The organism is Streptomyces sp. 351MFTsu5.1, assembly GCF_000383655.1.
Taxonomy (GTDB): domain Bacteria; phylum Actinomycetota; class Actinomycetes; order Streptomycetales; family Streptomycetaceae; genus Streptomyces; species Streptomyces griseorubiginosus.
Genome location: NZ_KB911779.1, coordinates 229,012 through 283,671, shown reverse-complemented (window position 1 = coordinate 283,671; position 54,660 = coordinate 229,012). Strand labels below are relative to the sequence as shown.

Annotated in this window: 63 protein-coding genes and 3 tRNA genes (1 of these 66 only partly in view); 61 read left to right on the top strand and 5 right to left on the bottom strand. The window is 68.1% G+C overall.

Translation table 11 applies throughout. The annotated features are described in order from the left end of the window. Positions 1-202 precede the first annotated feature (202 nt). Positions 203-415, top strand: a complete 213-nt coding sequence (locus H295_RS47905) for a hypothetical protein (protein WP_078616641.1) — start codon at positions 203-205, stop codon at positions 413-415. Between the two features lie 19 nt (positions 416-434). Here the strand turns inward: H295_RS47905 and H295_RS0113345 are convergent, their stop codons facing one another. After that, positions 435-1,091 carry an SDR family oxidoreductase gene (locus H295_RS0113345; RefSeq protein ID WP_028809323.1) on the bottom strand — a complete coding sequence of 219 codons (657 nt, stop codon included), beginning with the start codon at positions 1,089-1,091 and terminating at the stop codon, positions 435-437. Between the two features lie 131 nt (positions 1,092-1,222). Next, a complete protein-coding gene (locus H295_RS0113340; RefSeq protein ID WP_020135838.1) occupies positions 1,223-2,497 on the bottom strand; it encodes a hydrolase in 1,275 nt (424 codons plus the stop codon). Between the two features lie 255 nt (positions 2,498-2,752). Between H295_RS0113340 and H295_RS0113335 the strand changes: the two genes are divergently transcribed. The 9 genes from H295_RS0113335 to H295_RS0113295 all read left to right on the top strand — a co-directional run bounded on the left by H295_RS0113335 (position 2,753) and on the right by H295_RS0113295 (position 8,832). After that, positions 2,753-2,825, top strand: a tRNA-Thr gene (locus H295_RS0113335). A gap of 46 nt (positions 2,826-2,871) precedes the next feature. After that, a tRNA-Met gene (locus H295_RS0113330) sits at positions 2,872-2,944 on the top strand. A gap of 90 nt (positions 2,945-3,034) precedes the next feature. Further along, positions 3,035-3,199, top strand: a complete 165-nt coding sequence (gene rpmG / locus H295_RS0113325) for a 50S ribosomal protein L33 (protein WP_018834916.1) — start codon at positions 3,035-3,037, stop codon at positions 3,197-3,199. Positions 3,200-3,301: 102 nt separating this feature from the next. Then, positions 3,302-3,754 (top strand): MaoC family dehydratase N-terminal domain-containing protein, encoded by a 453-nt coding sequence (locus H295_RS0113320; protein WP_020135837.1) that lies wholly within the window; start codon positions 3,302-3,304, stop codon positions 3,752-3,754. 8 nt (positions 3,755-3,762) lie between these two features. Further along, the gene (locus H295_RS0113315; RefSeq protein ID WP_020135836.1) at positions 3,763-4,191 is read left to right on the top strand and encodes a MaoC family dehydratase; all 429 of its coding nucleotides are present in this window, start codon (positions 3,763-3,765) and stop codon (positions 4,189-4,191) included. Between the two features lie 167 nt (positions 4,192-4,358). Continuing rightward, the gene (locus H295_RS0113310; protein ID WP_028809322.1) at positions 4,359-4,928 is read left to right on the top strand and encodes a TetR/AcrR family transcriptional regulator; all 570 of its coding nucleotides are present in this window, start codon (positions 4,359-4,361) and stop codon (positions 4,926-4,928) included. Positions 4,929-5,034: 106 nt separating this feature from the next. After that, positions 5,035-6,495 (top strand): MFS transporter, encoded by a 1,461-nt coding sequence (locus H295_RS0113305; RefSeq protein ID WP_020135834.1) that lies wholly within the window; start codon positions 5,035-5,037, stop codon positions 6,493-6,495. 517 nt (positions 6,496-7,012) lie between these two features. Beyond that, on the top strand, positions 7,013-8,068 hold the full coding sequence (locus H295_RS0113300; protein ID WP_020135833.1) for a UDP-N-acetylmuramate dehydrogenase: 1,056 nt from the start codon (positions 7,013-7,015) through the stop codon (positions 8,066-8,068). A gap of 92 nt (positions 8,069-8,160) precedes the next feature. After that, complete coding sequence (locus H295_RS0113295; protein ID WP_020135832.1) at positions 8,161-8,832, top strand: hypothetical protein; 672 nt, start codon at positions 8,161-8,163, stop codon at positions 8,830-8,832. Positions 8,833-8,844: 12 nt separating this feature from the next. Here H295_RS0113295 and H295_RS0113290 read toward each other — a convergent pair whose 3' ends face one another. Both H295_RS0113290 and H295_RS0113285 read right to left on the bottom strand, forming a co-directional pair. After that, positions 8,845-9,885, bottom strand: coding sequence for an adenosine deaminase (locus H295_RS0113290; RefSeq protein WP_020135831.1), 1,041 nt, complete (start codon positions 9,883-9,885; stop codon positions 8,845-8,847). Between the two features lie 119 nt (positions 9,886-10,004). Next, on the bottom strand, positions 10,005-11,231 hold the full coding sequence (locus tag H295_RS0113285; RefSeq protein ID WP_020135830.1) for a pyridoxal phosphate-dependent aminotransferase: 1,227 nt from the start codon (positions 11,229-11,231) through the stop codon (positions 10,005-10,007). Positions 11,232-11,479: 248 nt separating this feature from the next. On the opposite strand from H295_RS0113285, the gene H295_RS0113280 reads away from it, so the two are divergent. The 21 genes from H295_RS0113280 (at position 11,480) to H295_RS0113180 (ending at position 35,375) form a co-directional block, all read left to right on the top strand. Then, positions 11,480-11,552 (top strand) — tRNA-Trp (locus tag H295_RS0113280). Between the two features lie 110 nt (positions 11,553-11,662). Beyond that, on the top strand, positions 11,663-11,950 hold the full coding sequence (gene secE, locus H295_RS0113275) for a preprotein translocase subunit SecE (protein WP_020135829.1): 288 nt from the start codon (positions 11,663-11,665) through the stop codon (positions 11,948-11,950). Positions 11,951-12,030: 80 nt separating this feature from the next. Next, entirely contained in the window at positions 12,031-12,879 is an 849-nt protein-coding gene (gene nusG, locus H295_RS0113270; RefSeq protein WP_020135828.1) for a transcription termination/antitermination protein NusG, read from the top strand. Positions 12,880-12,884: 5 nt separating this feature from the next. After that, on the top strand, positions 12,885-13,376 hold the full coding sequence (locus H295_RS0113265; RefSeq protein ID WP_020135827.1) for a hypothetical protein: 492 nt from the start codon (positions 12,885-12,887) through the stop codon (positions 13,374-13,376). Positions 13,377-13,468: 92 nt separating this feature from the next. Next, positions 13,469-13,903: a 50S ribosomal protein L11 gene (gene rplK, locus H295_RS0113260; protein WP_020135826.1), complete on the top strand. Its 435-nt coding sequence runs from the start codon at positions 13,469-13,471 to the stop codon at positions 13,901-13,903. An 82-nt stretch (positions 13,904-13,985) separates the two neighbouring features. Next, positions 13,986-14,711 (top strand): 50S ribosomal protein L1, encoded by a 726-nt coding sequence (gene rplA, locus H295_RS0113255; protein WP_020135825.1) that lies wholly within the window; start codon positions 13,986-13,988, stop codon positions 14,709-14,711. A gap of 113 nt (positions 14,712-14,824) precedes the next feature. Next, positions 14,825-15,667 (top strand): hypothetical protein, encoded by an 843-nt coding sequence (locus tag H295_RS0113250; RefSeq protein WP_020135824.1) that lies wholly within the window; start codon positions 14,825-14,827, stop codon positions 15,665-15,667. A 90-nt stretch (positions 15,668-15,757) separates the two neighbouring features. Next, positions 15,758-16,609: an LppX_LprAFG lipoprotein gene (locus H295_RS0113245; protein WP_028809321.1), complete on the top strand. Its 852-nt coding sequence runs from the start codon at positions 15,758-15,760 to the stop codon at positions 16,607-16,609. 286 nt (positions 16,610-16,895) lie between these two features. After that, complete coding sequence (gene rplJ, locus H295_RS0113240; protein ID WP_020135822.1) at positions 16,896-17,426, top strand: 50S ribosomal protein L10; 531 nt, start codon at positions 16,896-16,898, stop codon at positions 17,424-17,426. 114 nt (positions 17,427-17,540) lie between these two features. Continuing rightward, on the top strand, positions 17,541-17,924 hold the full coding sequence (gene rplL / locus H295_RS0113235; RefSeq protein ID WP_020135821.1) for a 50S ribosomal protein L7/L12: 384 nt from the start codon (positions 17,541-17,543) through the stop codon (positions 17,922-17,924). A 557-nt stretch (positions 17,925-18,481) separates the two neighbouring features. Further along, a complete protein-coding gene (rpoB, locus tag H295_RS0113230) occupies positions 18,482-21,967 on the top strand; it encodes a DNA-directed RNA polymerase subunit beta (RefSeq protein WP_020135820.1) in 3,486 nt (1,161 codons plus the stop codon). A 100-nt stretch (positions 21,968-22,067) separates the two neighbouring features. Beyond that, entirely contained in the window at positions 22,068-25,967 is a 3,900-nt protein-coding gene (locus tag H295_RS0113225) for a DNA-directed RNA polymerase subunit beta' (protein ID WP_020135819.1), read from the top strand. A gap of 342 nt (positions 25,968-26,309) precedes the next feature. Then, the gene (locus H295_RS0113220) at positions 26,310-26,774 is read left to right on the top strand and encodes a DUF1707 and DUF4190 domain-containing protein (RefSeq protein ID WP_020135818.1); all 465 of its coding nucleotides are present in this window, start codon (positions 26,310-26,312) and stop codon (positions 26,772-26,774) included. Between the two features lie 452 nt (positions 26,775-27,226). Continuing rightward, on the top strand, positions 27,227-27,598 hold the full coding sequence (gene rpsL / locus H295_RS0113215; RefSeq protein WP_003948652.1) for a 30S ribosomal protein S12: 372 nt from the start codon (positions 27,227-27,229) through the stop codon (positions 27,596-27,598). Positions 27,599-27,600: 2 nt separating this feature from the next. Continuing rightward, positions 27,601-28,071 carry a 30S ribosomal protein S7 gene (rpsG, locus tag H295_RS0113210; protein WP_007384059.1) on the top strand — a complete coding sequence of 157 codons (471 nt, stop codon included), beginning with the start codon at positions 27,601-27,603 and terminating at the stop codon, positions 28,069-28,071. A 39-nt stretch (positions 28,072-28,110) separates the two neighbouring features. After that, the gene (gene fusA / locus H295_RS0113205; RefSeq protein WP_020135817.1) at positions 28,111-30,237 is read left to right on the top strand and encodes an elongation factor G; all 2,127 of its coding nucleotides are present in this window, start codon (positions 28,111-28,113) and stop codon (positions 30,235-30,237) included. Positions 30,238-30,391: 154 nt separating this feature from the next. Beyond that, positions 30,392-31,585, top strand: a complete 1,194-nt coding sequence (tuf, locus tag H295_RS0113200; RefSeq protein ID WP_007384061.1) for an elongation factor Tu — start codon at positions 30,392-30,394, stop codon at positions 31,583-31,585. 327 nt (positions 31,586-31,912) lie between these two features. After that, positions 31,913-33,109, top strand: coding sequence for an acyltransferase family protein (locus tag H295_RS0113195; protein WP_020135816.1), 1,197 nt, complete (start codon positions 31,913-31,915; stop codon positions 33,107-33,109). A gap of 75 nt (positions 33,110-33,184) precedes the next feature. Beyond that, a complete protein-coding gene (locus H295_RS43200; protein ID WP_324606058.1) occupies positions 33,185-33,574 on the top strand; it encodes a hypothetical protein in 390 nt (129 codons plus the stop codon). 38 nt (positions 33,575-33,612) lie between these two features. Next, positions 33,613-34,443, top strand: a complete 831-nt coding sequence (locus tag H295_RS0113185; RefSeq protein ID WP_020135815.1) for a hypothetical protein — start codon at positions 33,613-33,615, stop codon at positions 34,441-34,443. 422 nt (positions 34,444-34,865) lie between these two features. After that, positions 34,866-35,375: an RICIN domain-containing protein gene (locus tag H295_RS0113180; RefSeq protein ID WP_020135814.1), complete on the top strand. Its 510-nt coding sequence runs from the start codon at positions 34,866-34,868 to the stop codon at positions 35,373-35,375. A 27-nt stretch (positions 35,376-35,402) separates the two neighbouring features. Here the strand turns inward: H295_RS0113180 and H295_RS0113175 are convergent, their stop codons facing one another. Beyond that, positions 35,403-36,134: an IclR family transcriptional regulator gene (locus H295_RS0113175; RefSeq protein ID WP_028809319.1), complete on the bottom strand. Its 732-nt coding sequence runs from the start codon at positions 36,132-36,134 to the stop codon at positions 35,403-35,405. A gap of 189 nt (positions 36,135-36,323) precedes the next feature. Between H295_RS0113175 and H295_RS47900 the strand changes: the two genes are divergently transcribed. The 30 genes from H295_RS47900 to H295_RS0113025 all read left to right on the top strand — a co-directional run. Continuing rightward, positions 36,324-39,407 carry an AfsR/SARP family transcriptional regulator gene (locus H295_RS47900; protein ID WP_234021599.1) on the top strand — a complete coding sequence of 1,028 codons (3,084 nt, stop codon included), beginning with the start codon at positions 36,324-36,326 and terminating at the stop codon, positions 39,405-39,407. Positions 39,408-39,852: 445 nt separating this feature from the next. After that, entirely contained in the window at positions 39,853-40,161 is a 309-nt protein-coding gene (gene rpsJ / locus H295_RS0113165; protein ID WP_003948644.1) for a 30S ribosomal protein S10, read from the top strand. Between the two features lie 17 nt (positions 40,162-40,178). Then, on the top strand, positions 40,179-40,823 hold the full coding sequence (gene rplC / locus H295_RS0113160) for a 50S ribosomal protein L3 (RefSeq protein ID WP_020135811.1): 645 nt from the start codon (positions 40,179-40,181) through the stop codon (positions 40,821-40,823). Positions 40,824-40,827: 4 nt separating this feature from the next. Next, entirely contained in the window at positions 40,828-41,484 is a 657-nt protein-coding gene (gene rplD / locus H295_RS0113155; protein ID WP_020135810.1) for a 50S ribosomal protein L4, read from the top strand. Beyond that, the gene (rplW, locus tag H295_RS0113150) at positions 41,484-41,903 is read left to right on the top strand and encodes a 50S ribosomal protein L23 (RefSeq protein WP_020135809.1); all 420 of its coding nucleotides are present in this window, start codon (positions 41,484-41,486) and stop codon (positions 41,901-41,903) included. Before rplD ends, rplW begins: the two co-directional genes overlap by 1 nt. 38 nt (positions 41,904-41,941) lie before the next feature. Beyond that, on the top strand, positions 41,942-42,778 hold the full coding sequence (gene rplB, locus H295_RS0113145) for a 50S ribosomal protein L2 (RefSeq protein WP_007384068.1): 837 nt from the start codon (positions 41,942-41,944) through the stop codon (positions 42,776-42,778). 12 nt (positions 42,779-42,790) lie between these two features. Beyond that, positions 42,791-43,072, top strand: coding sequence for a 30S ribosomal protein S19 (gene rpsS / locus H295_RS0113140; RefSeq protein WP_007384069.1), 282 nt, complete (start codon positions 42,791-42,793; stop codon positions 43,070-43,072). A gap of 44 nt (positions 43,073-43,116) precedes the next feature. Further along, positions 43,117-43,464, top strand: a complete 348-nt coding sequence (gene rplV, locus H295_RS0113135) for a 50S ribosomal protein L22 (RefSeq protein WP_003974262.1) — start codon at positions 43,117-43,119, stop codon at positions 43,462-43,464. Beyond that, entirely contained in the window at positions 43,464-44,288 is an 825-nt protein-coding gene (gene rpsC / locus H295_RS0113130; protein ID WP_020135808.1) for a 30S ribosomal protein S3, read from the top strand. The genes rplV and rpsC overlap by 1 nt, the downstream gene beginning before the upstream one ends. Before the next feature lie 5 nt (positions 44,289-44,293). Further along, positions 44,294-44,713: a 50S ribosomal protein L16 gene (rplP, locus tag H295_RS0113125; RefSeq protein WP_004927269.1), complete on the top strand. Its 420-nt coding sequence runs from the start codon at positions 44,294-44,296 to the stop codon at positions 44,711-44,713. Next, entirely contained in the window at positions 44,713-44,937 is a 225-nt protein-coding gene (rpmC, locus tag H295_RS0113120) for a 50S ribosomal protein L29 (protein WP_005481220.1), read from the top strand. Before rplP ends, rpmC begins: the two co-directional genes overlap by 1 nt. Then, positions 44,937-45,224 carry a 30S ribosomal protein S17 gene (gene rpsQ / locus H295_RS0113115; protein WP_007384073.1) on the top strand — a complete coding sequence of 96 codons (288 nt, stop codon included), beginning with the start codon at positions 44,937-44,939 and terminating at the stop codon, positions 45,222-45,224. The genes rpmC and rpsQ overlap by 1 nt, the downstream gene beginning before the upstream one ends. 245 nt (positions 45,225-45,469) lie before the next feature. Continuing rightward, positions 45,470-45,838, top strand: coding sequence for a 50S ribosomal protein L14 (rplN, locus tag H295_RS0113110; protein ID WP_003998823.1), 369 nt, complete (start codon positions 45,470-45,472; stop codon positions 45,836-45,838). A gap of 2 nt (positions 45,839-45,840) precedes the next feature. Then, entirely contained in the window at positions 45,841-46,164 is a 324-nt protein-coding gene (gene rplX, locus H295_RS0113105) for a 50S ribosomal protein L24 (RefSeq protein WP_003992365.1), read from the top strand. After that, positions 46,164-46,721: a 50S ribosomal protein L5 gene (rplE, locus tag H295_RS0113100; RefSeq protein ID WP_020135807.1), complete on the top strand. Its 558-nt coding sequence runs from the start codon at positions 46,164-46,166 to the stop codon at positions 46,719-46,721. The genes rplX and rplE overlap by 1 nt, the downstream gene beginning before the upstream one ends. Before the next feature lie 5 nt (positions 46,722-46,726). Then, the gene (locus H295_RS0113095; RefSeq protein ID WP_003956452.1) at positions 46,727-46,912 is read left to right on the top strand and encodes a type Z 30S ribosomal protein S14; all 186 of its coding nucleotides are present in this window, start codon (positions 46,727-46,729) and stop codon (positions 46,910-46,912) included. A 210-nt stretch (positions 46,913-47,122) separates the two neighbouring features. Then, complete coding sequence (rpsH, locus tag H295_RS0113090; RefSeq protein ID WP_007384075.1) at positions 47,123-47,521, top strand: 30S ribosomal protein S8; 399 nt, start codon at positions 47,123-47,125, stop codon at positions 47,519-47,521. 25 nt (positions 47,522-47,546) lie between these two features. Further along, positions 47,547-48,086, top strand: coding sequence for a 50S ribosomal protein L6 (gene rplF / locus H295_RS0113085; protein ID WP_007384076.1), 540 nt, complete (start codon positions 47,547-47,549; stop codon positions 48,084-48,086). 3 nt (positions 48,087-48,089) lie between these two features. Next, positions 48,090-48,473, top strand: a complete 384-nt coding sequence (rplR, locus tag H295_RS0113080; protein ID WP_020135806.1) for a 50S ribosomal protein L18 — start codon at positions 48,090-48,092, stop codon at positions 48,471-48,473. Between the two features lie 39 nt (positions 48,474-48,512). After that, positions 48,513-49,118 (top strand): 30S ribosomal protein S5, encoded by a 606-nt coding sequence (gene rpsE / locus H295_RS0113075; protein ID WP_009190144.1) that lies wholly within the window; start codon positions 48,513-48,515, stop codon positions 49,116-49,118. A gap of 2 nt (positions 49,119-49,120) precedes the next feature. Further along, positions 49,121-49,303, top strand: coding sequence for a 50S ribosomal protein L30 (rpmD, locus tag H295_RS0113070; protein ID WP_003974250.1), 183 nt, complete (start codon positions 49,121-49,123; stop codon positions 49,301-49,303). 2 nt (positions 49,304-49,305) lie between these two features. Next, the gene (rplO, locus tag H295_RS0113065; RefSeq protein WP_003974249.1) at positions 49,306-49,761 is read left to right on the top strand and encodes a 50S ribosomal protein L15; all 456 of its coding nucleotides are present in this window, start codon (positions 49,306-49,308) and stop codon (positions 49,759-49,761) included. Between the two features lie 176 nt (positions 49,762-49,937). Further along, positions 49,938-51,251: a preprotein translocase subunit SecY gene (gene secY, locus H295_RS0113060; RefSeq protein WP_020135805.1), complete on the top strand. Its 1,314-nt coding sequence runs from the start codon at positions 49,938-49,940 to the stop codon at positions 51,249-51,251. Beyond that, positions 51,251-51,913 (top strand): adenylate kinase, encoded by a 663-nt coding sequence (locus H295_RS0113055; RefSeq protein WP_020135804.1) that lies wholly within the window; start codon positions 51,251-51,253, stop codon positions 51,911-51,913. The genes secY and H295_RS0113055 overlap by 1 nt, the downstream gene beginning before the upstream one ends. Before the next feature lie 114 nt (positions 51,914-52,027). Next, positions 52,028-52,864: a type I methionyl aminopeptidase gene (gene map / locus H295_RS0113050; RefSeq protein ID WP_020135803.1), complete on the top strand. Its 837-nt coding sequence runs from the start codon at positions 52,028-52,030 to the stop codon at positions 52,862-52,864. Between the two features lie 163 nt (positions 52,865-53,027). Beyond that, on the top strand, positions 53,028-53,249 hold the full coding sequence (infA, locus tag H295_RS0113045; RefSeq protein ID WP_003948620.1) for a translation initiation factor IF-1: 222 nt from the start codon (positions 53,028-53,030) through the stop codon (positions 53,247-53,249). A 29-nt stretch (positions 53,250-53,278) separates the two neighbouring features. Further along, on the top strand, positions 53,279-53,392 hold the full coding sequence (rpmJ, locus tag H295_RS0113040; protein ID WP_003998809.1) for a 50S ribosomal protein L36: 114 nt from the start codon (positions 53,279-53,281) through the stop codon (positions 53,390-53,392). A gap of 193 nt (positions 53,393-53,585) precedes the next feature. Beyond that, complete coding sequence (gene rpsM, locus H295_RS0113035) at positions 53,586-53,966, top strand: 30S ribosomal protein S13 (RefSeq protein ID WP_020135802.1); 381 nt, start codon at positions 53,586-53,588, stop codon at positions 53,964-53,966. A gap of 70 nt (positions 53,967-54,036) precedes the next feature. Then, a complete protein-coding gene (gene rpsK / locus H295_RS0113030; RefSeq protein WP_003956432.1) occupies positions 54,037-54,441 on the top strand; it encodes a 30S ribosomal protein S11 in 405 nt (134 codons plus the stop codon). Between the two features lie 116 nt (positions 54,442-54,557). Beyond that, positions 54,558-54,660 carry the 5' end (the start) of a DNA-directed RNA polymerase subunit alpha gene (locus H295_RS0113025; protein WP_003966937.1) on the top strand. It continues 920 nt past the right edge of the window, so the window shows 103 of its 1,023 coding nt (coding positions 1-103); it begins with the start codon at positions 54,558-54,560; its stop codon lies off the right edge, out of view.

The following is a 54,660-nucleotide window of genomic DNA, read 5'->3' as shown; positions in this document are numbered from 1 at the left end:
CACACCCTGTACTTGCCGATCCGCGGCGAACAGGTTCACGCCTCTCCGAAGCAACGCGCCCTGAGTTGCGGCGGGCGGGGGAGCGCGAGGGTGGACAGTGCCGGTCGTGTCCGTCGGCACGGCCCCGGAACCTCCGACCGCTCCCCGACCCGCCCACGGTCCCAGACGTACGATCCCCGCTCCTCCGGGGCACACTGACTGCATGTCCAGTCGTCGCAGGCTCTGCCCCGAATGCCGTCGAGAGATCGCCGTCGTCGCCGGTCGCTTTGCACGGCACGATCCGCCCGGAGCCCGCGAGAGAGGTCAGCTGGTCTCCTGCCCGGGTTCCCGTAGACAGGCGGAACTCGGAGCGGCACAGCCGTCGTTGGACGGGTACACGGTCCCCGTGGTCCCCGGCCAGCTCCCGCTGTTCTGAACCACCTCCGCGGTCAACCTCAGTTGCCCGCCACCGACTTGACCGCCACCAACACCGGCGTGGAACCGCTGATCAGTTCCAGCGTCAGCCCGGCCGTCGCAGGTGTGTCCAGGAGTTCCGCGAGTACGGCGGCCACGTCGTCGCGCGGGATCGGACCCCGCCCGGTGTGCGCCTCCAGCCGTACGAGGCCCTTGCCGGGCTCGTCCGTGAGGGCGCCCGGGCGCAGGATCGTCCAGTCCAGGGCGTCCAGGCCGCTCACATAGGCGTCCGCCTCGCCCTTGGCGCGCAGGTACACGTCGAAGATCTCGTCGCCCTGGTGGTGCGGGTCGGCGCCCATGGACGACACGATCACGAAGCGCCGTACGCCCGCCCGTACCGCCGCGTCCGCGAACAGCACCGCCGCGGCCTTGTCCACCGTGTCCTTGCGAGCCACGCCGCTGCCGGGGCCTGCGCCCGCCGCGAAGACCGCCCCGTCGGCGCCTTGCAACGAAGCCGCGACCTCCTCGACCGAGGCCGACTCCAGGTCCAGCAGGACCGGTTCGGCGCCGGCGTCCCGAAGGTCGTCGCCCTGTTCCGCGCGGCGGATGATCCCCGCGACCTCGTCCCCGCGCGCGGCGAGCAGCCGCTCCAGCCGCAGCGCGATCTGACCATGTCCACCAGCGATGACAATGCGCATGTCTTCGACCGTACGCCCCAACAGCTGCATCCGCCTGTGCCGTCCGGCAGACCCGGACAGAGACAGGGCACGCGCACGGGTCCGCCGGCCCGGCGCGCCCCGCCCCCACAACAGCCGTACAGCCGCCGCCCCTACGACACCTCCCCCCGCCCCTGCCGAGGCAGCCCCGACTCCGCCGTCCCCGCCGAGTTGCAGTACTCCCGCACCGCGCTCGTCCGTGCCACCACGCGCCCCCTGTGCACCACGATCCGGCTGTACGCGAGGGAGAGCGCGCCGGCCAGGCGGTCGCCGCGTACCGCGAGCAGCTCGGCCGGGAAACCCGCCTCCACGCGCACCTCGGGCAGCCCGAGGACGGCCCGCGCGGAGCCGCTCACCGTGTCGTAGGCGTCCTCGGGGCGCAGCCCGTGCCGGGAGGCGAGCTGATACGCGGCCTCCAGGGGGTCACCGCGCCCCACCGGGTTCGAGACGTCCCGCAGCGCACCGCTTCCGGCCGCCACCCGGACCCCGGCCGCCCGCAGCAGCCGTACCGGAGCCGCGGCCGTCGTGCCCCGTCGGTCGACGCCGGCGCAGCCGCCCTGGGGCAGGCACACCACCGCCACCCCGGCCGCCGCGAGCTGGTCGGCGGTCCGGGACACCACCTCGGCGGGCAGCCGGTCGAGACCCGCGCAGGGGCCGAGGGTCACACCGGGCCGCAGTCCGCCGGCCATCGCGGCGAGGCGGGCCAGACGGGCCGGGTCGGCGGCGTCGGTGTGCAGGTCGACGGGGCAGCCGTACTCCGAGGCCACCTCCAGGACCGCCTCCGCGTAGCCCGTCGGATCGGGGTCGAGGTCCGGGCAGCCGCCCACCACCGAGGCACCCATCTTCAGCGCGTCCCGCAGCATCGCGAGCCCCTCGGCCCCGGCCGCCCCGGTCAGCACCCGCGGCATCGCCACCGCCGTCAGCTCGGCGAGCCCGCGCAGCGAACGCCGTGCCTGGAGCACGGCCGCCAGCGCGCTCAGCCCCTGGACGTCCCCCACGCGCACATGGGCCCTGAGTGCGGTCGCGCCGTGTCCGAGCTGGAGCAGGGCGGCCTCGGTGGCCCGGCGCTGGACGTCGTGGGGGTCGTAGGAGAGCGGTCCCTCGACATCGGCCGACAGGGCGGTGTCGCCGTGGGCGTGCGGTTCGGCCGGGGCCGGCAGCAGCAGATAGCCGGTGAGGTCCACGCGCGCCCCACGCGCGCGTGGCCCGCCCGCGGTCAGACTCCCGGCCGTGCCGACCGCCTCGATGCGCCCGCCGCCCAGCCGTACGTCCACGGTCCGGCCGTCGGTGAGCCGTGCCCCGCACAACAGGAGCCCGGCCCCGTCCGGCGACGGGGTACCCGACCGGGACGACGAGGAGTGGTGCGGCTGCGGCTGGCTGTCGGGCATCGCGCTCCAGGGGCTCGGGGCTGCGCTGCCCGGAGCCGCCGGAACCGCGCAAGGGACGCAAGATCACGCAGAGTGAGTCGAGCCTAGGGCGGCGCCGCCGCCGTCACAGGGAGGAGCGCAATAGTCGTACCGGTGTGGTCCGCCGTGCCGGAGAGGGTCCTGAGGCCTTCGGGAAAGCCGTGGATCAAGGCGCTCGGGGCGCCAGGAAACGGATTTGGGCGAACGGCTGCAGACCGTGTAATGTCTTCATCGCTCGCCCCAATAGCTCAGTCGGCAGAGCGTCTCCATGGTAAGGAGAAGGTCTACGGTTCGATTCCGTATTGGGGCTCTGGTGTGTGAGGTTCCCGTCGCGAGGCGGGAACGGATCGCATCACAGCGGTGTAGCTCAGTCGGTAGAGCAAGCGGCTCATAATCGCTGTGTCACCGGTTCAAGTCCGGTCACCGCTACAGACAGTAGCCGATTGTGGGGTCGGTCCTTCGATCGGCTACTCTTCTATGCGTTAAACCTGTCCCATCCGTTCGTCAAGGAGCACTCCTGTGGCTGCCACCGACGTCCGCCCGAAGATCACGCTGGCCTGCGTGGAGTGCAAGGAGCGGAACTACATCACCAAGAAGAACCGGCGTAACAACCCGGATCGCATGGAGATGAAGAAGCACTGCCCGCGTTGCAACGCGCACACCGCGCACCGCGAGACGCGATAAATCAGGCTCGTATGCGAGGCCGTCCCCGAGAGATCGGGGGCGGCCTCGCGTCGTTGAGAGACCCGATACCGGCCAGTAGAGCAAGCAGGAGGTGCCGAGCCCATGGCGCTCGACCAGTCCTTCGTGGGGCGGAGCTACCCGCCCACCGACCCCTATGAGGTGGGCCGGGAGAAGATCCGCGAGTTCGCCGAGGCGGTGGGGGATGCCAACCCCGCGTACACGGACCCGGAAGCCGCCAAGGCGCTCGGCCACCCCGATGTGATCGCCCCGCCGACCTTTGTCTTCTCCATCACCTTCAGGGCGGCCGGACAGGTCGTCCAGGACCCGCAGCTCGGCCTGGACTACAGCCGCGTGGTGCACGGCGACCAGAAGTTCGTCTACGTCCGCCCGGTCAGGGCCGGCGACCGCCTCACCGTCACCTCCACCATCGAGGCGATCAAGTCCATGGCGGGCAACGACATCATCGACATCCGCGGCGAGGTCCACGACGAGGCGGGCGAGCACGTCGTGACCGCCTGGACCAAGCTGGTCGCCCGCGCGGCCGAGGGGGCGTGACGAGGAACATGACGGCGAAGATCGCATACGGCGACGTCGAGGTCGGCACCGAGCTGCCCGCCCAGACCTTTCCCGTGACCCGCGCCACCCTCGTCCAGTACGCGGGGGCCTCCGGGGACTTCAACCCCATCCACTGGAACGAGAAGTTCGCCAAGGAGGTCGGGCTGCCGGACGTCATCGCGCACGGCATGTTCACCATGGCCGAGGCGATCCGTGTCGTGACCGACTGGACCGGTGACCCGGGTGCGGTCGTCGAGTACGGCGTCCGCTTCACGAAGCCCGTGGTCGTCCCCAACGACGACCAGGGCGCCACGATCGAGGTCAGCGCCAAGGTCGCCGCCAAGCTCGACGACAACACGGTCCGCGTCGACCTCACGGCGACCAGCGCCGGGCAGAAAGTGCTGGGCATGTCGCGAGCGGTCGTACGACTGGCCTGAGGGCCAATCTCGGCCGGTCTCCAAGTGCCGATGCTCGCGGGCCGATGCGCCGGTAGGAATGATCCAGGTGCCGATGTAAGGAGTGCCCTCCATGGCGGGGCGCTCCTTACATCCCCTGCCCGATCCAGGCCCTTGCCAAGTTAGTGATTGAGTACTAACTTAGCCGCATGGCCAGGATGAGTGCAGAAGAGAGGCGCGAGAGCGTCATCCGTGCGGCGACGATCGAGTTCGCCCGCGGCGGCTACCACGGCACCTCCACCGAGGCGATCGCCAAGCGCGTCGAGGTCTCGCAGCCGTATCTCTTCCGGCTCTTCCCGGGCAAGAAGGCGATCTTCCTGGCGGCGGCGGAGCGCTGCGTCGAGGACACCATCCGCACCTTCGAGGAGGCGTCCAGGGGTCTTCAGGGCGAAGAGGCCCTGCACGCCATGGCGGACGCGTACACCCGGATCATCACGGAGCAGCCCGAGCGGCTCCAGATGCAGATGCAGATGTACGTCGCGGTGAGTGCCGCCGAGCGGGAGGGCGACCACGAGTTCGGCGAGGCGGTGCGGACCGGCTGGATGCGGCTGTGGGACACCGTCCATCTGCCGCTCGGCGCCGACGTCGAGGAGACGACGGCCTTCCTGGCGCACGGAATGCTGATCAACTGCCTGATGGCGATGGGGTTCCCGCCCCGGCACCGGGTCTGGGAAGGGCTCTACCCGTCCGCGCGGGTCACGGGCCGCCTGGAGCACTGAGGTTCATGGGCAAGGCGGCGTCATCGGCGCCGTTTCGTGATCGAGTTTTCATGACCGAGAAACTTAGTAATCAATAACTAATCAAACTGAGCTCGCTGGAGGAGCGATGTCACAGCAAGAGCGAGAGCCGGCCCTTCCGACCGCACGCCGCGGGGGAGCAGTCTGGGCCCTGGTCATCACCAGCGTCGCCGGATTCATGGCGGCCCTCGACAACCTCGTCGTCACCACCGCCCTGCCCTCCATCCGCGAGGACCTCGGCGGAGCGCTGCACGACCTCGAATGGACCGTCAGCGCCTACACGCTCACCTTCGCCGTCCTGCTGATGACCGGCGCGGCACTCGGCGACCGCTTCGGCCGCCGTCGCCTCTTCCTCGTCGGCCTCGCGATCTTCACCGGGGCCTCGACCGCCGCGGCCCTGGCCCCCGGCATCGACTCCCTCATCGCCGCCCGCGCGGTCCAGGGCGTCGGCGCGGCGATCATGATGCCCCTCACGCTCACCCTCCTCACGGCAGCGGTTCCCGCCGCCAGGCGCGGAATGGCGTACGGCATCTGGGGCGCCGTCAACGGACTCGCGGTGGCATCCGGACCCCTCATCGGCGGCAGCCTCACCGAGCACGTCTCCTGGCAGTGGATCTTCTGGCTGAACGTCCCGCTCGGCCTCGCCCTGCTGCCCCTGGCCCGCCTCCGCCTCGCCGAGTCCCACGGCACCGGCGCACGCCTCGACATCCCCGGCACGCTGCTCGCCAGCGGCGGTCTCTTCGGTGTCGTCTACGGCCTGGTCCGCGGCCCGTCCGACGGCTGGACCGACGCCCTGGTCCTGCTGGCCCTGTTCGCCGGCGCCGCGCTGCTCGCGGCCTTCGTCCTCTACAGCACGCGGGCCAAGAACCCCATGCTCCCCATGCGGCTGTTCCGCTCCCGGGCCTTCTCCGGCATCAACGCGGCCAGCCTCCTGATGTTCCTCGGCATGTTCGGCTCGATCTTCCTGCTCAGCCAGTACATGCAGGGCGTCCTCGGCTACTCGCCCACCGAGGCGGGACTGCGGATGCTGCCCTGGACCGGCATGCCGATGCTCGTCGCGCCGATCGCCGGGATCCTCTCCGACCGCATCGGCGGGCGTCCCGTCGTCGCCACGGGACTCTTCTTCCAGGCGGCGGGCCTCGCCTACCTGGCCTCTGTGGTCACCGTCGACGCGTCCTACGGTTCGCAGCTGCCCGGTCTCATCCTCAGCGGCATCGGCATGGGCCTGTTCTTCGCCCCCGCGTCCAACCTCGTCATGTCGAGCGTGCGCGCCTCGGAACAGGGGATCGCCTCCGGGGCGAACAACGCGCTGCGTGAGGTGGGCGGGGCGCTGGGAATCGCCGTCATGGCGTCGATCTTCTCCGCGCAGGGCGGCTACGAGACGGGCCAGTCCTTCGTGGACGGCCTGCAGCCGGCGCTGGTCACGGGGGCCGGTGTGGTGGCGGCCGCGGGGGTGGCGGCGCTGCTGATTCCTTCGCGGAAGGCGGTTGCGGCGGATGTCGTGCGGGGGGCTCCCGAGGGGGCGCGGGAGTTGGAGACGGTGAGCTGACGGTCCGCTGCGCGGGCTTGGGCCGGGCGCCTATGAGGGTGGCGGGTGCGGCTGTTCGGCGGGTGCGGGTGCGTCGTGGCTTGTCGCGCAGTTCCTCGCGCCCCTAGGGAGTTGCAGTCGGCCTGCGCCATGAGGGGACCGTCAGCCGTCCCCGCTCGCCCCCAGGACCCTTCCGCCACGCGCGCCCGTCACCACCAAACCCTTCCGCCGCGCGCGTCCGGCCCCGCCGGAGGGTTGGCCGCGTACGGCGTGAAGGGGACGGGGTGGGGGGTGTCCGCCCGCAGCGGCCGGCGTCCGGAACCGGGCCCCTGATCGAGAGACCGAGGCGCCGGACTGAGGACGGATACCCCCCACCCCGGCACCGACCCACCCACCACACCGCACGCGCTACACACGCCCCCACCGGACCGCGACGGGCCGCCGCAGGCATTCAGGGGCGCGGGGAACTGCGCAAAACGCCCGCCCCCACCGAACCCGCACCCGCACCCGAACCCCCCACCCCCGTACCCTGTACCGCGTGCAGGAACGACACGACGCCCCCCTCGCCCCCCTCACCACCTTCCGCCTGGGCGGCCCCGCCACCCGCCTCGTCACCGCGACGACCGACGCCGAGGTGATCGAGGTCGTCCGTGAGGCCGACCGCACCCGCACCCCCCTCCTCGTCATCGGCGGCGGCTCCAACCTCGTCATCGGGGACAAGGGATTCGAGGGCACCGCCCTCGTCATCGGCACCAAGGGCCAGCACCTCACCGGCACCCACCTCGAACTCGCCGCCGGTGAGGTATGGACCGACGCAGTCGCCCGCACCGTCGATGCCGGACTCGCCGGTGTCGAGTGCCTCGCCGGCATCCCCGGCTCCGCCGGTGCGACCCCCATCCAGAACGTCGGCGCGTACGGCCAGGAGGTCTCCTCCACCATCTCCGAGGTCGTCGCCTACGACCGCCGCACCGGAGAGACCGTCACCCTCACCAACGACGACTGCGCCTTCTCCTACCGCCACAGCCGTTTCAAGGAGGACCCGACCCGCTACGTCGTCCTCCGCGTCCACTTCGAGCTGGAAGACGCCGACGGCCTCTCCGCGCCCGTCAAGTACGCCGAGACCGCCCGCACCCTCGGCGTGGAACCCGGCGACCGCGTCCCCCTCGCCGACGCCCGCGAGACCGTCCTGAAGCTGCGCGCGGGCAAGGGCATGGTCCTGGACCCCGACGACCACGACACCTGGTCGGCCGGCTCCTTCTTCACCAACCCGATCCTCACGGACACCCAGTTCGCCGAGTTCCACGCGCGCGTGAAGCAGCACCTGGGCGCGGACGCCGAACCCCCCGCCTACCCCTCGGGCGACGGCCACACCAAGACCTCCGCGGCCTGGCTCATCGACAAGGCCGGCTTCACCAAGGGCTACGGCACCGGCCCCGCCCGTATCTCCACGAAGCACACCCTGGCCCTCACCAACCGGGGCGACGCGACCACGGAGGACCTCCTGGCCCTGGCCCGAGAGGTCGTGGCAGGCGTACGGGGCACCTTCGGGATCACCCTGGTCAACGAGCCGGTGACGGTAGGCGTCAGCCTGTAGGGCAAGGGCAAGGGCAAGGACGACGCGGAAACCCGGTTGTCGGTACCCGCCCCCGACGACCACCCTGGACGCATGCCGACCAGGACCCCCGTATGCGGCTGAACCTCACCGAGTTCAGACCCCGCACCGGCCCCCGCGAACACCGCGTCGTCCAGCCCCGCGACACCCTGCGCCACACCTCGCTGACCGCCCCGGAACCGGTCGGCATGATCCTCGGCGACCACGACGGACTGAACCGGCTCGCGGGCCTGTTCTCCTTCGCCGCGTACTCACGCCACACCGTCGTCCACATACCGCTGCGGGACGGGGTCCCGCCCGACGAGGGCTGGGGGCAGCGGGTCGATCTGGTCCTCGCGCACCACTCGTACGGGCTGCGCCCCAGCAAGTGGCCCGAGTTGCGGCACGCCCTCACGGCCGGCCGCCCCCTGTCCGTACGGACCGACGAGGCCCGCACCGAGCGGGACGCCGTCGGCTGGCGCCGGCGCTGGGGGCGCGCGGACTTCCGGGACCACCTGCGGCACACCACGCACGCGCGGACGTTCTTCCTCTTCGGCAGCCGGGACGTCTTCGCCGAGTCGGCCATGGCCCTTGCCCATGCGGCGGGCTGGGGTCCGCGCCAGGAACGTGTCGCCCAGGGGTACTCGGCCCTGGTCTCCGGGATCGCGGGCCTGACGCAGCCGCCCGGCGGCGGACACCCCTACGAGGTGATGGTCTGCTTCAAGGCCTATCCGCCCTACGCCCACTTCAAAAGGCCCGGTGCCTGAGCCGCGTCGCCCCTAGGCGCCCGGGTGACCGAGCCAGTCGTCCACCCCCGACAACAGCTTCGTCTTCACGTCCTCCGGCGCCGCCGAGGCCCGGATCGACTGGCGGGCCAGTTCCGCGAGTTCCGCGTCCGTGAAGCCGTGGTACCGCCGGGCGATCTCGTACTGCGCGGCCAGCCGGGACCCGAACAGCAGGGGGTCGTCGGCGCCCAGCGCCATCGGCACCCCGGCCTCGAAGAGCCGCCGCAGCGGCACGTCCTCGTGCTTCTCGTAGACCCCGAGGGCCACGTTCGACGCCGGGCACACCTCGCACGTCACCTGTCGGTCCGCCAGCCGCTTCAGCAGCCGGGGGTCGTCGGCCGCGCGCACCCCGTGACCGATGCGGTGCGCGTCCAGGTCGTCGAGGCAGTCCCGTACCGACGACGGACCGGCCAGCTCGCCGCCGTGCGGCGCCGACAGCAGTCCGCCCTCGCGCGCGATGTGGAAGGCCCGGTCGAAGTCCCGTGCCATGCCCCGGCGTTCGTCGTTGGAGAGCCCGAAGCCGACCACGCCCTTGTCCGCGTACCGCACCGCGAGCCGGGCCAGGGTGCGCGCGTCCAGGGGGTGCTTCATCCGGTTCGCGGCGACCAGCACCCGCATCCCGAGACCGGTCTCCCGCGAGGTCGTCTCCACCGCGTCCAGGATGATCTCCAGCGCCGGGATCAGCCCGCCGAGCCGGGGCGCGTACGACGTCGGGTCGACCTGGATCTCCAGCCACCCCGAGCCGTCCCGCACGTCCTCCTCGGCGGCCTCCCGCACCAGCCGCCGGATGTCCTCGGGTTCTCTGACGCACGAGCGGGCGGCGTCGTACAGCCGCTGGAACCGGAACCAGCCCCGCTCGTCGGTGGCCCGCAGCCTCGGCGGCTCCCCGCTGGTCAGTGCGTCGACCAGTGCCTCGGGCAGTCGTACCCCGTACTTGTCGGCCAGTTCCAGAACCGTCCCCGGGCGCATCGAGCCGGTGAAATGCAGATGCAGATGGGCTTTCGGCAGCTCAGAGACATCACGTACACGCTCCATTCGCCGATCCTGCCGTACGTCACGGGCGTCCCGGTACCGCTTTCCCCTTTAGTGGTCTTGCTCGCACAAAAAAAGGGACCAGCCACTCACGCGAGCAGCTGGTCCCCTGTGCGGCGAACTCAGTCCTGCGCCTCCGCCAGCAGCTTCTGGATCCGGCTGACGCCCTCGACGAGATCCTCGTCACCCAGCGCGTACGACAGCCGCAGGTAGCCCGGCGTGCCGAAGGCCTCGCCCGGGACGACCGCGACCTCGGCCTCCTCCAGGATCAGCGCGGCCAGCTCGACCGAGTCCTGCGGACGCTTGCCGCGGATCTCCTTGCCGAGCAGCTCCTTGACCGACGGGTAGGCGTAGAAGGCGCCCTCGGGCTCGGGGCAGAGGACGCCGTCGATCTCGTTGAGCATGCGGACGATCGTCTTGCGGCGGCGGTCGAAGGCCGTGCGCATCTCCGCGACCGCGTCGAGGTTGCCGGAGACCGCGGCGAGGGCGGCGACCTGGGCGACGTTCGACACGTTGGAGGTGGCGTGCGACTGGAGGTTGGTCGCGGCCTTGACGACGTCCTTCGGGCCGATGATCCAGCCCACCCGCCAGCCCGTCATGGCGTACGTCTTCGCGACACCGTTGACGACGATGCACTTGTCGCGCAGTTCGGGCAGGAGCGCGGGCAGCGAGGTGAACTTCGCGTCGCCGTAGACGAGGTGCTCGTAGATCTCGTCGGTCAGCACCCACAGGCCGTGCTCGACGGCCCAGCGGCCGATCGCCTCCGCGTCGGCCTGGCTGTAGACCGCGCCGGTCGGGTTGGAGGGGGAGACGAAGAGGACGACCTTGGTCTTCTCGGTGCGGGCCGCCTCCAGCTGCTCGACGGAGACCCGGTAGCCGGTCGTCTCGTCGGCGACCACCTCCACCGGGACACCGCCGGCCAGCCGGATCGACTCCGGGTAGGTCGTCCAGTAGGGCGCCGGGACGATGACCTCGTCGCCCGGGTCGAGGATCGCGGCGAAGGCCTCGTAGATCGCCTGCTTGCCGCCGTTGGTCACCAGGATCTGGGACGGGTCGACCTCGTAGCCGGAGTCGCGCAGCGTCTTCGCGGCGATCGCGGACTTCAGCTCGGGGAGGCCGCCGGCCGGCGTGTAGCGGTGGTACTTCGGGTTCGAGCAGGCCTCGATGGCGGCCTGGACGATGTAGTCCGGGGTCGGGAAGTCCGGCTCACCGGCGCCGAAGCCGATCACCGGACGCCCGGCGGCCTTGAGGGCCTTGGCCTTGGCGTCCACGGCGAGGGTGGCGGACTCGGAGATCGCGCCGACTCGGGCGGAGACCCGGCGCTCGGTGGGAGGGGTTGCAGCGCTCATGGGACCCATCGTTCCAGACCGGAAACTCCCCCGGCACACGGGTTTCACAGACTGAACAACGGTTGAACAACCGTCCGGATTCGGACCGCACGCTGGGCGATCTTCCGTCCCCAAGGCCCGTACGGGCGCTTTCTGTTCGACGGCGGGCCGCGGACCACGTACACTCTCACCTCGTTGGCCTTCAGCAGCCGCCCCGGCAGGTGCACACCGAGCACCTGGCTGGATGCGGTACGTTGGGGGGCACACAAAGGGTCGTAGCTCAATTGGTAGAGCACCGGTCTCCAAAACCGGCGGTTGGGGGTTCAAGTCCCTCCGGCCCTGCAACACACACACCTTCGCCAGGATGTGTGCGCATGTACGTACAGCAATGCACCGCCGTGCGGCTCCAACCGGGCGCGGCACGGCCACGACCCGGGAACAGGTGAGGACGAATGGCGGACGCCGTGGGCTCCATCGACACGCCTGGCGCCCAGGACGAAGCGCCGGAGACCCAGAAGAAGGCCCGCAAGGGCGGCAAGCGTGCCAAGAAGGGCCCGCTGAAGCGTCTGGGGACCTTCTACCGGCAGATCGTCGCAGAACTCCGCAAGGTCGTCTGGCCGACGCGGAACCAGTTGACGACGTACACGACCGTGGTGATCGTCTTCGTTCTCGTCATGATCGGTCTGGTGACCGTGATTGACTATGGACTCAACCACGCCGCCAAGTACGTATTCGGCTGAGCACAGAGCGAAGGGCGCCGAGGTTACCGGCGCCCCTTTTCGCATGTTCCACCCCTTGTATCCAGGAAGAAGCAGCCACCGTGTCTGACCAGAACCTGAACGACGCCATCGAGCCCGACGAGTCTGTCGACGACGAGCTCGACATCGTCGAGGGCGCGGACGAGGACCTGGACGAGGTCGAGGCTGCCGACGCCGAGGCGGGCGAGCCCGCCGAGGAAGCCGCTCTCCACGCCGAGGACGACACCGAGGACGACTCCGAGGAGGAGTCCGGCGGTGACGTCGAGGCCGTCGAGGAGGAGCCGGCCGAGCCGGTCGACCCCGTCGCCGCCCTGCGCGAGGAGCTGCGGACCCTTCCCGGCGAGTGGTACGTCATCCACACCTACGCCGGTTACGAGAACCGCGTGAAGACCAACCTCGAGCAGCGTGCTGTCTCGCTGAACGTCGAGGACTACATCTTCCAGGCCGAGGTGCCGCAGGAAGAGGTCGTCCAGATCAAGAACGGCGACCGCAAGACGATCCGTCAGAACAAGCTCCCCGGCTATGTGCTGGTGCGCATGGACCTGACGAACGAGTCCTGGGGCGTCGTCCGCAACACCCCCGGCGTGACCGGCTTCGTGGGCAACGCCTACGACCCGTACCCGCTGACGCTCGACGAGATCGTCAAGATGCTCGCCCCGGAGGCCGAGGAGAAGGCCGCCCGCGAGGCAGCCGAGGCCGAGGGCAAGCCGGCTCCGGCCCGCAAGGTCGAGGTCCAGGTCCTGGACTTCGAGGTCGGCGACTCGGTCACTGTCACCGACGGTCCCTTCGCCACCCTCCAGGCCACGATCAACGAGATCAACGCCGACTCCAAGAAGGTCAAGGGCCTGGTGGAGATCTTCGGCCGCGAGACCCCGGTCGAGTTGTCCTTCGACCAGATCCAGAAGAACTGAGCCGCTTGGCCGACACAGCCAGAACCGACGAGGACGTCCCCCCGGTGCAGACCGGGAAGGGGCGTTCTCGCCGTTTCCGGCTGTCCGTGATCCTCGCTGTGCTGGCCGCGCTGTTCGCGACGGCTCCCGTCTACGTGTGGGTCGTCCAGGGGCGGCGGGTGACGCAGGTCGCGGACGGGGTGCGGGCGGTCGGGACCTTCCACGCGGAGGGTGCCAACTGCTGGCGGCACCGGTGCTGGGTCGACTTCGTGGTCGACGGCAAGCGGGTGGAGGCCGATCTGCCCGCCCTCACCTCGGCCCGGAAGAACAAGGTCGCGCGGGACGGGGAGCCGATCGTGGTCCGCTACCGGGCCTCGGATCCCACGGTCGTGGCCGAGGACGACGGCACGGGATACGTCTTCGCCATGACCGCACTCACCTCGATTCCCGCGTTTGGGCTGCTCATCGCCGCGCTGACCTGCCGATTTCCGGTCCGGAGGGCCAAGCGGCTATCGTAGTGCGGTATGCCATTTGCTGGATGAATCATCCAATTGACGCATCCGAATCACGCAGGTGGCACTCAACCTCTCACTAAGGACCCGGAGAGAGCATGCCTCCCAAGAAGAAGAAGGTCACGGGGCTCATCAAGCTCCAGATCCAGGCCGGTGCGGCCAACCCGGCTCCGCCGGTCGGCCCCGCGCTGGGTCAGCACGGCGTCAACATCATGGAGTTCTGCAAGGCGTACAACGCCGCGACCGAGTCGCAGCGTGGCTGGGTGATCCCGGTGGAGATCACGGTCTACGAGGACCGTTCCTTCACCTTCATCACCAAGACGCCGCCGGCCGCGAAGATGATCCTCAAGGCCGCGGGCATCGAGAAGGGCTCCGGCGAGCCGCACAAGACCAAGGTCGCCAAGATCACCCAGGCGCAGGTCCGCGAGATCGCCACCACCAAGCTCCCCGACCTCAACGCCAACGACCTGGACGCCGCCGCGAAGATCATCGCCGGTACCGCGCGTTCCATGGGCGTCACGGTCGAGGGCTGAGCCCCAACCCCCCGTACAAGAGCAGAAGTGGCAGGGCCGGCTCGGCCCGTACCACGACTCCTAAGAACACACAGGAGCAGTTGTGAGCAAGCGCAGCAAGGCCCTCCGCGCTGCGGACGAGAAGATCGACCGGGAGAAGCTGTACGCCCCGCTCGAGGCCGTCCGTCTCGCCAAGGAGACCTCCACGACCAAGTTCGACGGCACCGTCGAGGTCGCCTTCCGTCTGGGTGTCGACCCGCGCAAGGCCGACCAGATGGTCCGTGGCACCGTGAACCTCCCGCACGGCACCGGTAAGACCGCCCGGGTCCTGGTCTTCGCGACCGGTGACCGTGCCGAGGCCGCTCGTGCCGCGGGCGCCGACATCGTCGGCGCCGACGAGCTCATCGACGAGGTGTCGAAGGGCCGTCTGGACTTCGACGCCGTCGTCGCCACCCCGGACCTCATGGGCAAGGTCGGCCGCCTCGGCCGCGTGCTCGGTCCCCGTGGTCTCATGCCGAACCCCAAGACCGGCACCGTGACCCCGGACGTGACGAAGGCTGTCACGGACATCAAGGGCGGCAAGATCGAGTTCCGCGTCGACAAGCACTCGAACCTGCACTTCATCATCGGCAAGACGTCCTTCGAGGACACCAAGCTGGTGGAGAACTACGGCGCGGCCCTGGAGGAGATCCTCCGTCTGAAGCCGTCCGCCGCCAAGGGTCGCTACATCAAGAAGGCCGCCATCAGCACCACGATGGGCCCCGGCATTCCGGTCGACTCCAACCGCACGCGCAACCTCCTCGTCGAGGAGGACCCGGCCGCGGTCTGAGACACCGGCCGGCTCACGGGCCCCGCACCTTCCGAGGTGCGGGGCCCGTTCCCGTGTGCGGGACCGGTGCTCTGAGTTAGCGTGCGAGCAGGGCACTTGTACCGGGGGGACGTATGAACAGGACGACGGCTGCGGTCCGGGTCGCGGCGGTCGCCGCGCTGACGGGACTGGCCGCCTGCACGTCCTCCGGCGCCCCCGACGGGCCGGAAGCGGGGCACCCCTCGTCCTCCGCCGCCCTCCCGGCCCTGCGCACCGCCGAGCGCGCCACCCAGCAGGCCGGGACGGCCCGGGTGCGGTCCACCACCGTGATGGGCAGTCAGCTCTCCCTCACCGCCGACGGCCTCCTCGCCTGGCGCGCCGGGCTCTCCGGCAGCCTCACCCTCCGCTACACCGGCGGCACCGCGGCCACGACCATGCGCGGCCTCGGCGTCACCTCCATGGAGGCCCGCTACCTCCACGACGCCTACTACGCGCGCATGGGCGACGCCTTCGCCGCGAAGACGGGCGGCAGACACTGGCTCAGATACGGCTACGAGGACCTGAAGAGTCTCGGCGGCGGCGCCGACCTCGCCGAGCAGATGCGCTCCACCACCCCCGACCAGTCGGTGCGGCTGCTGCTGGACTCCGAGGACGTCCGCGCGGTCGGTGAGGAGACCGTGAAGGGCCGGGCCACCATCCACTACTCCGGCACCGTCACGGTCGGTGACGTCACCGACGCCGGGCTCCGCCAGCGCCTCCGGAGCGCCGGCGTCACCGGTGAGAGCCTCGACATCTGGATCGACGAGAAGAACCTCCTGGTCAAGAAGGTCGAGAAGAGCAGCACAGCGAGCGGCAAGGTCACCCAGACCGCCCACTACAGCGACTACGGCGTCAAGGTCGCCGTACGCAAGCCGCCGGCCGCGGACACCCAGGACTTCAAGGCGCTCCTGTCACAGTCAGGCACCAACCCCTCCTGAGCGGCGGAGAATTCACCGCCCCCTCCCTTCACTCTCGGATAGGCTCGCGGTCTTGCTGTGAATCGACCATGTGTTCCTTGGGGGGAATCAATGGGTACCTCTGTACGACGTTCCGTGCGCTCTCGGACCATCGGCGTCGGCCTCGCCGCCGTGGCTCTCGCCTCGGGTGCGGTGAGCTGTTCCAAGGGCGGCGAGGAGTCGCCGGAGATGACTCCCGCCGCCGCCGTCGCCAAGGCGGCGAAGAACACGGAGGAGATCACCTCCTTCCACTACCGCATGAAGGGCGAGATGCCCGAGGCCGGGCAGGTTCAGGCCGAGGCCGCCATGCGCACCAAGCCCGACCTCGCGATGAGCATGAAGATGACCGCGGCCGGTCAGGGCTCCGCGGAGATCCGTCTCGTCGACAAGGCCATGTACATCGGGGGCAACCCCGAGCTGGCCAAGGAGATGGACGGCAAGAAGTGGATGAAGTTCGACCTGTCCGCGCTCGGCAAGGACGGCGGCCTCGGCGCTGCCGCTCCCGGCGCCGGCCAGGCCGACCAGAACCCGGCCTCCATGTCCTCCTTCCTCAACGGCGCCAAGGACGTGAAGAAGGTCGGCACCGAGACGATCGACGGGGTCAAGACGACCCACTACGCGGGCGACGTCACGCTGGCCGAGCTCAAGGCCTCCTTCAAGGACGCCGACAAGTCGGTGCGCGAGCAGCGTGAGAAGAGCACCGAGCAGCTCGAGAAGCTGGGCCTGGACAAGTTCACGATGGACATGTGGGTCGACGCCCAGCAGCACGCCAAGCAGTTCCGCATGCAGGGCGACGCCACCAAGGGCAAGTTCGACATGACCTTCACCTTCCTCGACTACAACAAGCCCGTCACCGTCGAGGCCCCGCCCGCCAACGAGACCGCGGACCTGGCCCAGATGATGAAGGAACTCCAGAGCAGCTGAGCGTCGTAGGACCGGATTTGCTTGACAGGGATCCGGTCACGTACGCTCCTACAGAAGCCAAAGACCGCTGGTCGTTGTCGTGTCCTCGCGAGAGGGTGCGGTGGCCGAAGGATCCGCTGAGAATCGCGGACGACCCGCGCAGGTGACTGTGGAAGTTGCTCCTGGATCTCGCTGCCTCAGGGTTGCGTGTTCCGGTCGAGCTACGCCCCGTGCGCCTGCGCCGGGGCGTTTCGTTTTGTTCAGCCCCTTCCGAGCGGTCCTCATCACCCGGAAGGAGGCCACGCTTATGGCAAGGCCCGACAAGGCTGCCGCGGTAGCCGAGCTCGCGGACCAGTTCCGCAGCTCGAACGCTGCCGTGCTGACCGAGTACCGGGGTCTCACCGTGGCGCAGCTCAAGACGCTGCGTCGTTCGCTCGGTGAAGACGCCCAGTACGCCGTGGTGAAGAACACGCTGACCAAGATCGCGGCCAACGAGGCCGGGATCTCGACGCTCGACGACCTGTTCAACGGTCCGACGGCGGTTGCCTTCATCACCGGTGACCCGGTGACGTCGGCGAAGGGTCTTCGTGACTTCGCCAAGGACAACCCGAACCTCGTCATCAAGGGCGGTGTCCTTGACGGCAAGGCGCTGTCCGCCGACGAGATCAAGAAGCTTGCGGACCTCGAGTCCCGCGAGGTTCTGCTCGCCAAGCTGGCGGGTGCCTTCAAGGGCAAGCAGACTCAGGCTGCTCAGGTCTTCCAGGCGCTCCCATCGAAGTTCGTCCGCACCGCGGAGGCGCTTCGTGCCAAGCAGGCCGAGCAGGGCGGTGCCGAGTAATTCGGCTCGCGCATTGATCCGCGTCGCATGACGCGCGGGTCGTAGCGGGCCGTCAGTACGCCCGCCGTATCGATACATCCGGCACCAGCCGAATTAGTGGAAGGATCGCCCCTCATGGCGAAGCTCAGCCAGGAAGACCTGCTCGCGCAGTTCGAGGAGATGACCCTCATCGAGCTCTCCGAGTTCGTGAAGGCCTTCGAGGAGAAGTTCGACGTCACCGCCGCCGCGGCCGTCGCCGTCGCGGGCCCGGCCGGTCCGGCCGCCCCCGCCGAGGCCGCTGAGGAGCAGGACGAGTTCGACGTCATCCTCACGGGTGCCGGCGACAAGAAGATCCAGGTCATCAAGGTCGTGCGTGAGCTGACCTCCCTGGGTCTGAAGGAGGCCAAGGACCTCGTGGACGGCGCCCCGAAGCCCGTTCTCGAGAAGGTCGCCAAGGAGGCCGCCGAGAAGGCTGCCGAGTCCCTCAAGGGCGCCGGCGCCTCGGTCGAGGTCAAGTAACACCCCACAGGTCCCGCTGGGCCTGTAACGCGTAAGCGCCGAAGAGCGATCATCCATCCGGGTGGTCGCTCTTCGGCGTTCCTGGAGGCGCGGTCACGGTTGCCTTGCTACCTCATGGGCGAGGGGTATGGTGATCTTCGTCGTGTCTCCCGAACCCCGGGTTCGGGCTGGGGGGCCTTGACGAACCGCACGCAGCGCGCAATTCTCAGGACGCGTCGCCAGAACGGTCCGAATCCGAGGCATGGATCGGCGACGAAGAGGGCAGTATCAACGTGCGTTGAGGGCACCATGCCGAGGACGTTGAGGGCAGCGAGAGTTTTTGAAGACCGGGCAGAAAAGCAGGGCTGGACATCAGTGCGCCAAGTGGCTACACTGACCCTTTGCGCTGCCTGTTAGCTGTCCCCTGCCCGTCACCAGGGGTCTGCCCTCGCCCCAGCATCGATGATCAGACCATCTCTGACCTGGCCTTCTGGCCAAATCGGCGATAGCTGTCTCTGTGCCGTGGGAGAGGGTCCGGGGAGCGCGTAGTGAGTCCGAGCCCTCGGAAGGACCCCCTCTTGGCCGCCTCGCGCACTGCCTCGACCGCGAATACGAACAACGCCGCCAGCACAGCCCCGCTGCGCATCTCTTTTGCAAAGATCAAGGAGCCTCTCGAGGTTCCCAACCTGCTCGCGCTGCAGACCGAGAGCTTTGACTGGCTGCTCGGGAACACCGCCTGGCAGAGTCGGGTCGAGGAGGCTCTGGAGTCAGGTCAGGACGTCCCCACCAAGTCCGGTCTGGAGGAGATCTTCGAGGAGATCTCCCCGATCGAGGACTTCTCCGGGTCGATGTCGCTGACGTTCCGCGACCACCGTTTCGAGCCGCCGAAGAACAGCATCGACGAGTGCAAGGACCGCGACTTCACGTACGCGGCCCCGCTCTTCGTGACGGCCGAGTTCACCAACAACGAGACCGGCGAGATCAAGTCCCAGACGGTCTTCATGGGCGACTTCCCGCTCATGACCCACAAGGGCACCTTCGTCATCAACGGCACCGAGCGTGTCGTGGTGTCGCAGCTGGTCCGCTCGCCGGGTGTCTACTTCGACTCCTCCATCGACAAGACGTCCGACAAGGACATCTTCTCCGCGAAGATCATCCCGTCCCGGGGTGCCTGGCTGGAGATGGAGATCGACAAGCGCGACATGGTCGGTGTCCGCATCGACCGCAAGCGCAAGCAGTCCGTCACCGTCCTCCTGAAGGCTCTCGGCTGGACCACCGAGCAGATCCTCGAGGAGTTCGGCGAGTACGAGTCGATGCGCGCCACCCTGGAGAAGGACCACACCCAGGGCCAGGACGACGCGCTGCTCGACATCTACCGCAAGCTGCGCCCGGGCGAGCCGCCCACGCGTGAGGCCGCGCAGACGCTTCTGGAGAACCTGTACTTCAACCCGAAGCGCTACGACCTCGCCAAGGTCGGCCGTTACAAGGTCAACAAGAAGCTGGGTGCGGAGGCTCCGCTCGACGCGGGCATCCTGACCGTCGAGGACATCATCTCGACGATCAAGTACCTGGTGAAGCTGCACGCGGGCGAGACCGAGACGGTCGGCGACAGCGGCACGAACATCGTCGTCGAGACCGACGACATCGACCACTTCGGCAACCGTCGTCTGCGCAGCGTCGGCGAGCTCATCCAGAACCAGGTCCGCACGGGTCTGGCTCGTATGGAGCGCGTCGTCCGTGAGCGCATGACGACCCAGGACGTCGAGGCGATCACGCCGCAGACCCTGATCAACATCCGGCCGGTCGTCGCCTCCATCAAGGAGTTCTTCGGCACCAGCCAGCTGTCGCAGTTCATGGACCAGAACAACCCGCTGTCGGGTCTCACCCACAAGCGCCGTCTGTCGGCTCTTGGCCCGGGTGGTCTCTCCCGTGAGCGGGCCGGCTTCGAGGTCCGTGACGTGCACCCCTCGCACTACGGCCGCATGTGCCCGATCGAGACCCCTGAAGGCCCGAACATCGGTCTGATCGGCTCGCTCGCCTCCTACGGCCGCGTCAACGCGTTCGGTTTCGTGGAGACGCCGTACCGCAAGGTCGTCGACGGCCAGGTCACCGACGAGGTGGACTACCTGACGGCCGACGAGGAGGACCGCTTCGTCATCGCGCAGGCCAACGCCACGCTCAACGACGACATGCGGTTCGAGGAGGCCCGGGTCCTGGTCCGCCGTCGTGGCGGAGAGGTCGACTACGTCCCCGGTGACGACGTCGACTACATGGACGTCTCGCCGCGCCAGATGGTGTCGGTCGCGACCGCCATGATCCCGTTCCTCGAGCACGACGACGCCAACCGTGCCCTCATGGGCGCGAACATGATGCGTCAGGCCGTGCCGCTCATCAAGAGCGAGGCCCCGCTCGTCGGCACCGGCATGGAGTACCGCTCCGCCGTCGACGCCGGCGACGTGGTCAAGGCCGAGAAGGCGGGTGTGGTCCAGGAGGTCTCCGCGGACTACATCACCACCGCCAACGACGACGGCACGTACATCACGTACCGCCTGGCCAAGTTCGCCCGCTCCAACCAGGGCACCTCGGTCAACCAGAAGGTCATCATCGACGAGGGCGACCGCGTCATCGAGGGCCAGGTCCTCGCCGACGGCGCGGCCACCGAGAACGGTGAGATGGCGCTGGGCAAGAACCTGCTCGTGGCGTTCATGCCGTGGGAGGGTCACAACTACGAGGACGCGATCATCCTGTCGCAGCGCCTCGTGCAGGACGACGTCCTCTCCTCGATCCACATCGAGGAGCACGAGGTCGACGCCCGTGACACCAAGCTCGGCCCCGAGGAGATCACCCGGGACATCCCGAACGTCTCCGAGGAGGTCCTCGCCGACCTCGACGAGCGCGGCATCATCCGCATTGGTGCCGAGGTCATCGCCGGTGACATCCTCGTCGGCAAGGTCACGCCCAAGGGTGAGACCGAGCTGACGCCGGAGGAGCGCCTGCTGCGCGCGATCTTCGGTGAGAAGGCCCGTGAGGTCCGTGACACCTCGCTGAAGGTGCCGCACGGCGAGACCGGCAAGGTCATCGGCGTCCGCGTCTTCGACCGCGAGGAGGGCGACGAGCTTCCCCCCGGTGTGAACCAGCTGGTGCGCGTGTACGTGGCGCAGAAGCGCAAGATCACCGACGGTGACAAGCTCGCCGGCCGGCACGGCAACAAGGGTGTCATCTCCAAGATCCTGCCGATCGAGGACATGCCGTTCCTCGAGGACGGCACCCCGGTCGACATCATCCTCAACCCGCTGGGTGTCCCGTCCCGAATGAACCCGGGACAGGTCCTGGAGATCCACCTCGGCTGGCTCGCCAGCCGCGGCTGGGACGTCTCCGGTCTCGCCGAGGACTGGGCGCAGCGCCTCCAGGTCATCGGCGCCGACCAGGTCGCCCCGGGCACCAACGTCGCCACCCCGGTGTTCGACGGTGCGCGTGAGGACGAGCTCGCGGGTCTGCTCAACCACACCATCCCGAACCGCGACGGCGAGCGCATGGTGCAGCCGACCGGTAAGGCGAGGCTGTTCGACGGCCGCTCCGGTGAGCCGTTCCCGGACCCGATCTCGATCGGGTACATGTACATCCTCAAGCTGCACCACCTGGTCGACGACAAGCTGCACGCCCGCTCGACCGGTCCGTACTCGATGATCACCCAGCAGCCGCTGGGTGGTAAGGCCCAGTTCGGTGGCCAGCGCTTCGGTGAGATGGAGGTGTGGGCGCTGGAGGCTTACGGCGCCGCGTACGCCCTCCAGGAGCTGCTGACCATCAAGTCCGACGACGTGACCGGCCGCGTGAAGGTCTACGAGGCCATCGTCAAGGGCGAGAACATCCCCGAGCCCGGCATCCCCGAGTCCTTCAAGGTGCTCATCAAGGAGATGCAGTCCCTGTGCCTCAACGTGGAGGTGCTGTCCTCGGACGGCATGTCCATCGAGATGCGCGACACCGACGAGGACGTCTTCCGCGCTGCGGAAGAGCTCGGCATCGACCTGTCCCGGCGCGAGCCGAGCAGCGTCGAAGAGGTCTGACGGGAGTCCGGCCGGAGGACCTGGTGAGGATCCTCCGGCCGGCCCCAGGACCCCCGTATCAGACCCCGTGACTTACAACCCTGAGAGGGATTGACGCATAGTGCTCGACGTCAACTTCTTCGACGAGCTCCGGATCGGCCTGGCCACCGCTGACGACATCCGTCAGTGGAGCCACGGCGAGGTCAAGAAGCCCGAGACCATCAACTACCGCACCCTCAAGCCCGAAAAGGACGGACTCTTCTGCGAGAAGATCTTCGGTCCGACCCGGGACTGGGAGTGCTACTGCGGCAAGTACAAGCGCGTCCGCTTCAAGGGCATCATCTGTGAGCGCTGCGGCGTCGAGGTCACTCGCGCCAAGGTGCGCCGTGAGCGGATGGGTCACATCGAGCTGGCCGCTCCCGTCACCCACATCTGGTACTTCAAGGGCGTTCCGTCACGCCTCGGCTACCTGCTCGACCTCGCTCCGAAGGACCTCGAGAAGGTCATCTACTTCGCGGCGTACATGATCACGTACGTCGACGAGGAGCGCCGCACCCGCGACCTGCCCTCCCTGGAGGCGCACGTCTCCGTGGAGCGCCAGCAGGTCGAGAACCGCCGGGACGCCGACCTCGAGGCCCGCGCCAAGAAGCTGGAAAGCGACCTGGCCGAGCTGGAGGCCGAGGGTGCCAAGGCCGACGTGCGCCGCAAGGTGCGCGAGGGTGCCGAGCGCGAGATGAAGCAGCTGCGCGACCGTGCGCAGCGCGAGATCGACCGTCTCGACGAGGTGTGGACCCGCTTCAAGAACCTCAAGGTCCAGGACCTCGAAGGTGACGAGCTGCTCTACCGCGAGCTGCGGGACCGCTTCGGCACCTACTTCGACGGTTCGATGGGTGCCGCGGCGCTGCAGAAGCGCCTGGAGTCCTTCGACCTCGACGAGGAGGCCGAGCGTCTCCGCGAGATCATCCGTACCGGCAAGGGCCAGAAGAAGACCCGTGCGCTCAAGCGCCTCAAGGTCGTCTCCGCGTTCCTGCAGACCAGCAACAGCCCCAAGGGCATGGTGCTGGACTGCGTGCCGGTCATCCCGCCGGACCTTCGCCCGATGGTGCAGCTGGACGGTGGCCGCTTCGCGACCTCCGACCTGAACGACCTGTACCGCCGTGTGATCAACCGCAACAACCGGCTGAAGCGGCTTCTCGACCTCGGTGCGCCCGAGATCATCGTGAACAACGAGAAGCGCATGCTCCAGGAGGCCGTCGACGCGCTCTTCGACAACGGCCGTCGTGGTCGCCCGGTCACGGGCCCCGGCAACCGTCCGCTGAAGTCGCTGTCCGACATGCTCAAGGGCAAGCAGGGTCGATTCCGTCAGAACCTGCTCGGCAAGCGTGTGGACTACTCCGCGCGTTCCGTGATCGTCGTCGGTCCGCAGCTGAAGCTGCACCAGTGCGGTCTGCCGAAGGCGATGGCGCTGGAGCTCTTCAAGCCGTTCGTGATGAAGCGCCTGGTCGACCTGAACCACGCGCAGAACATCAAGAGCGCCAAGCGCATGGTGGAGCGCGGCCGCACGGTCGTGTACGACGTCCTCGAAGAGGTCATCGCCGAGCACCCGGTTCTGCTGAACCGTGCTCCCACCCTGCACCGCCTCGGCATCCAGGCCTTCGAGCCGCAGCTGGTCGAGGGCAAGGCCATCCAGATCCACCCGCTCGTCTGCACCGCGTTCAACGCGGACTTCGACGGTGACCAGATGGCCGTGCACCTGCCGCTGTCCGCGGAGGCGCAGGCCGAGGCCCGCATCCTGATGCTGTCCTCGAACAACATCCTCAAGCCCGCCGACGGCCGTCCGGTGACGATGCCGACCCAGGACATGGTCCTCGGTCTGTTCTTCCTCACCACCGACGGCGAGCTGCGTGACACCAAGGGCGAGGGCCGGTCCTTCGGCTCCACGGCCGAGGCGATCATGGCGTTCGACGCCGGTGAGCTGGCGCTCCAGTCGCAGGTCGACATCCGCTTCCCGGTGGGCACCATCCCGCCGCGGGGCTGGACGCCGCCGGCGCAGGAGGAGGGCGAGCCGGAGTGGCAGCAGGGGGACACCTTCCGCCTGCGCACCACGCTCGGCCGCGCGCTCTTCAACGAGCTGCTGCCCGAGGACTACCCGTTCGTCGACTACTCGGTGGGCAAGAAGCAGCTCTCCGAGATCGTCAACGACCTGGCCGAGCGCTACCCCAAGGTCATCGTGGCGGCGACGCTCGACAACCTGAAGGCGGCCGGCTTCTACTGGGCGACCCGTTCCGGTGTCACCGTGGCCATCTCCGACGTCGTCGTTCCCGAGGCGAAGAAGGAGATCGTCAAGGGCTACGAGGCGCAGGACGAGAAGGTCCAGAAGCAGTACGAGCGCGGTCTGATCACCAAGGAAGAGCGCACTCAGGAGCTCATCGCGATCTGGACCAAGGCGACCAACGAGGTCGCCGAGGCGATGAACGAGAACTTCCCCAAGACGAACCCCATCTTCATGATGGTTGACTCGGGTGCCCGAGGAAACATGATGCAGATGCGGCAGATCGCCGGTATGCGTGGTCTGGTGTCGAACGCCAAGAACGAGACGATCCCGCGTCCCATCAAGGCGTCCTTCCGTGAGGGCCTGTCCGTGCTGGAGTACTTCATCTCCACGCACGGTGCCCGTAAGGGTCTGGCCGACACCGCCCTGCGTACCGCCGACTCGGGTTACCTGACCCGTCGTCTGGTGGACGTCTCGCAGGACGTCATCATCCGCGAGGAGGACTGCGGCACCGACCGTGGCCTCAAGCTCAACATCGCGGAGGTCGGCGCGGACGGCGTGCTGCGCAAGGCGGACGACGTCGAGACGTCCGTGTACGCGCGCTGCCTCGCCGAGGAGATCGTCGTCGACGGCAAGGTGCTGGCCCCGGCCGGTACCGACCTGGGCGACGTGCTCATCGACGAGCTGGTCCGCCACGGTGTCTCCACGGTCAAGACCCGCTCGGTCCTGACCTGCGAGTCCGCCGTCGGCACCTGCGCCATGTGCTACGGCCGCTCGCTGGCCACCGGCAAGCTGGTCGACATCGGTGAGGCGGTCGGCATCATCGCCGCCCAGTCCATCGGTGAGCCCGGTACCCAGCTGACGATGCGTACCTTCCACACCGGTGGTGTGGCCGGTGACGACATCACCCAGGGTCTGCCGCGTGTCGTCGAGCTCTTCGAGGCCCGTACCCCGAAGGGTGTCGCCCCGATCTCCGAGGCGGACGGCCGTGTCCGCATCGAGGAGACCGAGAAGACCAAGAAGCTCGTCATCACCCCGGACGACGGCAGCGACGAGACGGCGTTCCCGATCTCGAAGCGCGCCCGGCTCCTGGTCAGCGAGGGTGAGCACGTCTCGGTGGGCCAGAAGCTCACCGTGGGTGCCACCAACCCGCACGACGTGCTGCGCATCCTGGGCCAGCGTGCCGTCCAGGTCCACCTGGTCGGCGAGGTCCAGAAGGTCTACAACTCGCAGGGTGTGTCGATCCACGACAAGCACATCGAGATCATCATCCGGCAGATGCTGCGCCGCGTGACGATCATCGAGTCCGGCGACGCCGAGCTGCTGCCCGGCGAGCTGGTCGAGCGCTCGAAGTTCGAGACCGAGAACCGTCGTGTGGTCCAGGAGGGCGGTCACCCGGCCTCCGGTCGTCCGCAGCTGATGGGTATCACCAAGGCCTCGCTGGCGACGGAATCCTGGCTGTCGGCCGCCTCCTTCCAGGAGACGACCCGAGTCCTGACGGACGCGGCGATCAATGCCAAGTCCGACAGCCTCATCGGCCTCAAGGAGAACGTCATCATCGGTAAGCTCATCCCGGCCGGTACGGGTCTGTCCCGCTACCGCAACATCCGGGTGGAGCCGACCGAGGAGGCCAAGGCCGCGATGTACTCGGCCGTCGGCTACGACGACATCGACTACTCGCCGTTCGGCACGGGGTCCGGCCAGGCTGTTCCGCTGGAGGACTACGACTACGGGCCGTACAACCAGTAAGCGAGTCCCTTGTTGAAGGGCGGTCACCCTTTGGGGTGGCCGCCCTTCGGCGTGGACGGGGGTCGTCTCTGCGGAACCTGTCCCGATATCGCAGCGTTGGAGCATCATGGAGGCATTCGACCTCTCAGGGGGTGCTCCGTGTCGCAACCGTCGTGGCAGCCGTGGCAGGGCAAGGACGAGTGGCCGTCAGAGTCGGGCAGAGAGGCTCCGGCGGATGGTCCGGTCGCCCGGCCCTGGACCGGTGCGCGAGGCCCTGTCGCGCGGCCCTGGGCCGGGTACGCGGCCCCGCATCCCGGCGCCTCCCCGTATCCCGGTGCCTCCCCCTATCCCGGCGCCTCCGCCATGCTCGCCTCCCATGCCGACCGTGAGCGGGCCGTGGACGTGTTGCGGGCCGGGTACGGCGAGGGGCGGCTGGAGAAGGGGGAGTTCGACAAGCGGGTGGAGCGGGCGTACGGGGCGCGGACCGTGGGGGAGCTGGCGCTGCTCGTGTCAGATCTGCCGCTCGGGCCCGTGCCGCAGCCGGCGCCCTTCACCGCCGTACCCCGGACGTTCCTGCCGCCTCCGCGGCCGCGGGCGAACGGGAAGGCCGTCGGAGCCGCAGTGTGCGGGCTGCTGTGCGTGCCGACGGCTGGGTTCACCGGCATCCCCGCGGTGATCCTCGGACATGCGGCGCGCGCGGAGATGGAGCGGACGGGGGAGAGCGGCGACGGGCTCGCGCTGACCGGGCTGGTGCTCGGCTGGCTCTCGGTCGCCGCGTGGTCGGTGCTGGTGACCCTGATGGTGGCGGTGGGGCTCGCTTCCGGGTGACGCCGGAGGGGTGGGGCGGTGGTCCTGCCTGCGGGTGACGCTCGTGGTGGTGTCGCCGCGTGCGGGTCGCCCCGGCCGGTGGTCTTCCCTGCGGGTGCGGGCGTAGCGGGTGCGGGCCGGTCGTCCTGCCCGACCGTGGTTCTCCATGTGCGGAATGTGAAATCGAAGATCGTCCGCGGCGTAGGGGCTTGACACGGAGTGCATAACGATGCGGCCCGACCCCATTTGTTTTGACCGCAGCGAATGAGCTAGGTACGCTCAGACCTTGTGCCTGGGGTGTGCCCTGGCTCTCGTGCGTGCCTTCAACCGCATCGCGAGCTGTGAGCGGCCACCGTAATCTGTGCTCTTTTCGCCTTGCGGCGGGAGTCCGCCGGATTCGACACACCCGACCGCGTGGGTCGGCGACGTTCCAGGTTAGCTTCACCATTCGGCACACAGAAACCGGAGAAGTAGTGCCTACGATCCAGCAGCTGGTCCGCAAGGGCCGGCAGGACAAGGTCGAGAAGAACAAGACGCCCGCACTCGAGGGTTCCCCTCAGCGTCGTGGCGTCTGCACGCGTGTGTTCACGACCACCCCGAAGAAGCCGAACTCGGCCCTGCGTAAGGTCGCGCGTGTGCGTCTGACCAGCGGGATCGAGGTCACTGCTTACATTCCGGGTGAGGGACACAACCTGCAGGAGCACTCCATCGTGCTCGTGCGCGGCGGCCGTGTGAAGGACCTGCCCGGTGTTCGCTACAAGATCATCCGCGGCTCCCTTGACACCCAGGGTGTCAAGAACCGCAAGCAGGCCCGCAGCCGCTACGGCGCCAAGAAGGAGAAGTAAGAATGCCTCGTAAGGGCCCCGCCCCGAAGCGCCCGGTCATCATCGACCCGGTCTACGGTTCTCCTCTTGTCACGTCGCTCATCAACAAGGTGCTGCTGAACGGCAAGCGCTCCACCGCCGAGCGCATCGTGTACGGCGCCATGGAGGGCCTGCGCGAGAAGACCAGCAACGACCCGGTCATCACGCTGAAGCGCGCGCTGGAGAACATCAAGCCCACGCTTGAGGTCAAGTCCCGCCGTGTCGGTGGCGCCACCTACCAGGTGCCGGTCGAGGTCAAGCCCGGCCGCGCCAACACGCTGGCGCTGCGCTGGCTGGTCGGTTACTCCCGCGCCCGTCGCGAGAAGACCATGACCGAGCGTCTGCTCAACGAGCTTCTCGACGCTTCGAACGGCCTCGGTGCGGCCGTCAAGAAGCGCGAGGACACCCACAAGATGGCCGAGTCCAACAAGGCCTTCGCGCACTACCGCTGGTAGTCGCAGACCCCATCGAGACCGAGAGAAGACCGAAGCCTTATGGCTACCACTTCACTTGACCTGGCCAAGGTCCGCAACATCGGGATCATGGCCCACATCGACGCGGGCAAGACGACCACCACCGAGCGGATCCTCTTCTACACCGGCGTCAGCTACAAGATCGGTGAGGTCCACGACGGCGCTGCCACCATGGACTGGATGGAGCAGGAGCAGGAGCGTGGCATCACGATCACCTCTGCTGCCACCACCTGTCACTGGCCGCTCGAGGACAACGACTACACGATCAACATCATCGACACCCCCGGGCACGTCGACTTCACGGTCGAGGTGGAGCGTTCGCTCCGCGTCCTCGACGGTGCCGTCACGGTGTTCGACGGTGTCGCGGGTGTGGAGCCGCAGTCCGAGACGGTGTGGCGTCAGGCCGACCGTTACGGTGTGCCGCGCATCTGCTTCGTGAACAAGCTGGACCGTACCGGCGCCGAGTTCCACCGCTGTGTGGACATGATCTCGGACCGTCTGGGCGCCGTCCCGCTCGTCATGCAGCTGCCGATCGGTGCCGAGATGGACTTCAAGGGCGTTGTGGACCTGGTCCGCATGAAGGCGCTCGTGTGGTCCGCCGAGGCGGCGAAGGGCGAGATGTACGACGTCGTCGACATCCCGGCCACGCACACCGAGGCCGCCGAGGAGTACCGCGGCAAGCTGGTCGAGGCCGTCGCCGAGAACGACGACGAGATCATGGAGCTGTTCCTGGAGGGCCAGGAGCCCACCGAGGAGCAGCTGTACGCCGCGATCCGTCGCATCACCATCGCGTCCGGCAAGTCCGACGGCGTCACCGTCACCCCGGTGTTCTGTGGCACCGCGTTCAAGAACAAGGGCGTCCAGCCCCTGCTCGACGCGGTCGTGCGCTACCTGCCGACCCCGCTCGACGTCGAGGCCATCGAGGGCCACGACGTCAAGGACCCCGAGGTCGTCGTCAAGCGCAAGCCGTCCGACGACGAGCCGCTGTCCGCGCTGGCGTTCAAGATCATGAGCGACCCGCACCTCGGCAAGCTCACCTTCGTCCGGATCTACTCCGGTCGCCTGGAGTCCGGCTCCGCGGTGCTGAACTCCGTCAAGGGCAAGAAGGAGCGCATCGGCAAGATCTACCGTATGCACGCGAACAAGCGTGAGGAGATCGAGTCGGTGGGCGCCGGCGACATCGTCGCCGTCATGGGCCTGAAGCAGACCACCACCGGTGAGACGCTGTCCGACGACAAGAACCCGGTGATCCTGGAGTCCATGGACTTCCCGGCGCCGGTCATTCAGGTCGCCATCGAGCCCAAGTCCAAGGGTGACCAGGAGAAGCTGGGTGTCGCCATCCAGCGTCTCGCGGAGGAGGACCCCTCCTTCCAGGTCCACTCGGACGAGGAGACCGGCCAGACCATCATCGGTGGTATGGGCGAGCTGCACCTCGAGGTGCTGGTCGACCGTATGCGCCGTGAGTTCAAGGTCGAGGCCAACGTCGGCAAGCCGCAGGTCGCGTACCGCGAGACGATCCGCAAGGCCGTCGAGCGCGTGGACTACACCCACAAGAAGCAGACCGGTGGTACCGGTCAGTTCGCCAAGGTGCAGATCGCGATCGAGCCCATCGAGGGCGGCGACGCCTCGTACGAGTTCGTGAACAAGGTCACCGGTGGCCGTATCCCGAAGGAGTACATCCCTTCGGTGGACGCCGGTGCGCAGGAGGCCATGCAGTTCGGCATCCTGGCGGGCTACGAGATGACGGGCGTCCGCGTCACGCTTCTCGACGGTGCCTACCACGAGGTCGACTCCTCCGAGCTCGCGTTCAAGATCGCCGGCTCGCAGGCCTTCAAGGAGGCCGCGCGCAAGGCGTCCCCCGTGCTGCTCGAGCCGATGATGGCCGTCGAGGTCACCACGCCCGAGGACTACATGGGTGAGGTCATCGGCGACATCAACTCCCGCCGTGGTCAGATCCAGGCCATGGAGGAGCGGGCCGGTGCCCGCGTCGTGAAGGGCCTCGTGCCCCTCTCGGAGATGTTCGGCTACGTCGGAGACCTCCGCAGCAAGACGTCGGGTCGCGCAAGCTACTCGATGCAGTTCGACTCCTACGCCGAGGTTCCGCGGAACGTCGCCGAGGAGATCATCGCGAAGGCCAAGGGCGAGTAACGCACCGCGTTCGCACGCTTTAGGCTTGACTCCGGAGCCCGGAGGGGCATTCACCCCCATTTGTGGGGGAGTGCCCCCGGGCCGAGGCTTTCCAGCAAAGATCACCTGGCGCCGATGAAGCAAGGCGTTCAGAACCACTCCACAGGAGGACCCCGTGGCGAAGGCGAAGTTCGAGCGGACTAAGCCCCACGTCAACATCGGCACCATCGGTCACATCGACCACGGTAAGACGACCCTCACGGCCGCCATTACCAAGGTGCTGCACGACGCGTACCCGGACCTGAACGAGGCCTCGGCCTTCGACCAGATCGACAAGGCTCCCGAGGAGCGCCAGCGCGGTATCACCATCTCCATCGCGCACGTCGAGTACCAGACCGAGACGCGTCACTACGCCCACGTCGACTGCCCCGGTCACGCGGACTACATCAAGAACATGATCACGGGTGCGGCGCAGATGGACGGCGCCATCCTCGTGGTCGCCGCCACCGACGGCCCGATGCCGCAGACCAAGGAGCACGTGCTCCTGGCCCGCCAGGTCGGCGTTCCCTACATCGTCGTCGCCCTGAACAAGGCCGACATGGTGGACGACGAGGAGATCCTGGAGCTCGTCGAGCTCGAGGTGCGTGAGCTCCTCTCCGAGTACGAGTTCCCGGGCGACGACGTTCCCGTCGTCAAGGTCTCGGCGCTCAAGGCTCTCGAGGGCGACAAGGAGTGGGGCCAGTCGGTCCTGGACCTGATGGCCGCCGTCGACGAGGCGATCCCGCAGCCCGAGCGTGACGTCGACAAGCCGTTCCTGATGCCGATCGAGGACGTCTTCACGATCACCGGTCGTGGCACCGTCGTCACCGGTCGTATCGAGCGTGGTGTCCTCAAGGTCAACGAGACCGTCGACATCATCGGCATCAAGACCGAGAAGACCACCACCACGGTCACCGGCATCGAGATGTTCCGCAAGCTGCTCGACGAGGGCCAGGCCGGTGAGAACGTCGGTCTGCTCCTCCGTGGCATCAAGCGCGAGGACGTCGAGCGCGGCCAGGTCATCATCAAGCCGGGTTCGGTCACGCCGCACACCCAGTTCGAGGCCCAGGCCTACATCCTGTCCAAGGACGAGGGTGGCCGCCACACGCCGTTCTTCAACAACTACCGTCCGCAGTTCTACTTCCGTACGACGGACGTGACCGGCGTCGTGACCCTCCCCGAGGGCACCGAGATGGTCATGCCGGGTGACAACACCGAGATGAAGGTGGAGCTCATCCAGCCCGTCGCCATGGAAGAGGGCCTGAAGTTCGCCATCCGTGAGGGTGGCCGGACGGTCGGCGCCGGCCAGGTCACCAAGATCACCGCCTGATCTTGACCTGACAGGTCTCCGAGACCCCGTAGGTCTCTGAAGGGGCCCGTACGACTTCGGTCGTACGGGCCCCTTCGCATGCGCTCGCCCGCGTCGCCTTCGCATGCGCTCGCCCGCGTCGTACAGGGGGTTGCACGCGGGGCGGGTGAAGAGTCGGCGAACTCTGCCGTACGTCTTCCGAAGGCTTGGGCCAACTTCCCGCGGGGGCTGTCCCGAATGTTCCCGTCCGCTCACTGTGCGGTGGTTGTGAGGGTCGTAGCCTGAGGCGTCCGATGGCCACACCGGGCCCGGATTCCCTCGCGAGGACGGACGGACACGCAGGTGTCGATGCAGGACGCGGAACAGCGCAGAACGTCGATACCGAGGCGGCTCGTCGGCGGCCTGCAACAGCCGCTTCCGCCCCTCGCCACCACCGCTCCGGTACGGCAGCCCGCGCGGCACGCCGTCGTCCGCGACCGCGCCGGCCGTCGTCTCTACGCCATCGACGGCATCCGGCTCCTGGCCGCCCTCATGGTCGCCGTGCACCACTACGCCGGCACCAACCGGGTGGACCAGCCCGGCAACCGCGTCTGGGACCGGCCGGTGTCCGACATCATGCCGACGGTCTTCCGGTTCGCCTCCTACGGCTGGATCGGCGTCGAGATCTTCTTCGTGATCAGCGGCTTCGTGATCTGCATGTCGTGCTGGGGCCGCAGTCCGCGCCAGTTCTTCGTGTCGCGGGTGATCCGCCTCTACCCCGCGTACTGGTTCGCCGTCGCCTTCACGACCGTCGTGCTGGCGCTGCTGCCCGGCGTCTGGGACCGGCTGCGCACCCGGGACGTCCTCCTCAACGTCACGATGCTCCAGTCCGGTTCGGGCGTCATGAACGTCGACGGCGTCTACTGGACCCTGTGGTCGGAGCTCCGCTTCTATCTGCTCTTCCTTTTCGCCGTCTGGACCGGCCTGACCTACCGCAAGGTCGTCGTCTTCTGCTGCGTCTGGGGAGCCGCGGCGATGCTCGCCCCGATCTCGAAGCTCCCCCTGCTCGAACTGGTCGCCAACCCGGAGGGCGCCTGGTACTTCATCGCCGGCCTCGCGCTGTACCTGATGCACCGCTTCGGCCAGGACCTGCTGCTGTGGGGCATCCTGGCGATGGCCTGGCTGATGGGCCAGCGCGAACTGGGCATCCGGATCGACGAGGTCGAGCATGTGTCGGGATGGCGGGGAAGCGTGCTGATCTTCACCGTGTTCCTGCTGGCCATGGTCGCCATCGCCCTCGGCGCCACGGACCGCGTCCGCGGGAGGTGGCTGGTGACGGCGGGTGCGCTGACGTATCCGCTGTACCTGATGCACTACGCGGCCGGTACGACCCTGATCAACCGCCTCCGCGACACGATGGACGCCCGTCTGCTGGTCGTCTCCGTCCTCGCCGGGTTCATGCTGCTGAGCTGGCTGGTGCACCGGTTCGTGGAGCGACCGGTGGCAGGACTGCTGAAGCGGGGGCTCGACACGTCGTTCGCGCGGCTGCGGAACGCGAGCGGCTGACATCCGTAGGACGGCCCTCTGTTCTGAGTACGAACACTCATGCGGCCCGATGTGTCCGCGCGCTGTGATGGACCCATGCCGGACCTCATGCTCGACGACGACCGCGCGACCGGAGCCTGGGTCGCCCCGCTGGTCTCGACGCTTCTGACCCTGCCCGCCTGCGTGCTCGTCTACTTCGTCGGCGGCTTCTCGGCGATGGCCTGCGACTCCTGCTCGGCCCCCGAGGCCGACCGCTTCGAGTCGAGCTTCGGCATCGCGTTCCCGGTGCTGCTCGGCGGGCTGGGCCTCGCGCTGTTCCTGCTGGCGGCGAGCTGGGCTCTGCCGTGGGAGCGCCGGAGCACGGCTCGGAGGGTGTGGGGTTCGCGCTTGCGGCGCCGGTGTTGGTGGCGGGTGTGTACGTGGTGTTCAGGGTGCTGGTGGCCTGGCCGTAGACCAAGTAAGAGTCATGTTCAGGTCATGGGATAGTCTGCCTCCTCCTTTTCCGCGCCACGAAAGAGGTGGTAATGACCACTGGCAGACGTACGGCCACCGGGGCCGCGCTCGTGGGGGCCCTCGCCCTCACTCTCCTGAACGCTCCGGCGGCCCACGCCCAGGACACCGGGATCAAGGTGTCCGACATCGTGATCAACAAGGGCAAGCCGATCGTGGTCGGCACGTCGAAGGTGGTGGAGCCGTCCCTCACCTTCACGATCACGCTGCCGGCCGGGTACAGCACGAGCGACCCGTTCCGGTACAGCGCGGACCCCTTCCTGTACCGGGGGCGCCTGTCGCAGGACCTGGACGCCGACTTCGACGACTACATAGGTCCCGGTGGCTACACCTGCTACGAGCAGAGCGACAAGGTGGCCGACTGCGAGGGGTCCCTCTACATCGACCCCGACCGGACTCACGACGAGGTCGACTCCAACGCCGACGCCACCACCTGGAAGACCGGCGTCTCCCTGCTCCTGTTCAAGGCCAACGGCAACCTCGCGGCCCACGAGCGCGAGACCCGGCCCCTGACCGTCCGGCTGAAGCGGGCGGCGAAGGTCACCGTCGACGCCTCGCCGGAGCCGGTCGTCAAGGGCAGGAAGATCACCGTCACCGGCAGGCTCACCCGGGCGGACTGGGCGACCAAGAAGTACGGCGGCTACGGCGGCCGTTCGGTGAGCCTCCAGTTCCGGGCGACGGGCACGAGCTCCTTCGTCACGGTCAAGAAGGTCACCACGAGCAGCACCGGCGCCCTGAAGACCACGGTCACCGCCTCGAAGGACGGGACGTGGCGATGGGCGTACGGGGGCAACGACACGACTGGAGCGACGACCAGTGGTGGGGACCACGTGGACGTGCGCTGACGCGGGCGGACTGACTGCGTGGCCGGGGCTTGACCGCGCCGGCTGCACGGGCGGTGCCGTGCCGCCGACGAGTCGCAGCGAGGGAGGCGGTGGGGCGAACCCGCCGATTCCGAGTGCTGCCTCGCGCCGGTGGGTGATGAGGTCGAGGCTGCCTTCGCTGTCCTGGGGGTAGCCGGGGGCGGTATGTGCGGGGCCGGGGGTTCGTTCACCGGGGTGTGCCTCCGGGCTTCCCACGTCCGCGACTCCAAGCCCCCGCCGCCGGCCGCACCTTCTCCGTCACGCCCTCCGCCTGGGCCACCTCCACCGCCGCAGTGAAGCTCCCGGCGGTCGCCGATCCGCTGAGCGGAACAGGACACGACACCCGGCTCACTGCGCAGCAGGCTGCGCAGTGCAACGTCCAGCGAGAGAGTCGGAGAAGACGGATGTCCAAACGACGTGGCCTGTTGGCGCTTCTCACCGCCGGGTTCGCGATGCTGACCATCGCCTCGGTCAGCACACCCGCGCAGGCGGCGGGGTTCACCCCGATCAACGTCTGGAAGTCGAGCCATTGCCTCGACAACGCTACCGAGAACGCGTCGAAGCTCCACATGTGGAAGTGCACCGGCGGTCCCGAGCAGAAATGGCTGGAGGGGTTCAACACCACGACCGGCTACTTCACCTTCACCAACCAGAACACGGGACGGTGCATCACCGCGCCCGCCTCCGGCACCGGGACGGTCACCGTGCAGTTCTGCAACGCCGCCGCGGCCAACCAGCAGTGGCGGGTGTACTTCGCGGACAACCCGGAGGGCCCGCCGTCGGGCTGGTACGACGTCTGGCAGAACGTGTCGAGCGGGTTCTGTCTGTCGACGCCGAGCGTGGCCAACGGCACGCTCCTTCAGACGACCCCCTGTGATCCCTCCGACCTGTACGACCGGTGGCACACCCAGTAGGAGGAGCCCACTGGGAGGGGGCGGTGTTCAGCGGTGGCCCAGGGCACCGCTGATCGCCGCCCCCGCGCGCCGTGCCGCGTCGGCGAGCCGTTCCAGGTGGTGCGACGGGTCGGCCAGCACGCTCAGCGCCGCTATCGGCGCACGGTCCGTGCCGTACAGCGGCACGGCCGCACAGCACACTCCCTCCAGCACCCGCTCGCGGTCGAAAGCGGCGCCCAGGTCCCGTATCGCCTCCGCCTCGCGCTGCCAGACGGCGGGCAGCGGGCCCAGCGGGAGTCCGGGGCGGGCCCCGGCGAGCAGGACCTTTCCGGCCGCCGTGTACCAGGGCCAGGTCGTCTCTGTGTCCGGCGCGCCGATGGACGGGGCCCGGCCGGGCGTCCAGTCCAGGATCAGGGTCTGGCCCCGCCACAGAACACTGAGGGCGACCGGCATGCCGGTGGCGGCGGCCAGCCGTCTCGCCGGTTCGCGCGCGGCCGTCCGCAGGCCGGGCAGCGGCTGCCAGCGCTGCCCGAGCTGGTACACGCGCGGGCCGATCCCGTAGCCGACGCCGTTGCGCTGCACCGCGCCGAGCTCGATCAGCTGCTCCAGCAGCCGGTACGCGGTCGTCTTGGGCAGCCCGCACTCCGCCGCCAGCCTGGTCAGCCTCGCCCCCTCGGCCCGCTCCATCGCTCTCAGCAGCGCGAACGCGCCCTCCAGCACGCCACGCCCGCCGGCCCCGGTCACGGGCGCGGGTGTGGACACCGATGTCGCCTGGTTCATCGGCGGATCCCCCGTTTTCTCTCTGGTCGTAGCGCCTCCCGCTCCCCCGTGGCGGGAGGCGCTACGACCAGAGTGGGGGGCGGGTCTGGGGCGGGAGGTTGCCGAAAGGTTGTCGCGCCGCGTTCTCCTGCGGGCATTCTGTGAACAAAATGTGCCTGGGAGGTAGAACTCTTGGTTCAGTTACGGCTGTTGGGGCCAGTCGAGCTCGAGCTGCGGGGACGGGTCGAGGAGCTCGGGCCGCCGCAGCGCCGTGCCGTGGTGGCCGCTCTCGCGGTGGACGCCGGTCGGCCGGTCCCGGTCGACGTACTGACCGAGAGGATCTGGGGTGCCGATCCGCCGGCCGGTGCGCGGCGGGCTCTGTACGCCCATATCGCCAGGATCCGGCGGGTCTGCGAGCGGACGGGCGACGTCGGCGAGGAGCCGTTACGGCTGCTGCGGCGTTCCGGTGGGTACCAGCTGGAGGCGGGCCAGGACCAGGTTGACCTGCACCGGTTCCGTCGGCTGGACGAGCTGGCCCGCCGGCCCGGACAGCCCGCCGGTGCCCAGGTGTCGCTGCTGCGGGAGGCGCTCGCCCTCTGGCGCGGCGAGCCGCTGACCGGGCTGGACGGTCCGTGGGCCGGGCGGGTACGGCAGGCATGGCACCGCCGACGTGTCGACGCGGCCGTTCTGCTGGCCGAGGGGGAACTCCGCGAGGGCGACCCCGCCGCCGTCGTACAGCCGCTGACCGAACTGCTGGGGGAGTACCCCCTGGCGGAGCCCCTGGCCGAGGTGCTGATGAGGGCACTGCACGCCGTGGGGGACAGCGCGGGGGCGCTGCGCTGCTTCGCGGAGCTCAGGCACCGGCTGGCGGAAGAGCTGGGGGCGGACCCGGGAGAACGGCTCGCCGGGACGAACGCGGCGATTCTGCGGGGGCGGAGATTCGGCGGGGGCGGGCGCACGACGTCCGCCGGGGACCCTGTGGGGACAGGGAGGCCGGCCCAGGACGGGCGGCGTCCCGGAGCGGACGGCGGCCGGTCCGGGACGTATGTCACCGGTGGGGCGCGGAGCCCGGTCGGTGCTCCGCCCGCGACGGGACCCGCCCTGCCGTCCCCGGCCGCCCCCGTTCGGACGGCACGCGTCGCTCCCTCCGCGCCGCCTGGGCCGGCCGCGGTCGCGCCACCGGACGAGGTCGCCGCCGTCCGGCCGCCGGCCTCGGCCGCCCCCTCGGCGTCCGGCGAGAGGAGTTCCGGCACCGGGGCGCCGCCGCGGCCCTCGCTCGACGTCCCGGCTCAACTCCCCATGAGCGTCAGGGGCTTCACCGGTCGTGTCGAAGAGCTCGCACGGCTCCACGATCTCCTGGCCGAGGTCGAGCGGCAGCCGACGGCCGTTGTCGTCTCGGCCCTCTCCGGCACCGCCGGCGTGGGCAAGACCGCGCTCGCCGTGCACTGGGCGCGACAGGTGCGGGCGGAGTTTCCGGACGGGCAGGTCTACGTGAACCTGCGGGGCTTCGACCCGGGCGGCGCCGCGGTGGGTGCCGCCGAGGCGATCCGCGGGTTCCTCGACGCCTTCGGGGTGCCCGCGAACCGGGTGCCGCGTGGCCTCGACGCCCAGGCGGCGCTGTACCGCAGTCTGCTGGCCGGCCGGCGGGTCCTGATCGTGCTCGACAACGCCCGGGACGCGGACCAGGTGCGCCCACTGCTGCCCGGGGCGCCCGGCTGTCTGGCGCTCGTCACCAGCCGCAACCGGCTCACCGGACTGGCGGTCACCGAAGGCGCCCATCTGCTCCCCGTCGACCTGCTCGCCCCGGCCGAGGCCCGCGAACTGCTGGCGGGGCGGCTCGGGGCCGTCCGGATGGCCGCCGAGCCCGCGGCGGTGGACGAGATCGTCGTGCGGTGCGCCGGGCTGCCGTTGGCCCTGGCCGTCGTGGCCGCCCGCGCCTCCGGCCTGCCCGGACTGCCGCTCGCCGGGCTCGCCGAGGAGCTGCGGACGGCCGACCGCCGACTGGACCCGCTGGACGGCGGCGACTCGCTCACCGGAGTGCGGTCGGTGTTCCAGTGGTCGTACCGGCTGCTGAGCCCGGCGGCCGCCCGGCTCTTCCGGCTGCTGGGCCTGCACCCCGGACCCGACACCGCCGTACCGGCCGCGGCGGCCCTGGCCGGGGTCACGGCCCCCGAGGCGCGGACGCTGCTCGCCGAACTCACCGAGGCGCAGCTGCTCACCGAGCACCGGCCCGGCCGGTACACCTTCCACGACCTGCTGCGCGCGTACGCCGCCGAGCTGACCGCCGTACACGACAGCGACGACACCCGGCGCACCGCCGTGCACCGGCTGCTCGACCACTACCTCCACACCGCCTACGCCGCCGACGCGCTGCTGACCCGGCGGCGGGACCCGATGACGCTCGCCCCGGCGCTGCCCGGCGCCCTGCCGGGACGGCCCACCGGGCCCGACGAGGCGCTGGCCTGGTTCGCCGCCGAGCACTCCGTCCTGCTGTCCGCGGTGCAGCACGGGCAGCCCGGTTTCGAGGCCCACACCTGGCAGCTGGCCACCACGCTCGGCACCTTCCTGGAACGGCAGGGGCACTGGCAGGCGCTGGCCGACGCGCACACCACCGCCCTGGACAGCGCCCGGCGCGGCCAGGACAAGGCCGGTCAGGCCAACGCCCACCGCGGCCTCGGGCTCGCCTGGCACCGGCTTGGCAACGTCGACCGCGGCCGTGAGCACTGTCTGCTGGGCCTCGCCCTGTTCGAGGAGCTCGGCAACGACGCCGGACAGGCCCGGATCCGCCAGAACCTGGCCATCGCGGGCTCGGCGCGGGGTGACCACGCGGAGGCGCTGGAGCACGCCCGGCTGAGCCTCGGCCACTTCCGCGCCGCGCACGACCGCGGCGGACAGGCCATCGCCCTGAACCAGATCGGCTGGTATCTCGCCAAACTCGGCGACCACCGCGAGGCGCTCACCTCCTGCCGGCAGGCCCTCGCCGCCGTACAGGAGATCGGTGACCTCAACGGCGAGGCACACACCTGGGACAGCCTCGGCTACGTCCACCGCCTCCTCGGGCGGTTCGCGGAGGCGGTGGACTGCTACGAGCAGGCGCTACGGCTGTTCAGGAAGACCGGGGACCGGCGCAGCGAGGCGATCGGCCTGGCCTACCTGGGCGACACCCTCGATGCCGCGGGGGAGCCGGAGGCGGCGCGCGGCGCCTGGACGCGGGCGCTGGCCGTCTTCGACGAGCTGGGCCTGCCGGAGGCGGACCCCCTGCGCGACCGGCTCCGCCGCCCTCCGCCTCCGTAACCCCTTTGTGGTCAGGGCATCTCCGGGATCGTGGAACGGGGGCGGTTTGTTCCGCGAGCGGTCCGCGTGTTTGACCTGCGTCACTCTCGGGGTATTGTCTCCGGCTCGATTGGCCAGGCCCATGCCCCGTATGGCAGACTAGCGGGGTTGCTCGGTCGAGTGTTGATGCTGCGCGCCTCCCGCCGGGGGGACCGGAAGCGAGTCCCACAGTACTCGTCGCCCTAACTGCCTCACGGCAGCGCTGGGGCGGACGTACGGGAATCTTCCGGGAAGTGTCAGTGCGGCGCCGACCAGGCACCCGGTGAACCTCTTTCTCAGGCAAAAGATGTTCGAACAAGGGACATCTATGTCGGCGAGGGTGCGACACACCCGACCGCGTGGGTCGGCGGAAGTCAAGGGAACACCGGGTTCCAGAGCTGTAGAGAGACAGGACTAACGAGTAGCCATGGCGGGACAGAAGATCCGCATCCGGCTCAAGGCCTACGACCACGAGGTCATCGACTCCTCGGCGAAGAAGATCGTCGAGACGGTGACGCGTACTGGTGCGTCGGTCGCGGGCCCGGTGCCGCTGCCCACTGAGAAGAACGTGTACTGCGTCATCAAGTCGCCGCACAAGTACAAGGACTCGCGCGAGCACTTCGAGATGCGCACGCACAAGCGCCTGATCGACATCCTCGACCCGACCCCCAAGACCGTTGACTCTCTGATGCGACTCGACCTCCCGGCCGGTGTCGACATCGAGATCAAGCTCTGAGGCCGGTGATCTGAACGATGGCTAAGCAGATCAAGGGCATCCTGGGCGAGAAGCTCGGCATGACGCAGGTGTGGGACGAGAACAACCGTGTTGTTCCGGTCACCGTCGTCAAGGCCGGCCCCAATGTCGTGACCCAGGTCCGTACGAACGATGTCGACGGCTACGAGTCCGTCCAGATCGCGTTCGGCGAGATCGACCCGCGCAAGGTGAACAAGCCCCTCAAGGGCCACTTCGCCAAGGCTGACGTCACTCCCCGCCGCCACCTCGTCGAGATCCGTACCGCTGACGCCAGCGAGTACACCCTCGGCCAGGAGATCACCGCTGAGGTGTTCGAGGCCGGCATCAAGGTCGACGTGACCGGCAAGAGCAAGGGCAAGGGCTTCGCCGGTGTCATGAAGCGTCACAACTTCAAGGGCCTCGGCGCCGGTCACGGCACCCAGCGCAAGCACCGCTCGCCCGGTTCCATCGGTGGCTGCGCCACCCCGGGCCGCGTGTTCAAGGGCCTCCGCATGGCGGGTCGCATGGGCAACGAGCGGGTCACCACCCAGAACCTGACCGTTCACGCCGTTGACGCGGAGAAGGGCCTGCTGCTCATCAAGGGCGCGGTTCCTGGTCCGAACGGCGGCCTCGTCCTGGTCCGCACCGCGGCCAAGGGGGCCTGAGGATATGAGCACCATTGACATTCTGTCGCCCTCCGGCGACACCGCCGGGACCGTCGAGCTCCCGGCCGAGATCTTCGACGTCGAGAAGGTCAGCATCCCGCTGATCCACCAGGTCGTCGTCGCGCAGCTGGCCGCTGCCCGCCAGGGCACGCACAAGACCAAGACGCGTGGCGAGGTCCGTGGTGGCGGCAAGAAGCCGTACCGCCAGAAGGGCACCGGCCGCGCCCGTCAGGGTTCGACCCGTGCGCCGCAGTTCGCCGGCGGTGGCGTCGTCCACGGCCCCGTGCCGCGTGACTACTCGCAGCGGACCCCGAAGAAGATGAAGGCCGCGGCCCTGCGCCACGCCCTCACCGACCGGGCCCGTCACAACCGGATCCACGTCGTCTCCGGCGTCGTCGAGGGTGCGAACCCGTCGACGAAGGCCGCCAAGACGCTGTTCGGCAAGATCTCGGAGCGCAAGAACCTGCTCCTGGTCGTCGACCGCGCCGACGAGGCCTCGTGGCTGTCCGCCCGCAACCTGCCCCAGGTCCACATCCTGGAGCCGGGCCAGCTGAACACGTACGACGTTCTCGTCTCGGACGACGTGGTCTTCACCCAGGCCGCTTTCGAGTCCTTCGTGTCCGGCCCGAAGGCCAATGACACCGAAGGGAGCGAGGCCTGATGGCTACGCGTCACCCGAGCATCGCCTCCAAGGCTGCGAAGGCCGCCAAGGCCGCGCGCGTCGCCAAGGCGCGCCGCCACGCCGCCGAGGGCAAGAACACCGTCGTCACCGCGCCCAGCAAGGCGTTCACGGACCACCGTGACGTGCTGCTGAAGCCGGTCGTGTCCGAGAAGAGCTACGCGCTTCTCGACGAGGGCAAGTACACGTTCATCGTCGCCCCCAACGCCAACAAGACCCAGATCAAGCAGGCCGTCCAGGCGGTCTTCTCGGTCAAGGTCACCGGCGTGAACACGCTCAACCGCCAGGGCAAGCGCAAGCGCACGAAGACCGGTTTCGGTCAGCGTGCGGGCAGCAAGCGCGCGATCGTGACCCTTGCCGAGGGCGACCGTATCGACATCTTCGGCGGTCCGACCGCGTAAGCGGGTCGGATCGTCCGATATCGGACGAGGACTGAGAAATGGGAATCCGCAAGTACAAGCCGACTACGCCGGGCCGTCGTGGCTCCAGCGTCGCCGACTTCGTCGAGGTCACGCGGTCCACGCCGGAGAAGTCGCTGGTCCGCCCCCTGCACAGCAAGGGCGGCCGTAACAACGCCGGTCGTGTGACCGTTCGTCACCAGGGTGGCGGACACAAGCGCGCCTACCGTGTGATCGACTTCCGTCGTCACGACAAGGACGGCGTGCCGGCGAAGGTCGCGCACATCGAGTACGACCCCAACCGCACCGCGCGCATCGCGCTGCTGCACTACGCGGACGGCGAGAAGCGCTACATCCTCGCCCCGCGCAACCTGCAGCAGGGTGACCGCGTCGAGAACGGTCCCGGGGCCGACATCAAGCCGGGCAACAACCTGGCGCTCCGCAACATCCCGGTCGGTACCACGATCCACGCGATCGAGCTCCGTCCCGGTGGCGGCGCCAAGTTCGCCCGCTCCGCCGGTGCCTCGGTGCAGCTGCTCGCGAAGGAGGGCACCATGGCCCACCTCCGCATGCCGTCCGGTGAGATCCGCCTGGTCGACCAGCGCTGCCGCGCCACGGTCGGCGAGGTCGGCAACGCCGAGCAGAGCAACATCAACTGGGGCAAGGCCGGCCGCAAGCGCTGGCTGGGCGTCCGCCCGACCGTTCGCGGTGTGGCGATGAACCCGGTTGACCACCCCCACGGTGGTGGTGAGGGCAAGACCTCCGGTGGTCGCCACCCGGTCAGCCCCTGGGGTCAGAAGGAGGGTCGTACTCGTTCGCCGAAGAAGGCTTCGAACAAGTACATCGTCCGCCGCCGCAAGACGAACAAGAAGCGCTAGGAGCGGGTTTAGATGCCGCGCAGTCTCAAGAAGGGGCCCTTCGTCGACGACCACCTGATCAAGAAGGTGGACGCCCAGAACGAAGCCGGTTCCAAGAACGTCATCAAGACCTGGTCCCGTCGCTCGATGATCGTCCCGGCCATGCTCGGCCACACGATCGCGGTGCACAACGGCAAGACCCACATCCCGGTGTTCGTCACCGAGTCGATGGTCGGCCACAAGCTCGGCGAGTTCTCGCCGACGCGCACCTTCCGGGGTCACGTCAAGGACGACCGGAAGTCGAAGCGCCGCTAGTAGCGGATCGCATTCAGACACGTAAGTAACTGAGAGGGACAACCATGGAAGCCAGGGCCCAGGCGCGGTACATCCGCGTTACGCCCATGAAGGCCCGCCGAGTGGTGGACCTTATCCGTGGCATGGATGCCACGGAGGCTCAGGCTGTTCTGCGATTCGCTCCGCAGGCAGCCTCAGTGCCCGTCGGCAAGGTGCTGGACAGCGCCATCGCCAACGCCGCGCACAACTACGACCACACCGACGCCGACAGCCTCTTCATCTCCGAGGCGTACGTCGACGAGGGCCCGACCCTGAAGCGGTTCCGTCCGCGTGCCCAGGGCCGTGCCTACCGGATCCGCAAGCGGACCAGCCACATCACCGTGGTCGTCAGCAGCAAGGAAGGAACCCGGTAATGGGCCAGAAGGTAAACCCGCACGGGTTCCGGCTCGGTGTCACGACCGACTTCAAGTCGCGTTGGTACGCCGACAAGCTGTACAAGGACTACGTCAAGGAAGACGTCGCCATCCGTCGGATGATGACGTCCGGCATGGAGCGCGCCGGCATCTCCAAGGTGGAGATCGAGCGCACCCGTGACCGTGTGCGTGTGGACATCCACACCGCTCGTCCGGGCATCGTGATCGGCCGCCGTGGCGCCGAGGCCGACCGCATCCGCGGTGACCTCGAGAAGCTCACGGGCAAGCAGGTCCAGCTGAACATCCTCGAGGTCAAGAACCCCGAGACCGACGCTCAGCTGGTTGCCCAGGCCGTCGCCGAGCAGCTCTCCTCCCGCGTCTCCTTCCGCCGTGCCATGCGCAAGAGCATGCAGTCGGCGATGAAGGCCGGCGCCAAGGGCATCAAGATCCAGTGCGGTGGCCGCCTCGGTGGCGCCGAGATGTCCCGCTCGGAGTTCTACCGCGAGGGCCGTGTGCCCCTGCACACGCTCCGCGCGAACGTGGACTACGGCTTCTTCGAGGCCAAGACGACCTTCGGCCGCATCGGTGTGAAGGTCTGGATCTACAAGGGCGACGTCAAGAACATCGCCGAGGTCCGCGCCGAGAACGCTGCCGCCCGTGCGGGTAACCGCCCGGCTCGCGGTGGCGGTGCCGACCGCCCGGCCCGTGGTGGCCGTGGTGGCGAGCGGCGCGGTCGCAAGCCGCAGCAGGCTGCCGGTTCCGAGGCCCCCAAGGCCGAGGCTCCCGCCGCCGCTCCGGCTGAGAGCACCGGAACGGAGGCCTGACCGACATGCTGATCCCCCGTAGGGTCAAGCACCGCAAGCAGCACCACCCGAAGCGCCGTGGTCAGGCCAAGGGCGGTACGACGGTCGCGTTCGGCGAGTACGGCATTCAGGCCCTCACGCCGGCGTACGTGACCAACCGCCAGATCGAGGCGGCCCGTATCGCGATGACCCGCCACATCAAGCGTGGCGGCAAGGTCTGGATCAACATCTACCCGGACCGCCCGCTCACGAAGAAGCCTGCCGAGACCCGCATGGGTTCCGGTAAGGGTTCGCCGGAGTGGTGGATCGCGAACGTGCACCCGGGCCGGGTCATGTTCGAGCTGTCCTACCCCAACGAGAAGATCGCCCGTGAGGCCCTGACTCGCGCAGCCCACAAGCTGCCGATGAAGTGCCGGATCGTCAAGCGCGAGGCAGGTGAAGCGTGATGTCGGCCGGTACCAAGGCGTCCGAGCTGCGCGAACTGGGTGACGAGGAGCTGCTGAACAAGCTCCGCGAAGCCAAGGAAGAGCTGTTCAACCTCCGCTTCCAGGCGGCGACCGGTCAGCTCGAGAACCACGGTCGGCTGAAGGCCGTCCGTAAGGACATCGCGCGGATCTACACCCTGATGCGTGAGCGCGAGCTGGGCATCGAGACGGTGGAGAGCGCCTGATGAGTGAGAGCAACGTGACTGAGCAGACTGCAGAGGCCCGCGGCTTCCGCAAGACCCGTGAGGGTCTCGTCGTCAGCGACAAGATGGACAAGACCGTCGTCGTCGCCGTCGAGGACCGCGTCAAGCACGCGCTGTACGGCAAGGTCATCCGCCGTACCAACAAGCTCAAGGCGCACGACGAGCAGAACGCTGCCGGCGTCGGCGACCGGGTCCTCCTCGCGGAGACCCGCCCGCTGTCGGCGACCAAGCGCTGGCGCGTCGTCGAGATCCTCGAGAAGGCCAAGTAGTCCCTGCGGGGCTTCGGCCCTGAGGACAAGTTCCGCCTACTCGGCGGGCGGGTCCGCGAATGACTTGCGGACCCGCCCGCCGGGGACCGGCTGAGCTGCGTAGACGTATGCGTGAGAAGCGCAAAACGTTTGACGCTGCTCTTCCGGCAGGCCAGTAATTCCTGCGGGGCACTCCCGCAGGACGGTTCCGCCAGGCTCTCCGGTTCAACCCCCGGAGGGAACCGGCAGACAAACAGGAGATAGACGTGATCCAGCAGGAGTCGCGACTGCGTGTCGCCGACAACACTGGTGCGAAGGAGATCCTTTGCATCCGTGTGCTCGGTGGCTCCGGTCGCCGCTACGCGGGCATCGGTGACGTCATCGTCGCCACCGTCAAGGACGCGATCCCCGGTGGCAACGTGAAGAAGGGTGACGTCGTCAAGGCGGTCATCGTTCGCACCGTCAAGGAGCGCCGCCGTCCGGACGGCTCGTACATCCGCTTCGACGAGAACGCCGCCGTCATTCTGAAGAACGACGGCGACCCTCGCGGCACCCGCATCTTCGGCCCGGTCGGGCGTGAGCTGCGCGAGAAGAAGTTCATGAAGATCATCTCGCTGGCTCCGGAGGTGCTGTAAGCATGAAGATCAAGAAGGGCGACCTGGTCCAGGTCATCACCGGTAAGGACAAGGGCAAGCAGGGCAAGGTCATCGCGGCCTTCCCCCGCGAGGACCGCGTCCTGGTCGAGGGTGTCAACCGGGTCAAGAAGCACACCAAGGCCGGTCCGACCGCTCGCGGTTCGCAGGCCGGCGGCATCGTCACGACCGAGGCCCCGATCCACGTCTCCAACGTCCAGCTGGTCGTGGAGAAGGACGGCAACAAGGTCGTCACGCGTGTCGGTTACCGCTTCGACGACGAGGGCAACAAGATCCGCGTTGCCAAGCGGACGGGTGAGGACATCTGATGGCTACCACCACGACTCCGCGTCTCAAGACGAAGTACCGCGAGGAGATCGCGGGCAAGCTGCGTGACGAGTTCAAGTACGAGAACGTCATGCAGATCCCCGGCCTCGTCAAGATCGTGGTCAACATGGGTGTGGGCGACGCCGCCCGCGACTCCAAGCTGATCGAGGGCGCCATCCGCGACCTCACCACGATCACCGGTCAGAAGCCGGCCGTCACCAAGGCCCGCAAGTCCATCGCGCAGTTCAAGCTGCGTGAGGGCCAGCCGATCGGTGCCCACGTCACGCTCCGTGGCGACCGCATGTGGGAGTTCCTGGACCGCACCCTGTCGCTCGCGCTGCCGCGCATCCGCGACTTCCGTGGTCTGTCCCCCAAGCAGTTCGACGGCCGTGGCAACTACACCTTCGGTCTCACCGAGCAGGTCATGTTCCACGAGATCGACCAGGACAAGATCGACCGTACCCGGGGCATGGACATCACCGTGGTGACCACGGCGACCAACGACGCTGAGGGCCGCGCGCTCCTTCGTCACCTCGGCTTCCCCTTCAAGGAGGCGTGAGCGAGATGGCGAAGAAGGCTCTGATTGCCAAGGCTGCTCGCAAGCCCAAGTTCGGTGTGCGTGCGTACACCCGCTGCCAGCGCTGCGGCCGTCCGCACTCCGTGTACCGCAAGTTCGGCCTGTGCCGCGTGTGCCTTCGTGAGATGGCTCACCGTGGCGAGCTGCCGGGCGTGACCAAGAGCTCCTGGTAATCCCCTAGTTGGGGTTACCTGAAGCTCTCGGTAAGCAAAGGGTTTGGTCAGGGGCCCACCCCTCCATGGCTTAGGCTAGGAGGGTTGGGCGCCCTGACGCCCGTACGACTTACTACGCCGTAGGTCCACCGCACCGCACCCGCCTCGTCTCGGATCGAGGAGAGGGATGGGCACCTGGAAACCCCGGCGAGAGAGGCCGAAGGCCAATTCATGACCATGACTGATCCGATCGCAGACATGCTTACGCGTCTGCGGAACGCGAACTCGGCATACCACGACTCCGTGACGATGCCGGCGTCCAAGATCAAGTCGCACATCGCGGAGATCCTCCAGCAGGAGGGCTTCATCACGGGCTGGAAGGTCGAGGACGCCGAGGTCGGCAAGAACCTCGTCCTCGAGCTGAAGTTCGGCCCGAACCGTGAGCGCTCCATCGCGGGCATCAAGCGGATCTCCAAGCCCGGTCTCCGGGTGTACGCGAAGTCCACCAACCTGCCGAAGGTGCTCGGCGGCCTGGGCGTGGCCATCATCTCCACGTCCCACGGGCTCCTCACCGACAAGCAGGCCGGCAAGAAGGGCGTAGGCGGAGAAGTCCTCGCCTACGTCTGGTAGCGGAAAGGAATCGGAGGAAACAGCTATGTCGCGTATTGGCAAGCTCCCCATCACGGTTCCCGCCGGCGTGGACGTCACCATCGACGGCCGTACGGTTTCGGTGAAGGGCCCCAAGGGCACCCTCTCGCACACCGTCGCTGCGCCGATCGACATCGCCAAGGGTGAGGACGGCGTTCTCAACGTCACCCGCCCCAACGACGAGCGTCAGAACAAGGCCCTGCACGGCCTGTCCCGCACGCTGGTGGCGAACATGATCACCGGCGTGACCCAGGGTTACGTGAAGAAGCTCGAGATCAGCGGTGTCGGTTACCGCGTGCAGGCCAAGGGTTCGAACCTCGAGTTCGCTCTCGGCTACAGCCACCCGATCACCGTCGAGGCCCCCGAGGGCATCACCTTCAAGGTGGAGGCCCCCACCCGGTTCTCGGTCGAGGGCATCGACAAGCAGAAGGTCGGCGAGGTTGCGGCCAACATCCGCAAGCTGCGCAAGCCCGACCCGTACAAGGCCAAGGGCGTCAAGTACGAGGGCGAAGTCATCCGCCGCAAGGTCGGAAAGGCGGGTAAGTAAGCCATGGCATACGGACAGAAGATCCTGAAGGGCGACGCCTACAAGCGCGCCGCGATCAAGCGCCGTCACATCCGGATCCGGAAGAACATCTCCGGTACGGCGGAGCGTCCCCGTCTGGTCGTTACCCGTTCCAACCGCCACATCGTGGCCCAGGTGATCGACGACATCAAGGGTCACACCCTGGCGTCGGCGTCCACCCTGGACACCACGGTGCGCGGTGGCGACGGCGACAAGTCGGCGCAGGCCAAGCAGGTCGGTGCCCTGGTCGCCGAGCGCGCCAAGGCCGCCGGTGTCGAGGCTGTCGTGTTCGACCGTGGTGGCAACCAGTACGCCGGGCGCATCGCCGCCCTGGCGGACGCCGCCCGCGAAGCCGGCTTGAAGTTCTGAGCCGTTCGTAGCTAGCGGAAAAAGAGAGAGGTAATTCCAATGGCTGGACCCCAGCGCCGCGGTGGCGGTGCCGGTGGCGGCGAGCGGCGGGACCGGAAGGGCCGTGACGGCGGCGCTGCTGCCGCCGAGAAGACCGCGTACGTTGAGCGCGTTGTCGCGATCAACCGCGTCGCCAAGGTTGTGAAGGGTGGTCGTCGCTTCAGCTTCACCGCGCTGGTCGTGGTGGGCGACGGTGACGGCACCGTGGGTGTCGGTTACGGCAAGGCCAAGGAGGTGCCGGCCGCCATCGCCAAGGGTGTTGAGGAGGCCAAGAAGCACTTCTTCAAGGTCCCCCGTATCCAGGGCACCATCCCGCACCCCATCCAGGGTGAGAAGGCTGCCGGCGTTGTGCTCCTGAAGCCCGCGTCGCCCGGTACCGGTGTTATCGCCGGTGGTCCGGTGCGTGCCGTGCTCGAGTGCGCCGGTATCCACGACGTGCTGTCGAAGTCGCTCGGCTCCGACAACGCGATCAACATCGTGCACGCGACCGTGGAGGCCCTGAAGGGTCTGCAGCGTCCCGAGGAGATCGCGGCCCGCCGTGGTCTGCCCCTCGAGGACGTCGCTCCCGCGGCTCTTCTCCGTGCGCGTGCCGGGGCGGGTGCGTAATCATGGCGCAGCTCAAGATTACGCAGGTCAAGTCCTACATCGGCAGCAAGCAGAACCACCGTGACACCCTGCGTTCCCTTGGTCTCAAGGGCATCAACACGCAGGTCGTCAAGGAGGACCGCCCCGAGTTCCGCGGCATGGTGCACACCGTCCGCCACCTCGTGACGGTCGAGGAGGTCGACTGATCATGGCGGAGAACAACCCGCTCAAGATCCACAACCTCCGTCCCGCCCCGGGCGCCAAGACCGCCAAGACCCGTGTGGGTCGTGGTGAGGCGTCGAAGGGTAAGACGGCTGGTCGTGGTACCAAGGGCACGAAGGCCCGCTACCAGGTTCCGGAGCGCTTCGAGGGTGGGCAGATGCCCCTCCACATGCGTCTTCCGAAGCTGAAGGGCTTCAAGAACCCGTTCAAGACCGAGTTCCAGGTCGTGAACCTCGACAAGCTGGCCGCGCTCTACCCCGAGGGTGGCGAGGTCACCGTCGAGGGTCTGGTGGCCAAGGGTGCCGTTCGCAAGAACAGCCTCGTCAAGGTCCTCGGCCAGGGCGAGATCTCCGTGGCGCTGCAGGTGACGGTCGACGCCGTCTCCGGCTCCGCCAAGGAGAAGATCACCGCCGCCGGCGGCACGGTCACCGAGCTCGTCTGAGCGCGATGACGTAAAGCAGTACCCACCGGGGATACCTCACAACGGGGTATCCCCGGTTGGTCGTTCCACGGGGGGCAGTGTCGCCGGTAAGGTGGCCTGCACTGCTTTCTCTCATATTCGTCGAACCTCAAGACCGTCACCCTTGACGCAGTAGCGCGGGGGTCGCAGGAGGCACCGTGCTCACCGCGTTCGCCCGGGCGTTCAGGACGCCCGACCTGCGCAAGAAGCTGCTCTTCACGCTCGCCATCATCGTGGTGTACCGCGTGGGTACCCACATTCCGATCCCTGGCGTCGACTACAAGTCCGTCCAGGAGTGCGTGGACCAGGCGTCCGGCAACACGGGACTCTTCGGTCTGGTCAACATGTTCAGCGGTGGCGCGCTGCTGCAGATCACGATCTTCGCGCTCGGCATCATGCCGTACATCACGGCGAGCATCATTCTCCAGCTGCTCACCGTGGTCATCCCGCGTCTGGAAGCCCTCAAGAAGGAGGGCCAGGCCGGTACGGCGAAGATCACGCAGTACACCCGTTACCTGACGGTGGCGCTCGCCATCCTCCAGGGCACCGGTCTGGTGGCTACCGCCCGCAGCGGTGCGCTCTTCTCCGGCTGCACCGTGGCGTCGAGCATCGTCCCGGACCGCGCGATCTTCACCACGATCGTCATGGTCATCACGATGACCGCCGGTACCGCCGTCGTCATGTGGCTCGGTGAGCTCATCACCGACCGCGGCATCGGCAACGGCATGTCGATCCTGATGTTCATCTCGATCGCCGCGACCTTCCCGTCCGCGCTGTGGGCCATCAAGAAGCAGGGCACCCTGGCCGGCGGCTGGATCGAGTTCGGCACCGTCATCCTGGTCGGCCTGGTCATGGTCGGTCTGGTGGTCTTCGTCGAGCAGGCCCAGCGCCGTATCCCGGTGCAGTACGCGAAGCGCATGATCGGCCGCCGGTCCTACGGCGGTACGTCGACGTACATCCCGCTGAAGGTCAACCAGGCGGGTGTGATCCCGGTCATCTTCGCGTCGTCGCTGCTCTACATCCCGGCTCTGATCGCGCAGTTCTCGAACGGCAACTCGGGCTGGAAGACCTGGATCGAGCAGAACCTCGTCAAGGGCGACCACCCGATCTACATCACGCTCTACTTCTTGCTCATCGTTTTCTTCGCGTTCTTCTACGTGGCGATCTCCTTCAACCCCGAGGAAGTCGCCGACAACATGAAGAAGTATGGTGGCTTCATCCCGGGCATCCGGGCTGGCCGACCGACCGCTGAGTACCTCAGCTACGTACTCAACCGGATCACCTGGCCGGGTTCGCTGTACTTGGGTCTGATCGCTCTTGTGCCAACGATGGCGTTGGTCGGCTTCGGGGCAAGCCAGAACTTCCCGTTCGGCGGGACCAGCATCCTGATCATCGTGGGTGTCGGTCTCGAGACGGTGAAGCAGATCGAGAGCCAGCTCCAGCAGCGCAATTACGAAGGGTTCCTCCGCTGATGCGTATCGTCCTCGTCGGGCCGCCGGGTGCCGGCAAGGGAACGCAGGCCGCGTTCCTCGCCAAGAACCTGTCGATCCCGCACATCTCCACGGGCGACCTGTTCCGCGCCAACATCAGCCAGCAGACGGACCTCGGCAAACTCGCGAAGTCCTACATGGACGCGGGCAACCTGGTTCCGGACGAGGTCACCATCGGGATGGCCAAGGACCGTATGGAGCAGCCCGACGCCGAGAACGGCTTCCTGCTCGACGGCTTCCCGCGCAACGTCTCGCAGGCCGAGGCGCTCGACGAGATGCTGCAGACCGAGGGCATGAAGCTGGACGCGGTGCTGGACCTGGAGGTACCCGAGGAGGAGGTCGTCAAGCGCATCGCCGGCCGCCGCATCTGCCGCAACGACTCGGCGCACGTCTTCCACGTCTCCTACAAGGCGCCCCAGCAGGACGGCGTCTGTGACGTCTGCGGCGGCGAGCTGTACCAGCGCGACGACGACTCCGAGGAGACCGTCCGCAAGCGGCTGGAGGTCTACCACACCCAGACCGAGCCGATCATCGACTACTACAAGGCCCAGGGCCTGGTGGTCACGATCTCGGCGCTCGGCAAGGTGGAGGACGTCACCGGCCGCGCGATGGAGGCCCTCAAGCGCGAGGACCACGCCGCCTAGCGGTTTCACGCTGTGCTACAGCCGCGGTTCCCTTCCGAGGGGGCCGCGGCTGCTGTGTGGGTGCACGTATCGTTGATGGCGCCCGCCCCCATATCTCCGAAAGGCCCCCGCAGCATGGTGCAGATCAAGAACCCCGAGCAGATCGCCAAGATGCGTGAGGCGGGGCTGGTCGTCGCCGCCATCCACGCGGCCACCCGTGAGGCCGCGGTGCCCGGGGCCACGACCAGGGATCTCGACCAGGTCGCGCGCAAGGTCCTCGCGGAGCACGACGCCAAGCCGAACTTCCTGGGGTACGGCGGCTTCCCGGCGACGATCTGCACCTCGGTGAACGAGGTCGTCGTCCACGGCATCCCGTCCGACGAGGTCGTCCTCAAGGACGGCGACATCATCTCCATCGACTGCGGCGCGATCATCGACGGCTGGCACGGGGACGCCGCGTTCACGGCGTTCGTGGGGTCGGGGCACGCCCCGGAGCTGATCGAGCTCTCCCGGGTGACCGAGGAGTCCATGTGGGCCGGCATCGCGGCGATGAAGCAGGGGAACCGGCTGGTCGACGTCTCCCGGGCCATCGAGACGTACATCCGCCGCCAGCCGAAGCCCGGCGGCGGCAAGTACGGGATCATCGAGGACTACGGCGGCCACGGCATCGGCACCGAGATGCACATGGACCCGCACCTGCTGAACTACGTCGACCGGCGGCGGGGGAAGGGGCCGAAGCTGGTGCCGGGGTTCTGCCTCGCGATCGAGCCGATGGTGTCCCTGGGCACGCCCCGGACGGAGGTCCTGTCGGACGACTGGACGGTCATCACGACGGACGGGACGTGGTCGTCGCACTGGGAGCACTCGGTTGCCCTGACCGAGGAAGGGCCCTTGGTGCTCACGGCTCCGGACGGTGGCAAGGCGAAGCTTGCGGAGCACGGGGTTGTTGCGGCTCCGGATCCGCTTGCCTAGGTCGTATGCCGTCAGTGCTTAAGGATCTCCGTGGCGGGGCATGGATCCTCGATTCGTCTTTTCTGGTAGTGCTGACGTAGACTGACTCGTCGACTCTCGTGTGCCCGCATGTCTTCATGCTTGGGCGGGAGTCGATCAAGGTAGTCGATTCGAAGGGCGAAGCGTGGCCAAGAAGCAAGGTGCCATCGAGATCGAGGGCACTGTCGTCGAGTCTCTTCCGAACGCCATGTTCAAGGTCGAGCTCCAGAACGGCCACCAGGTCCTGGCACACATCAGCGGCAAGATGCGGATGCACTACATCCGTATCCTCCCTGACGACCGGGTCGTGGTGGAGCTTTCTCCGTACGACCTGACCCGTGGCCGGATCGTCTACCGGTACAAGTAGATCCCTCTGACTCGGAGAACCTCGATCCCATGAAGGTCAAGCCGAGCGTCAAGAAGATCTGCGACAAGTGCAGGGTGATCCGCCGTCACGGCCGGGTCATGGTCATCTGCGAGAACCCGCGCCACAAGCAGCGCCAGGGTTAATCGCAACCGGCCTCACCCTCTGCATCCGCAGAGATTCGCGCGACGCGAGCTGAATATGTAAATACGCGGAACCCGGGCGGCCAGTGCACGCCCGACACCCTCGGTTCGGAGGCCGAGGACCCGATTCGTACCTGGTACGGCGGTCGGGATCCGGTTCTGCGTCAGACCTCCGAAGATCAACTGGAGCCATTGAATGGCACGCGTTTCCGGTGTTGACATCCCGCGCGAAAAGCGCGTGGAGGTCGCCCTGACCTACGTGTTCGGCATCGGCCGGACTCTTTCGCAGCAGACGCTGGCGGAGACGGGTATCGACCCGAACACCCGTGTTCGTGACCTGAGCGAAGAGCAGCTCGTCGCGATCCGCGAGTACGTCGACAACAACATCAAGACCGAGGGTGACCTCCGTCGCGAGATCCAGGCCGACATCCGCCGCAAGGTCGAGATCGGCTGCTACCAGGGTCTGCGCCACCGCCGTGGTCTGCCTGTCCGTGGTCAGCGCACCAGCACGAACGCCCGCACCCGCAAGGGCCCGCGTCGCGCCATCGCCGGCAAGAAGAAGCCGGGCAAGAAGTAGTCCTCAGCGGACAACGCTTCATCAGCGGTCTTCGCTGTAGGACCGACCACCTCCCCGTAGGAGTTTGTAGATGCCCCCCAAGGGTCGTCAGGGCGCTGCCAAGAAGGTGCGCCGCAAGGAAAAGAAGAACGTCGCTCACGGCCACGCGCACATCAAGAGCACGTTCAACAACACGATCGTCTCCATCACGGACCCGTCCGGCAACGTGATCTCCTGGGCCTCCGCCGGCCACGTCGGCTTCAAGGGCTCCCGGAAGTCCACGCCGTTCGCCGCGCAGATGGCCGCCGAGTCGGCTGCCCGTCGCGCGCAGGAGCACGGCATGCGCAAGGTCGACGTGTTCGTGAAGGGCCCGGGTTCCGGTCGCGAGACCGCGATCCGTTCGCTCCAGGCCACGGGCCTCGAGGTCGGCTCCATCCAGGACGTCACCCCGACCCCGCACAACGGCTGCCGTCCGCCGAAGCGTCGTCGCGTCTGACGCGGTTCGCTTCGTAGCGGTTTTCGGGCGGTACGTCTCGTAAGGGTCGTGCCGCCCGTACCCTTGAAGTACCTCAGGGCATCAAATAGTGGGTGCCCCTGAACTGAAGGATTCACATGCTGATCGCTCAGCGTCCCTCGTTGACCGAAGAGGTCGTCGACGAGTTCCGCTCCCGGTTCGTGATCGAGCCGCTGGAGCCGGGCTTCGGCTACACCCTCG

Bases quoted from the DNA above. Each gene is read 5' to 3' on its own strand.
- H295_RS0113295 (WP_020135832.1), top strand. From the start codon at position 8,161: ATGCGGCTGAACCTCACCGAGTTCAGACCCCGCACCGGCCCCCGCGAA.
- H295_RS0113195 (WP_020135816.1), top strand. From the start codon at position 31,913: ATGCAGGACGCGGAACAGCGCAGAACGTCGATACCGAGGCGGCTCGTC.
- H295_RS0113290 (WP_020135831.1), bottom strand. From the start codon at position 9,885: ATGGAGCGTGTACGTGATGTCTCTGAGCTGCCGAAAGCCCATCTGCAT.
- fusA (WP_020135817.1), top strand. From the start codon at position 28,111: ATGGCTACCACTTCACTTGACCTGGCCAAGGTCCGCAACATCGGGATC.
- H295_RS0113245 (WP_028809321.1), top strand. From the start codon at position 15,758: ATGGGTACCTCTGTACGACGTTCCGTGCGCTCTCGGACCATCGGCGTC.
- rplL (WP_020135821.1), top strand. From the start codon at position 17,541: ATGGCGAAGCTCAGCCAGGAAGACCTGCTCGCGCAGTTCGAGGAGATG.
- rpsE (WP_009190144.1), top strand. From the start codon at position 48,513: ATGGCTGGACCCCAGCGCCGCGGTGGCGGTGCCGGTGGCGGCGAGCGG.
- H295_RS0113180 (WP_020135814.1), top strand. From the start codon at position 34,866: ATGTCCAAACGACGTGGCCTGTTGGCGCTTCTCACCGCCGGGTTCGCG.
- rpsC (WP_020135808.1), top strand. From the start codon at position 43,464: ATGGGCCAGAAGGTAAACCCGCACGGGTTCCGGCTCGGTGTCACGACC.
- H295_RS47905 (WP_078616641.1), top strand. From the start codon at position 203: ATGTCCAGTCGTCGCAGGCTCTGCCCCGAATGCCGTCGAGAGATCGCC.
- rplX (WP_003992365.1), top strand. From the start codon at position 45,841: ATGAAGATCAAGAAGGGCGACCTGGTCCAGGTCATCACCGGTAAGGAC.
- rplC (WP_020135811.1), top strand. From the start codon at position 40,179: ATGGCTAAGCAGATCAAGGGCATCCTGGGCGAGAAGCTCGGCATGACG.
- H295_RS0113250 (WP_020135824.1), top strand. From the start codon at position 14,825: ATGAACAGGACGACGGCTGCGGTCCGGGTCGCGGCGGTCGCCGCGCTG.
- rpsM (WP_020135802.1), top strand. From the start codon at position 53,586: ATGGCACGCGTTTCCGGTGTTGACATCCCGCGCGAAAAGCGCGTGGAG.
- H295_RS0113320 (WP_020135837.1), top strand. From the start codon at position 3,302: ATGGCGCTCGACCAGTCCTTCGTGGGGCGGAGCTACCCGCCCACCGAC.
- H295_RS0113220 (WP_020135818.1), top strand. From the start codon at position 26,310: ATGCTCGCCTCCCATGCCGACCGTGAGCGGGCCGTGGACGTGTTGCGG.
- rpsJ (WP_003948644.1), top strand. From the start codon at position 39,853: ATGGCGGGACAGAAGATCCGCATCCGGCTCAAGGCCTACGACCACGAG.
- rpsS (WP_007384069.1), top strand. From the start codon at position 42,791: ATGCCGCGCAGTCTCAAGAAGGGGCCCTTCGTCGACGACCACCTGATC.
- rplE (WP_020135807.1), top strand. From the start codon at position 46,164: ATGGCTACCACCACGACTCCGCGTCTCAAGACGAAGTACCGCGAGGAG.
- H295_RS0113305 (WP_020135834.1), top strand. From the start codon at position 5,035: ATGTCACAGCAAGAGCGAGAGCCGGCCCTTCCGACCGCACGCCGCGGG.
- rplF (WP_007384076.1), top strand. From the start codon at position 47,547: ATGTCGCGTATTGGCAAGCTCCCCATCACGGTTCCCGCCGGCGTGGAC.
- rplJ (WP_020135822.1), top strand. From the start codon at position 16,896: ATGGCAAGGCCCGACAAGGCTGCCGCGGTAGCCGAGCTCGCGGACCAG.
- rpsH (WP_007384075.1), top strand. From the start codon at position 47,123: ATGACCATGACTGATCCGATCGCAGACATGCTTACGCGTCTGCGGAAC.
- rpsK (WP_003956432.1), top strand. From the start codon at position 54,037: ATGCCCCCCAAGGGTCGTCAGGGCGCTGCCAAGAAGGTGCGCCGCAAG.
- H295_RS0113185 (WP_020135815.1), top strand. From the start codon at position 33,613: ATGACCACTGGCAGACGTACGGCCACCGGGGCCGCGCTCGTGGGGGCC.
- H295_RS43200 (WP_324606058.1), top strand. From the start codon at position 33,185: ATGCCGGACCTCATGCTCGACGACGACCGCGCGACCGGAGCCTGGGTC.
- rpmD (WP_003974250.1), top strand. From the start codon at position 49,121: ATGGCGCAGCTCAAGATTACGCAGGTCAAGTCCTACATCGGCAGCAAG.
- rplO (WP_003974249.1), top strand. From the start codon at position 49,306: ATGGCGGAGAACAACCCGCTCAAGATCCACAACCTCCGTCCCGCCCCG.
- map (WP_020135803.1), top strand. From the start codon at position 52,028: ATGGTGCAGATCAAGAACCCCGAGCAGATCGCCAAGATGCGTGAGGCG.
- H295_RS0113310 (WP_028809322.1), top strand. From the start codon at position 4,359: ATGGCCAGGATGAGTGCAGAAGAGAGGCGCGAGAGCGTCATCCGTGCG.
- rplK (WP_020135826.1), top strand. From the start codon at position 13,469: ATGCCTCCCAAGAAGAAGAAGGTCACGGGGCTCATCAAGCTCCAGATC.
- rpsQ (WP_007384073.1), top strand. From the start codon at position 44,937: ATGAGTGAGAGCAACGTGACTGAGCAGACTGCAGAGGCCCGCGGCTTC.
- rplW (WP_020135809.1), top strand. From the start codon at position 41,484: ATGGCTACGCGTCACCCGAGCATCGCCTCCAAGGCTGCGAAGGCCGCC.
- secE (WP_020135829.1), top strand. From the start codon at position 11,663: ATGGCGGACGCCGTGGGCTCCATCGACACGCCTGGCGCCCAGGACGAA.
- H295_RS0113055 (WP_020135804.1), top strand. From the start codon at position 51,251: ATGCGTATCGTCCTCGTCGGGCCGCCGGGTGCCGGCAAGGGAACGCAG.
- rpmJ (WP_003998809.1), top strand. From the start codon at position 53,279: ATGAAGGTCAAGCCGAGCGTCAAGAAGATCTGCGACAAGTGCAGGGTG.
- H295_RS0113345 (WP_028809323.1), bottom strand. From the start codon at position 1,091: ATGCGCATTGTCATCGCTGGTGGACATGGTCAGATCGCGCTGCGGCTG.
- rplB (WP_007384068.1), top strand. From the start codon at position 41,942: ATGGGAATCCGCAAGTACAAGCCGACTACGCCGGGCCGTCGTGGCTCC.
- rplD (WP_020135810.1), top strand. From the start codon at position 40,828: ATGAGCACCATTGACATTCTGTCGCCCTCCGGCGACACCGCCGGGACC.
- rplV (WP_003974262.1), top strand. From the start codon at position 43,117: ATGGAAGCCAGGGCCCAGGCGCGGTACATCCGCGTTACGCCCATGAAG.
- rplP (WP_004927269.1), top strand. From the start codon at position 44,294: ATGCTGATCCCCCGTAGGGTCAAGCACCGCAAGCAGCACCACCCGAAG.
- H295_RS0113175 (WP_028809319.1), bottom strand. From the start codon at position 36,134: ATGAACCAGGCGACATCGGTGTCCACACCCGCGCCCGTGACCGGGGCC.
- rpsG (WP_007384059.1), top strand. From the start codon at position 27,601: ATGCCTCGTAAGGGCCCCGCCCCGAAGCGCCCGGTCATCATCGACCCG.
- H295_RS0113285 (WP_020135830.1), bottom strand. From the start codon at position 11,231: ATGAGCGCTGCAACCCCTCCCACCGAGCGCCGGGTCTCCGCCCGAGTC.
- H295_RS0113340 (WP_020135838.1), bottom strand. From the start codon at position 2,497: ATGCCCGACAGCCAGCCGCAGCCGCACCACTCCTCGTCGTCCCGGTCG.
- rpmC (WP_005481220.1), top strand. From the start codon at position 44,713: ATGTCGGCCGGTACCAAGGCGTCCGAGCTGCGCGAACTGGGTGACGAG.
- rplR (WP_020135806.1), top strand. From the start codon at position 48,090: ATGGCATACGGACAGAAGATCCTGAAGGGCGACGCCTACAAGCGCGCC.
- H295_RS0113315 (WP_020135836.1), top strand. From the start codon at position 3,763: ATGACGGCGAAGATCGCATACGGCGACGTCGAGGTCGGCACCGAGCTG.
- H295_RS0113095 (WP_003956452.1), top strand. From the start codon at position 46,727: ATGGCGAAGAAGGCTCTGATTGCCAAGGCTGCTCGCAAGCCCAAGTTC.